Origin of the sequence: Varibaculum cambriense (genome assembly GCF_032557235.1) — a bacterium.
In the GTDB taxonomy this organism is placed as follows: Bacteria; Actinomycetota; Actinomycetes; order Actinomycetales; family Actinomycetaceae; genus Varibaculum; species Varibaculum cambriense_C.
On the sequence record NZ_JAWGMB010000008.1, the window covers coordinates 1 to 57671 of the forward strand.

The following is a 57671-nucleotide window of genomic DNA, read 5'->3' on the forward strand; positions in this document are numbered from 1 at the left end:
CGGGGAGAGTTTACCCAGGCAAATGCCCGATTAAACTCTCCCCGCGCCTTGCAGCTATCAGGAACCGAACAACAGATCTTGCCAGATCTTAGACTTTAACGATCCCTTTAAAAAGCTAATGAAAACCTACTTGGCTTTCTCAATGATTTCGCTAACCCGCCAACGCTTGGTCTTGGACAAAGGACGAGTCTCCATAATCCGTACCAAGTCGCCGGTGCCGCATGAGTTGTTCTCGTCATGCACCTTGTAGCGCTTGCGGCGGTTAATCACCTTGCCGTACAAGCGGTGCTTAACGCGATCTTCTACCTGCACAACAACCGTCTTGTCCATTTTGTCGGACACCACGTATCCTTGCAGCACCTTGCGGTGATTGCGCTCTACCGTAGCGGTCTTCTCTGTTTCTTCGCTCATGAATCCTACTCCTCAGCCTGCGGAGCGGTACGAATACCGAGCTCCCGCTCTCTAGCAATGGTGTAAATGCGGGCAATATCGCGACGCAGCTGCCCGATCTGTCCACGATCCTCGCCAGCACCGGTGGCCAGCTGGAAACGCAGATTAAACAGTTCGGTCTTAGCTTCGTCTAGCTTCTGGGAAAGCTGCTCTTCGTCCAGCAAATCCAAATCAGACATTTTAAGGCCCTTTGCCATTACTGATCACCGCCTTCACGACTAATGAACCGGGTCTTAATCGGCAGCTTGTGCTGCGCACGGCTCATAGCTTCCCGAGCGATATCTTCAGACACGCCCGCCAATTCGAACAGTACGCGACCAGGTTTTACCGGAGCCACCCACCATTCAGGAGAGCCTTTACCAGAACCCATGCGAGTTTCGGCCGGCTTCTTGGTCAGCGGACGGTCAGGGAAGATGTTGATCCACACTTTACCGCCACGCTTAATGTAGCGTGTCATCGCAATACGAGCCGCCTCAATCTGCCGGTTGGTTATATAGGCGTGATCAAGAGCCTGGATGCCGTATTCGCCGAACGCCAGTTCGGTACCGCGTTTAGCCATGCCCTTACGGTTAGGGCGATGCTGTTTGCGCCATTTAGTCCTACGAGGAATTAACACGTTACTCCTCCGTTCCGTTTTCTTGCGGCTTCTCGGCCTCGGCTACTGCCTTTTCGGCAGCAGCCTCAGCTGCTGGTGCCTCTTTTTCCGAGGACGCAGCATCGGTTTTTTCCGCCGGTGCCTGGGTAGCGCCCTCTTGCCGGCCTTCGCCACGGCCGCGACGTCCACCGCGTCCGCCATCTCGACCTGCGCGACCGCGACGTCCACTGCCGCGTCCACCGCGTCCACCGGATTCAGCCTGTTTCCGGGCGAATTCGGTTTCGGTGAGATCGCCTTTATAAATCCACACTTTCACGCCAATGCGTCCGAAAGTGGTGTGAGCTTCATAGAAGCCGTAATCGATCAGGGCACGCAGCGTATGCAACGGCACCCGACCTTCGCGGTAAAACTCTGAACGAGACATTTCAGCCCCGCCCAGACGACCCGAGCACTGCACTCGGATCCCGAGGGCTCCTCCACGCAGCGCCGACTGCATACCTTTACGCATTGCGCGCCTAAACGATACGCGCGCGGCGAGCTGTTCCGCGATTCCTTGTGCCACTAGCTGCGCATCAATCTCAGGATTCTTAACTTCGAGGATGTTCAGCTGCACCTGCTTACCGGTGAGCTTCTCCAAATCGCCACGCAGCCGATCTGCTTCTGCGCCGCGCCGGCCAATAACGATACCGGGGCGAGCGGTGTGCAAATCAACCCGTACCCGATCGCGGGTACGTTCAATATCGATCTGCGAAATCCCGGCGCGCTCCAGGCTCTTTTCCATGACCTTACGAATGCGCACGTCTTCATCTACGAAATCACTGTAACGCTGTCCCGGCTTAGTGGAGTCCGAGAACCAGCGGGAACGGTGATCGGTGGTAATACCTAGCCGAAAACCGGTAGGGCTAACCTTTTGTCCCATTAGTCGTTCTCCTCTTCCTGTTTGCCGTCAGAAACCTCGATCGTGATGTGGCTGGTCCGTTTAAGGATTCGCCCTGCACGCCCTTGAGCGCGCGGACGGAATCGCTTCATCGTGGGGCCTTCATCTACGTATGCCCGCGAAACTTTCAGTTCCGCAAACGTTTCTTTGTCGCCAGACCGATCTGCTTTAGCGGCGGCGTTGTACATTGCGCTGCGAAGCACCTTGCGAACATCAGTTGCGACCGCTTGCGGAGCGAAACGCAGGATGTCGTAGGCCTCAAGGGCGTTCTTGCCGCGAATCATGTTCACGACGCGACGCGACTTCTGCGGCGTAGAGCGCACGAAACGCGCTTTCGCCATGCCTTCCATCTTTGCCTTCTTTCTCTTCCGGCGCGCCTAGCGGCGGCGTGCCTTTCGGTCGTCCTTGTCATGTCCGCGGAAGGTACGAGTAGGAGCAAATTCGCCCAACTTGTGACCAACCATGTTTTCGGTGATGTACACCGGAACGTGCTTGCGTCCGTCGTGTACCGCGATAGTGTGCCCAATAAAATCGGGGGTAATCATAGAGCGGCGTGACCAGGTCTTGATAACCGACTTTTTATTGGCGTCATTCAGAGCGTCGACTTTTTTCATCAAATGGTCGTCGACGAAAGGACCCTTCTTTAGGCTACGTGCCATGATTTATCTCCTACCTAACGCTTCTTGCCGGTCCGCCGACGACGCACAATCAGGCGATCGCTGGCTTTATTCGGACGGCGGGTACGACCCTCGGGCTTACCCCAGGGGCTAACCGGGTGACGACCACCAGAGGTACGGCCTTCGCCGCCACCGTGCGGGTGATCAACCGGGTTCATTACCACACCACGTACCTTGGGACGTTGTCCCTTCCAGCGCATCCGTCCGGCTTTACCCCAGTTGATATTGCCGTGGTCAGAGTTACCAACCTCGCCGATGGTGGCGCGGCAAGCAGCCTCTACGTTACGGATTTCCCCGGAAGGCATCCTTAGCTGGGCATATTTGCCTTCTTTCGCCACGAGCTGCACGGAAACTCCCGCGCTGCGAGCGATCTTGGCTCCCCCACCAGGACGCATCTCCACTGCGTGAATCACGGTACCCAACGGAATGTTGGTTAGTGGTAAACAGTTGCCAGGCTTAATATCAGCAGCCGGCCCCTGTTCAATCTGGTCACCCTGATGCAGTTTATTGGGGGCAATGATGTAGCGCTTGTCGCCATCTGCATAGTGCAGGAGGGCGATATTGGCGCTGCGGTTCGGATCATATTCGATGTGGGCAACCTTTGCGGGCACCCCATCTTTGTCGTGACGACGGAAATCAATCACGCGGTAACGGCGCTTATGTCCCCCGCCACGCCGACGGGAAGTGATGCGACCGTCATTGTTACGTCCACCAGTTTTGTGGATAGGACGCAGCAGGGACTTCTCCGGGTGGTCGCGGGTAATTTCCGCGAAGTCAGATACCGATGCGAAACGGCGACCGGGAGTAGTCGGCTTGTATTTACGAATACCCATTACTTGTTCACCCCTTTACGCAGTCGTTTCGTTGAAAATATCGATTGTGCCTTCGGCTAAGGTAACAATGGCTCGTTTGCAATCTTTGCGTTTGCCATAGCCGGTGCGGGTACGTACCCGCTTGCCTTTGCGCGCAATCGTGTTTACGGTCTTTACTTTTACATCGAAGACTTTTTCGATGGCGATCCGAATCTCGGTCTTGTTAGCTTTCGGGTCTACCTCGAAAGTATATTTTCCGAGATCCATCAACCCATAGGCTTTTTCCGAGACGATCGGGCGGTAAATAATATCCCGCGGATTCTTAGTAACCTCGAGTGCCATTGCTTTACGCCTCCTGTCCGGTCTTATCGGCGATGAACTGGCGAATCGCGGCCTCAGTGAAGATAACGTCCTCATTGTTGAGTACGTCGTAGGTATTGAGCTGGTCAACCATGAGCAGATGCACCTGCGGCAGGTTACGCACTGACAATACCTGTTCTTCTTCCGAACGGCTCAGCACTACCAAAACGTAGCGCTGGTCTACCAGGGATTCGATGTGTTCGCGACCCGCTTTGGTGGAAGGGGTATCCCCGGCTACCAACTGAGACACGAGATGCATACGATCCTTGCGTACCCGATCAGACAGGGCACAAGCCAGTGCCGCCGCCTTCATCTTCTTGGGGGTGCGCTGGGAGTAATCGCGCGGTTGCGGGCCATGTACTACCCCACCACCACGCCACTGCGGCGCGCGAATCGAGCCTTGTCGAGCCCGACCGGTGCCTTTCTGACGCCACGGCTTCTTGCCGCCGCCACGCACCTGACCACGGGTCTTCGTGGAGTGAGTACCCTGACGAGCCGCCGCAAGCTGAGCGTTAACTACCTGGTGCATTAAAGCGATATTGGGATCCCGATCAAAAATGCTGGCGGGCAGATCAACGCTGCCAACTTCTTTACCAGCGGGATCAGTTACGTTTAGCGAAAGATTAGTCATAGTTACGCACCTTTCACTGCACTACGAATCAGGACGATGCCGCCCTTGGGACCGGGAATAGCACCGGTAACCAAGACAATGCCTTTTTCGGCATCGACTGCCTGAACTTTAAGATTTTGGATGGTTCGGCGGTCTCCACCCATGCGTCCGGCCATACGTAGGCCTTTGAATACGCGTCCGGGGGTGGCGCAAGCGCCGATAGAACCAGGTTTACGGTGGTTACGGTGAGCACCATGGGAGGCGGAAACGCCGGCAAAGCCGTGTCGTTTCATAACCCCGGCAAAGCCTTTACCTTTGGTCTTTCCGGTAACATCCACTTTCTGGCCGACTTCAAAAATGTCGGCAGCCAGTTCCTGGCCAAGAGTGAATTCGCCATCTCCGCCAGTGCGCACCTCTACCAGGTGACGACGGGGGCTGACGCCTGCTTTATTGAAATGGCCGGCAAGGGGTTTGGTGACTTTGCGCTGGTCAATCTGACCGAAACCGATTTGAATGGCGGTATAGCCATCGGTTTCTTGGTCGCGAACCTGCGTCACCACGTTCTTGTCGACCTGCACGACGGTGATGGGAACGACTTTTCCGTCCTCGTCCCAAACCTGCGTCATGCCTAGCTTGCGGCCGAGAAGTGCCCGAGTGGGTACTGCGGCAGCCGGCTGGGTCTGCGTGGTCATAATTACTTTCCTTAGAGTTTGATCTCGATGTTTACGTCAGCGGGCAGATCGAGACGCATTAGCGAATCGACTGCCTTAGGCGTCGGGTCGACAATATCGATGAGCCGTTTGTGCGTACGCATTTCAAACTGCTCGCGACTGTCCTTGTACTTGTGTGGCGACCGAATCACGGTGAACGTGTTCTTTTCGGTCGGCAAAGGTACTGGGCCTACCACTGTGGCGCCCGCGCGCTGGACCGTTTCCACGATCTTCTTCGCGGACGAGTCGATGACCTGGTGGTCATATGACTTCAGCCGGATGCGGATTTTCTGTCCCGCCATTCCGTCTACCTCTTCTTCTTCCGTAGATGTTTCCCCGGTGTTTATTCCGGGCCTGCCAGGGGATTTCCTCCCTTGCTTGCGCTAAGCCCGCAGGGGCGAGCTTTGCCGGTTGCAAGCGCAAAAATCCCTAAAATAATTTAGGGAGGTGATCTGCGTGATCCCTGGCGAACTGTTTCACCGGGCACGAATCGATTCCTGTGTTCTTGCTACCGGGCGCTAGGAGAGCGGGTACGCGTCGCGCACCTTTCAACTAGAGCCAGTAAGTAACTCTAACGCGTCACCTGGAACCCTTTCAAGCTGCACTCATGTGAATGACCCCACGTCCCCGCATCCGGGCGTGTCGCGGTGCTTATTTTTCCGATTTTTACTGCCCGAGGACGCATGTATTCCTCTTCCCCTCCACGCATCAGCAGAATCCTCCCCCACCTGAAGGGGGGCTGCCGCGGTAAAAGTGCTCGGGGGACCCCAGTGAGCCTTGCTTCGCTCGGCTAGAGGCATTATCTCACTGAGACAAATAGGTGTGTTTCCGATGTTTCGTTTAGTGATTGCAACCGGTCTCTCGCATCTTTTACCGTGCCAGCCCATTCACAGCTTCAGCACTTGCGGGTGGGTAGCGCCCGTATCGCGCGGGGCTAGGCTTTATCCCAGCCTGCTAGGAGGACGCAAAACCCGAAAAATAACCTTGTAATTATTAATTTCCTAAGCAGCGAATGACCTATGCCATCTAGTGCCGGGGCACTCAGTTCCCCAAACATTACCCGGTAGTATAAAACTGTCCAAAAAACAATCCGCACCCCCAAATGGGCATTAGCTCTTGCGTGCACTAAATAGGATCCCCTGGATAAACCTGAGGTTTGGTCACTCCACTACATTTCTTACCCAGCGTACGAGCTCATCGTATCCAACCGACCCATCCGCCACGCCCAGAATAGTCTCGAGAAATGAAGCATGATCGGGTTTGAAATCTATACCGGATACTCTGAGATATGTGCCTAAGAGTGCGGCACCAGTTCTCTTGTTTCCATCTAGAAATGGGTGACCGGAGATAATTCCGAACGCATATCTGCACGCCTTCTCAATTGGATCAGGGTACAAATGTTCATCACCAAAGGTCTGGAAAGGCTGTCCGAGCGCGGACTTTAAAATTCCCTCATCGCGAACTCCATCGAGTCCGCCGAACCGAGCGATCGCCGCAGCATGAATAGCGAGGACATCCTGCCGCGAAAACGCAAATCCGCTCATTTGGCCAGTTCTTGAAATACGTCGGCATATTCATCCATGAAGTCGACTGCAACGTCGGCTACTTCGGTAGCGCCGTGTGCCGGTTGGATAATTACCCACGGCCGGTTATTCTTCAAAATTGTGAGGGGTTTCCCCGTCCTGTTCACTTCGGCTGTGACCCGGGAAAAATTATTTTTCGCTTCCGCTAGACCCATTGTAATTGCAGGCATCGACATTCCCCTTCTTGACTTAGCAGAATTATGGCTAATATCTGGTCCAGAGTCAATAGGTCGGCGTACCTTATGTATATTGTGCGCGAAGGCGGTGTGGTGCCTCATTTAGTTTGAGCGCAAAATAGATTGTTGGCATGAACGATGGAGTGGTTTGCTTGGGTACGCGTGTTGAGGTTACGAAGCGGTTGCGTCAGGTCTATCTCGGGGCTTCGAAAAAGGAAAAGGGTCGGGTGTTAGATAATTTTTTGAGGTAACGGGATTGTCCAGAGTTAGCGCAAGGAGGTTTCTGACAAGTGATGTTGCTGGTAATCCGGGTGTTGTCAGGATTGATTACCGCACGGTTCGGCCTACTAAGTATTCGGCCAAGTCGAAGAAAGCCTTAGAGCGCGTGTGGGTGCTTTCTGGGTGTCAGTGCGGGAAATATTTGGCGGCATCGATGTGGGCTTTGCTGGATTGTCTGCAAGCTCATGGCGAGTTAGTGCTAGGTAAGGATGGTTATAGCGAGCAGGTGCGCTCGGAGTTACTGGCAATGTCGGGGGCTACGATTGACCTGTATTTACGCCCTGTCCGCGCATCTGTAGAGCTAAAAGGGGTATCAATAACCAAGCCTGGCGCTTTGCTTCGTAACTCGATAAAAATCAGGAAGGCCGGGGATGAGATCGCTTGCGAGCCGGGTTTTTTCGAGATGGACACGGTGGCTCATTGCGGGCCGACTCTTAACGGCAAGTTCGCTCGTACCTTGACGTTAACCGATGTGAACACGGGCTAGATACATTTAGAAGCCCAGCGCAATAACGCCCGGGTTCCTATGCTCAAAGCTCTAGAGCGTGCGATAACAGCCATCCCGTATCAGGTTCAGGGCTTGGATTGTGATAACGGTAGCGAGTTCATTAACCGGGAAGTCATTAACTGGGCTGGCGACAGAGACATTTTCTTTACGCGTTCGCGTCCTTACCGTAAGAATGACCAAGCTAACGTGGAATCAAAGAATAATCATGTGGTGCGTAAATACGGTTTTTATTACCGCTATGACACCCCACAAGCATTAAAAGTTCTAGGTCGGTTATGGACGGTAGTTTGTTTGCGAATGAATCTGTTTACCCCCACTAGGAAACCTATCGGTTGGGGCCAGGATGGTGCCGGCAGGCGCAAACGTATCTACGATACCCCTGCCACGCCCCCTAGACGGTTTGCTAGACTCTGGGACACTTTCAAGGAAACAAATGCAGCAATTACGCCAGTTGCGTGAGAATACCAATCCCGCCGAACTCACCCCCGATATCCTGCGCTACCAAAGTATCCTAACCGGCATGGCTAAAACCCTGACCGAGCAACTACTAGCCAAGAGGGAAAAACACGCGAGAAACGAAAAAACAAACTCACCACCGGCATCAAAACCCACGCCGCCTAACCCTGCCTTCGCGCTCAAACTATGAGAGGCACCGAAAACTTTCGCACTCAAATTGACATGAGGAACCACGGTATTTTTTAAGATTATGCCCAGCATATTCAAATAGTGCGACGGATAAAAAAACTCGCGCCCCGAGAGGTATCTCTCGGGGCGCGAGTTAAACTAATAGTTTAGTTTACAGATCGATCTTGGTTACGCGACCAGAACCAACGGTGCGGCCACCTTCACGAATAGCGAAGCCCAAGCCGACCTCCATAGCGATCGGCTGAATGAGCTCCACCGAGATTTCGGTGGTGTCGCCGGGCATAACCATTTCCTTGCCCTCGGGCAGGGTGATAACGCCGGTAACGTCGGTGGTACGGAAGTAGAACTGGGGACGGTAGCCAGAGTAGAAGCTCTTGTGACGGCCACCCTCGTCCTTCTTCAGGATGTAAACCTGACCCTCGAACTTGGTGTGGGTGGTGATAGAACCGGGAGCAACCACAACCTGGCCACGCTCCACGTCTTCACGCTTGATACCACGTAGCAACAGACCGGTGTTGTCACCAGCTTCAGCAGCATCCATCGACTTGTGGAAAGTCTCGATACCGGTAACGGTGGTCTTCTGCGGTTCGCGAATACCCAGGATCTCTACCTCGGAGTTCAGCGGAAGCGTACCGCGCTCCACACGACCGGTAACTACGGTGCCACGACCAGTAATGGTGAAGACGTCCTCAACCGGCATCAAGAACGGCTTGTCCAGATCACGAACCGGTTCCGGAATGTATTCGTCAACCGCTTCCATTAGCTTCTGAACCTGGCCAACCCACTTTTCGTCACCCTCGAGCGCCTTCAAAGCGGAAACCTGGATTACCGGAGCGTTGTCGCCATCGAAGTCCTGGCTGGACAGCAGGTCGCGGCATTCTTCCTCAACCAGTTCCAGCATTTCTTCGTCGTCAACCATGTCGCACTTGTTCAGGGCAACCAGGATGGCGGGAACGCCCACCTGACGAGCGAGCAGTACGTGCTCACGAGTCTGAGCCATGGGGCCGTCAGTTGCGGCAACCACCAAGATGGCTCCATCCATCTGAGCCGCGCCGGTAATCATGTTCTTGATGTAGTCAGCGTGACCAGGGGCGTCTACGTGTGCGTAGTGACGCTTCTCAGTCTGGTATTCAACGTGGGAAACGTTAATAGTAATCCCGCGTTCACGTTCTTCCGGAGCATTGTCTACGTCCTCGAAAGGAGTAAACGCATTCAGTTCCGGATAGGTGTCATGCAGCACTTTGGTGATAGCCGCGGTCAAGGTGGTCTTGCCGTGGTCAACGTGCCCAATAGTACCAATGTTAACGTGCGGTTTAGTCCGCTCGTACTTAGCCTTAGCCACTTAATGTCCTCCTGGACTCGGGTAGTTATCTATCGCTTGGTTGTCAAAGTAAAGGTTAACACCCAACGCGAATGATCTCCTACGGGTTTATCTGTGATTTTTAACAAAATAAAAGGCACCCGCGAGGGCTATTCGCCTCGGGTCTTAGCAATGATTTCCTCAGCAACTGAGCGGGGGACCTCATCGTAGCTGTCAAACTGCATCGTGTAAACGGCGCGACCCTGCGTCTTTGAACGCAAGTCGCCCACATACCCAAACATTTCCGACAGCGGAACCTTTGCCCGGACTTCCTTCACTCCATTGACATCGTCCATGGACTGAATAAATCCGCGGCGAGAGGAAAGATCGCCCATCACGTCACCCATATACTCTTCCGGAGTTCTGACCTCAACGGCCATAATCGGTTCGAGCAATACGGGCTTGGCGCGGCGAGCGCCCTCCCTCAAAACCATGTTACCGGCAATCTTGAATGCCATTTCCGAAGAGTCGACGTCATGGTAAGCACCATCCGTCAAGGTCGCCTTAATACCGGTTAGCGGGTAACCAGCCAAGACGCCTCCCTCCATGGCTTCGCGAATGCCCTGGTCTACCGAAGGAATGTATTCGCGAGGAATACGTCCACCGGTAATCTTGTTTACAAACTCGTATGGTTCTTCCGCATCCGTAGGGAGCGGTTCGAAAGTGACCAGTACCTTTGCGAACTGGCCAGAACCACCGGTCTGTTTCTTGTGAGTGTACTCTACATCCTCGACCGTCTTGCGGATGGTTTCGCGGTAGGCAACCATTGGTGCACCCACGTTTGCTTCCACGTGGAACTCGCGTTTCATCCGGTCTACCAGTACGTCCAGGTGGAGCTCGCCCATACCGCCAATAACGGTCTGGCCGGTCTCGTCATCTAGGCGCACGGTGAAGGTCGGGTCTTCTTCCGCCAGGCGCTGAATCGCAATGCCCAGCTTCTCCTGGTCTGCCTTGGTCTTAGGCTCGATAGCCACGTGAATAACCGGATCCGGGAAGTTCATAGATTCCAGAACTACCGGATGGCCACTGTCGCACAAGGTATCGCCAGTGGTGGTGTCTTTCAATCCCACGAAGGCATAAATGTTACCTGCATGTGCGACCTCAATCGGATTTTCCTTGTTAGAGTGCATCTGGAAAATCTTGCCAACGCGCTCTTTCTTATCCTTGGTGGCGTTAGCCAGGTTAGACCCGGCCTTAATCTGCCCAGAATAAATTCGCACGTATGTCAGCTTGCCGTAGAAAGGATGCGCGGCAATCTTAAACGCTAAAGCAGCGAAAGGAGCCTCATTATCCGGAGGACAAAGCACCGTCTTTTCTTCATCGCGGGGTAGATGTCCCTCAAGAGCGGGAACATCCAACGGCGAAGGCAGGTAACGCAAAACGCCGTCGAGAACCGGTTGTACACCCTTGTTCTTGAAAGCACTGCCCGCGAATACCGGGTAGATCTCGCTCTTCAAAGTGAGTTCACGAATACCCGCGATGATCTGTTCGTTGGTAAGCTCACCGTTTTCCAGGTAAGCCTCCATCAATTCATCGTTAGCTTCCGCGGCAGCGTCAATCAGCTTTTCACGGTATTCAACGGCGCGATCTTTCAAATCGTCCGGAATTTCCGCGTATTCCAGCACCGCCCCCAAAGTGGGGTCGCCCTCTTTGACCTTGCCAGCGGCTTTCTCGGCCTGTTCGGCGCTGAAAGTCTCGGGGAAGTAAATTGCTTTCATTTCCAGCAAATCTACAACCCCTTTAAACTCGGCCTCAGCGCCAATCGGCAAGACCATAACAACCGGCTTGGCATGCAGACGGTCTTCAATAGTCTTAACCGAGTAGTAGAAGTCCGCACCCAATTTGTCCATCTTATTGACGAAGCAAATACGGGGAACGTCATACTTATCCGCCTGACGCCAAACGGTTTCTGACTGGGGCTCTACGCCCTCTTTGCCGTCGAAAACGGCGACTGCACCGTCGAGGACGCGCAAGGAGCGCTCTACCTCAACAGTAAAGTCAACGTGACCAGGGGTATCAATGATGTTAATCTGCTTACCGTTCCAAAAACAGGTAGTTGCCGCAGAGGTAATAGTAATGCCGCGTTCTTTTTCCTGTTCCATCCAGTCCATAGTGCCGGCACCATCGTGGGTTTCCCCGATCTTGTAGTTGATGCCCGTGTAGTACAGGATGCGTTCAGTTACGGTGGTTTTACCAGCATCAATGTGTGCCATGATGCCGATGTTGCGAACCTGAGATAGGTCAGCAAGCACTTCTAATGCCACAATCGTTCCTTCCGGTTAGGTTTACCAGCGGTAATGAGCGAAAGCCTTGTTCGACTCCGCCATCTTGTGCATATCTTCACGACGCTTCACCGCAGCACCCAAGCCGTTAGAAGCATCCAAAATTTCGTTCATGAGGCGTTCGGTCATGGTTTTTTCGCGACGCTGCCGCGAAAAGTCAACCAACCAACGCAGCGCCAAAGTGGTCGCGCGCGCCGGGCGCACTTCCACCGGAACCTGGTAGGTGGCGCCACCTACACGACGAGAACGAACCTCTAGAGCAGGACGAACGTTTTCTAGAGCTCGTTTGAGCACGCTTACCGGTTCCTGCTCGGTACGTTCACGTACGCCCTCGAGCGCACCGTAAACGATACGTTCCGCCAAAGATTTCTTGCCGTCTAGCAGCACCCGATTGACCAACTGGGTGACAATGGTCGAGTTGTAAACCGGATCAACTGCCAAAGGGCGCTTGGGAGCTGGACCTTTACGAGGCATACTACTTCTTCTCCTTCTTCGCGCCGTACTTGGATCGACCTTGGCCACGGTCACGCACACCCTGGGTGTCCAGCGCGCCGCGCACGATGTGGAAACGCACACCGGGAAGATCCTTTACACGTCCACCACGCACCAGCACAATGGAGTGTTCTTGCAGATTATGTCCCTCGCCGGGGATGTAAGCGGTCACTTCAATACCGCTGGATAGGCGAACACGCGCCACTTTCCGCAATGCCGAGTTCGGCTTCTTCGGGGTGGTGGTGTAAACACGAGTGCAAACGCCGCGACGCTGGGGCGATCCCTTTAGCGCACGAGTTTTACTCTTCGCCTTCTTAGTTGAGCGTCCTTTGCGGACCAACTGTTGGATGGTAGGCACTACTTCTCCTGTTACTTAATGTCGAAACACTTGCCACGCGGTACCAAGATATCAGCCCCAGAAACGGGCATACTGCACCGCCGGGGCCGGCCCGCCAGGTTAAGGCTACACAGGATGTTTGCCTAGGTGGTCAGCGGATCGCGCCTAACTGACTTACCCTTAACGTCCGGAGCTCAACGGAGTAGAGCCCGTGCCAGAAAATCTGGCTAGTTCGGGGCCCGGTATCGCGGGCACCATGTTTAAAGTTAGTCAGCCCCCCTATTGCTGGTCAAACCGGATTAACTAATAAAAGCCCTTTTGTGACTGATTCCATGTGCAAAGCTCGAATTCCGGGATCCTTTGTCAATATTACCGGTAGGTTCGTGTCGGCTTGATTCCTGGCTTATTATGGGGAATCGTGTGTCCATCTAGCCTAAATGCGAGCGGAGTTTTACAATACCGCGTATCCCGGCTAAGCAATCAGGAATGCTCATTTGCGCAGGCAATAGGGGTTTTAGAGGAGAAACATCGGCTAATTTCACCGGAAAGCACTGCCCCGGATACTTTTACCGTTTGGAGCGGGCCGAGGCTCAAGTTAGCGGGTTTAGGAATCGCCTGGCAGGCCAGTTTTAGCGGCGATAATGCTTTTTCTATAGCCGAGGACGCGTGGCGAGATTTGTGCGAGCACGCTCAAAATACTGCTGGTAACCCGAGCGATATTCCAGAGGGAAATACCGGGAGCAAGCATACTGAAGCAGGAAAACTGAATTGGCCGCTGGTTTTGGGAAGTTTCGGATTCACTGCCGCTACCCCCTCACTACTACTGGTGCCGGCTTTAGCCGTAGTTTCCAGCGGCTCTCACACCTGGCTGTGGCAAGCTCGCTGGCAGGCAAGCCAAGCAGATTTCCGGGGAGGCCGCGGGAATACACCGGAAGACGCGAAGTCGGCTGCAGCACCTATTGCCCAATCATCCCCGCTATCGCTTTCCAGTCCGGCGCAGGTACTTGGCGAAACGTACCCGCATTTAAAACCAGAAGCCTGGAAGACGGCAGTCGGGTGCGCGGCAGCAGAAATCCGCACCGGAAGGGCAGAAAAAATCGTGCTTGCCCGTGATAAAGAACTACGCTTTAATCGCGATGTTTCCTTGACTAGGGTCACCAAATACTTGGCCGACAAATACCCTACTTGCTGGACTTATGCGATTGGTGACCTGGTGGGAGCCAGCCCCGAAATGCTAGCTAGTGTAAACGAAGGGGAGCTGCTATGCCGCGTCCTCGCCGGCTCTGCCATTCCCGGTAAAGAACAACGCCTATTAAACGACCCCAAAGAGCAGCTAGAGCATCGCTTAGCGGTACAAAGCGCCGAGGAATCGCTGACCGACCTGAATCTAGATTTAAAGGTACCAGCCCCCCGCCTGCTGCACCTGGGGTATGTTACCCACTTGGCGACCGATATTACCGCTGAAAACCTTACGGAACAGGCAGTTACTTCTCTGCGTGCGGCAGCGGCGCTTCATCCCACGGCGGCGGTTTGCGGAAAACCCCGCGAAGTAGCTGCCGAACGTCTGTCCGCCCTAGAAGCTATGGATCGGCGCCGTTACGCCGCCCCGATCGGCTGGATGGATGCTGGCGGCGAGGGCGAGTGGGCGATTGCCCTGCGGTGCGCGCAGCGTGACCCGGCTCGCGCTGATACCTATCGCCTGATTGCCGGGGCGGGAATCATGGCAGATTCTGATCCCCAGCGCGAACTGGCCGAAACGGAAACCAAAATGTTACCGATGCTCCGCGCCCTCCAGGCGTAAAACTGGGATCAAAGGGCAGCTAACTCCCGGCGGATTTCAGATTCTAAAGCGACACGCCGAGCACGCAAATCCGGCAAATAAGCATTAATCTCCACGATTTCCCGGCGCGGATTTTCACCAAGAATCCTTTTCAGTTCCTCTATGTCCTTTGCGCACCGGTAATCCCAACCGAGGCCGGCGGCAAGCGCGGAAAGGTCGAAATCTTGCGGCGTCAAAAAATAGCGCTTAAAGACTTCCTGGTTCTCCTGTTCACCGTGTTCAAGGGTTGCGAAGATGCGTCCTCCCCCATCGCTGAGTACTAACAGCTGTAAGACCGGCGTGGCCTCCAAAGACCCGGTGAGCAACCCGGTCAAATCATGCAGGCAAGTTAAATCTCCAGCGATCAACCGTACCGCCTGCCCGGTTCCAGCAGCTAGCCCCAAAGCAGTCGCGATATTTCCATCGATCCCTGCCAAGCCGCGGTTCGCGCAATAGGTGATCCCCCGATCCCCGCGCGCGGCCAAATCGAAAGCACGAATCGTATTAGAGGCACCGAGCATAGTCAGCGGAGGCGCACCGGCAGCAGTCATCTTTTTATCGTCTAGCTGGGCAGCCGCGCTCTCACCGCTTACTGCAGTACCCGAATACCTGACATTATCCGCGCTGTTTAGAACCTTTTTAGCCTTTGCTCCACTGTCCCGAGCGGAATCAGGGTCACGGGTAACCCACGCTTCATATACATCCTCATAAATACGAGCAAAAGCGTAGGGATCGATCCCCATTCCCAGTTCCCGCAGGCTACCTGCTAGTTCCGGAGCGCTTTCGGGAGAGGATATGCGGAGGCGGTGGGCAGCTTCGCTCTCATCTTGTCGAGCTTCACCGGAGGTGGTAAAACCATGATTACTTATTCTTCGCGAGGGTGACGCCTGTATATCCTTTTCTGCCGGTGACAGTTCCTGGGGATCATAGGACGCATAGTTGGCGTTTTGCCACACGGTTACTGCCCGACGATCAACCCCTGTGCGGTAGGCACGTTCAACCGCTTGCGCTGCCTGGCACCAGCGGGCCAACCAGGCAGGGCTAGCAGCCGCGGGGAAAACGCTATCTACCTGCGCGGTGGTGGTAGAAACATATTTTCCGGTGAGATTGCTAGCCGCTCCCAAACTAGGCAAACGGTAGATGGGAATATCTTCCCGGGAAAGCAACGCATTTACCGGACGCGACAAAGTGGCATGCCCAGATAGAATAACCTGCTCTATTTCATTAGCGAAGGCGGGAAGCACTTGCGGAGCGTGCGCAATCTGCACCACGTTTCCGCCCTTGAGGGTAACGGTAGGTTCCGCCAGCACCGGAAGCCCCCATTCTTGCGCCGCTTGCGCCACCTGCGAGTGGCATTGATCCGCCAACACCACCACCGTTTTTGCGTTTTTTCGGGGCGGTTCACCTCCACCATCAGCAACTATCTGCGTTTTGAAAGATCTTGGCGAGGAGGTCGCACTTTCGTTTTGATCTAAGGTAAGAGCTAGCAGCTCGGGGGGAATTTGCCAAGTATTAGAAGTTACCAAGGGGGGTGCAAAACACAAATTAATATGTAGCGGGCAGCGCAGCGCGGCTCTATTCTTCCCCTGACCCCCCGTCTGTGCGAGAGCTGCCCTCAAGCGGTCTTTTACTACCTGCAGGGCGTCCTCGCTACTGTCAATATCTAATGCTACCGGGCAGGCAGCCCCGAAAATCCCTTCCTGCCAGGTAGTTTGGTTCGCCCCGGTGCCACGAGCGGTGCGGGGACGATCAGCGCTCAAGGCAATCAGCGGGACGCCACAGTGGAAAGCCTCCAGCAATCCTGCATGTAACTCCGCCACCGCAGTCCCCGAAGTGACCACCAGGGCTACAGGATTGTAGGACGCGTCCTCACCTTTATAGATACCGGATTTGGCCAGTCCCAGCGCAAAGAAAGCAGCAGAACGCTCATCCAAGCGCACATGGGTACGCACCACCCCCGCCTGTTCTAACGCTGCCAAAGCATAGGTTAGGGGCGCAGAACGAGAACCCGGACAAATCACGAAATCACGCACTCCGGCACGCACTAACTCGCTGACCACTAGTCGCGCTAAGGAGGTAGCGGATTCTAGGTGCCCTCCAGCCAGGTTAGGGGATTGATTATTTTGGGAGCTGCGAGAAGGCGTGGAGGGAAAAGAAACGTCGCTCACCGACTAGCTACCTCCGCTACGTCCCGCATCCGCTGACTCCAACGGTTAACCAGATCTCGGCGGTTATCGTTGTCAGGGGCATTAATTAAGTCGGAGTTTATTTCTACTTCCCGTACCTCTAGTTGACCGGCACGTACTTGCCAGGGCTGGCGGGAAACATCGGATTTGAGTAGCTGGCTGGTGGCCAGGCCACAGGCATGGGGAAGCCGGGGAATTGCGGCTGCGGCGTGCACCCCTAATCCGATACCGATGGCACTATCGACTGCGGAAGAAACCACCACTTCCATCCCGCGTTCATTAGCTTTTTTCGCCAAATCAATAACCGCTGACACTCCCCCGAGGGGCTGGATTTTCACAACCATCACATCCGCGCAGCCTGCCGGCAAATCGGCGAGTGGATCTGGGGAGCGGCGAATCAGCTCATCAACCGCGAGTGGCACCGAAGTTGCGTCTCGCAATTCCAGTAGTTCCCGGGCGCTCTTGCAGGGCTGCTCTACATATTCCAATCCTCCAGCTGCCTCGTCTAAGGCCGCTATTGCCTCCTTGGCTTCCGCCAGGTTCCACGCGCCATTAGCATCTACCCGGATCCGGCAGTCCCGGCCGAATTGATTTTCGAGGGCAGCGTGCACCGCTTTTACACGCTCCACATCACCGGCAAGTTCAGTGCCCCGATCTGCTACTTTAACCTTCGCAGTCCGACAGCCTCCGCTTTGCTCCACAATTTCCGCGGCGCGTCTAGGCGACACCACTGGCACGGTCACGTTCACCGGTACGCTGTCTCGCAGCGGATCGGGCAACGCCTCGGTCAATGCGTTAACCGCTGACCACAGCCATCGTTTCGATTCGTGCGGTCCATAATCCCAAAAAGGCGCGAATTCGCCCCAACGGTTACCAGAACGCAACAGCACACCCTCACGCACAATTATGCGGCGGAAGCGGTTGACCAGCGGCAAAGAATACACTAGTGCCTGGTCGATGTCGATCGCGGGAAACTCAGAGTTTTCAAATAGTTTACCGAGGTCACTAACTTGTACCTGCGGTACCTCCACTAGCATCGGGTCGCTTATGTTTCCTGCCATCACGTTGTCCTTGTTTTTTCGAATCCTGCTATTTACACAAGTAGCACTTGACCTGGCACTGACCGGTTAACTCTACCGCTTCCTATTGTCGGCCTATCTGCGTCAAAAAACCTAATAGTAGTAGGGGAAAGGTGTCCAATCCGGTTCCCGATGCTCCAAAAAGGCACGCCGCCCCTCCTCGGCCTCATCGGTGCTATAGGCCAGACGAGTGGCCTCCCCGGCGAACAACTGTTGCCCCAGTAAACCGTCATCTGCCAGGTTAAATGCATATTTCAGCATCCGGATCGCCTGCGGGGATTTGCGAGCGATAGTCAGTGCCCACTCGAGCGCCACGGCCTCTAGCTGGAGATGCGGCACTGCCGCATTGATAACTCCCCAATCTTCGGCTTGCTGGGCATCGTAGGTGTTCGCCAGATAAAAGATTTGCCGCGCACGTTTGTCGCCAACCTGTCGCGCCAGTAGCGCAGAACCGTATCCGGCATCAAAGGAGCCTACATTCGCGTCGGTTTGTTTAAAACGGGCATGCTCTACGCTGGCCAGCGCCAAGTCGCACACCACTACCAGGGAGTGGCCACCTCCGGCTGCCCACCCGGGAACCGCCGCGATCACCGGTTTCGGCATCGCGCGAATCAAGCGCTGGACTTCCAGAATGTGCAGGCGTCCGGTACGTGCCAAATCCAGGTTTTGGCGGCGCTGGGAAACTTCTGCATCCGGATTGGCGCCCTCCTGTTCGTAACGATATCCACCTCGATCTCGAATCCGCTGGTCACCGCCAGAACAAAAGCTATAGCCTCCATCAGAATCGCTCGGACCGTTCCCGGTGAGGATTATCGCTGCCACATCGGCGGCACTGCGCGCATATTCCAGACAAGCCAGCAGTTCATCTACGGTATGGGGACGAAAAGCATTGCGCACCTGCGGGCGGTCAAAGGCAATCCGTAAAACCGGAAGTTTCGCCTCATTTTTCCCGCTATCAGCCAATTCGGTAGCCACTAAGTCGGTTATTTCATAGCGATCCCGCCCCGGTTTATAGGGCTTTTTAGGCTCTTTCAATTCGGACGAGGACGCGGTAGCGAGGGCATCCACCCCTCCTGCTTTCACTACCGCTCGGTGAAAGGTCAGGTCAGTTAGCTTTTCAAAGCCGGGAACTGGAATCCAACGCTGCGCGTCGAAAGTATCAGAAACATGTGCAAGCTGGCTCATACCCCCACCCTACCCCGAGCGCGCGTTTGCCAAGTTTCCCCTAAGTCAGTCCACGCAGGCAAGAAGTTTTTGCTCCTGCAGTATTCCGCGCGGAGCCCAGGCTTTTCCTCCCGCCCAAGAATTCGGAAAACGTAGCGGCGTTTTCCAAATTTTGCGCCCACCTAGCCTGCTCGGATAAAACTTCTCCCCCACGCAAGGGGCATAATTGGTACAAGATTTCCGCAAGGTACGTACTGAGCGTGCAGGGGCGGATTTATGCCGTAGGGTAGGCTTCGGGCACTAAATCCGTGAAAATGCCAGAGCATTTTCCGGATTTCGGGGCGCGAGGCAAAATCCGCCCCTGCACGCGGAAGCGAGGAAAAACCCAGGATCTGCGCTTGAATCAGGATGGCGGGAACTGGCGATAGACTGGGCAGTAACGTTTATTTACGGAGGTTGACTTTGCGCATTGTTCCCCCACCGAGTGCCGAGGCTCGGGCAGCCAGTGAAATTTTAGCTCCTCAGGAGGGCAATGGCGCTAAAGGTTTCCAGAGTGGAGAACAAGAACCTGCTCCGCAAATTGTCTGGTTGCAAAGCGAACTGGATGCAGACAAGAAACTGAGAGAAGAAACCGAGGACTCTATACCGCGTCCACTGATTTTCTTGCCAGTATCCGATAATCCTGCGCGCGATACCTTATTCTTTACCGCGCTACGCGCCGCCCTCTGGCCGGATAGTTTCACTTCCCTACCCACTATTGATTTATCCGCGGTTGCCGTGCCAGCTAAACCGTTTTTCGCGTTAAGGATTCTGGCCGATTACCACCCAATATTTTTCCCGGCACGCACCGAGCATCTTTCTCCCTCATGGGCGCTGAGGCAAGCACAGCGTCTGCGCCGCCTCCCTAGCCAGGTCAGTTTTATCCTTTCCACCTCGGGGTCTACGAAACCCGGAGGGCGCCTGGTGGGAATATCTCTGGAGGCTTTGCAGGCTTCCCATCGGGCGACCGCGCAGCGTCTGGGAGGAAACGGTATCTGGGTGTCAGCACTTCCTAGGGATCATATCGCCGGTTTCCAGGTGATTGCTCGCGCCTATGCGGGCGGAACTGAACCGGTAACTATCGATATGACCGGCGGTTTTAAGCTCTCTCGACTCCGGGAGGCACTGCAAAACATTTTCGCGGATAACGTTCCCGTCTATCTGTCGCTGGTTCCCACTCAGCTGCGTCGCGCCCTTGCCGATCCCAAAACTACTGCAGCTTTGCAGATATGCTCTGCGATCCTGGTAGGGGGAGCCCATATTTCCTCCTCACTACTTTCCGCTGGACGCGCGGCTGGGTTAAATCTGGTCACCACCTACGGGATGACCGAAACTTGCGGAGGCTGTGTCTATGACGGCATGCCGCTGCCCGGAGTTACCGTTGCGGTCAACGAGGGCAGAATTTGGCTGGCTACCCCCACTTTGATGAGCGGCTATTTGGAGGCAGAATCGGATCCAGAAATCCGCGAGTTTTCCAGTACCAGCTGGCTAGCCACCAACGATACTGGCAAGATAGTTTTTGCAGACGAGAATGAGGGCATTAAAGCGGAGAAGAATGAGCTCTGGGATACGGCTGTCATTATCGACATGTACAGCCCTGCTCATTTAAAAGTACTCGGACGCCTGGATGACACCATTATCTCTGGAGGGGAAAACATCTCTTTACCGCTGGTGACCCGCGCTGCCGAACAGGTGGGTTTTCCCGGGTTAGAGTTTTGCGCCCTCAAGGATGAGGAATGGGGGCAGATACTTTGCGCTGTTTTTTCTTCTGTCGGTTTGCCTACCGCCGAACCCACCACTGCTCCCAACCTTGCTCAGTTAGGCTACGAACTGCGTGAATCCCTTAGAGAGCACTTGCCGTCCTCACATCTGCCCCGCGCGGCGGCTCTGCTCCCTCACTTTCCTGAGCTACCCAGCGGAAAACTGGATCGCCGCGCCCTAGAAGAAGCCGTTCGCGTCCTCGATAAACAAAATCGCACCTGGCGCAAATAGGTAGCGGCGACGAGGAAAACCTCGTCGCCGCTACCGAAAGTTCAGTTACTTCTTTAGCACCTGGTGGTAGGCCGCCAAATCGAGTACCCCGTTGCCGGAAAGTCCGATCAAGAGTACCTGACCGTCACGAGCCTGCCCCGAACGGATAAAGTCCAGAGCGCCGGCAATCGCGTGGGTAGATTCGGGGGCGGGAATAATCCCCTCGGCACGCGCGAACTCCAGACCGGCCGCAAAGGTTTCTTCTTGCGGATAGGCGCGCGCCTCCATTAATCCCAAGTGATAGGCGTGAGACACCATCGGCGCCATCCCGTGATAACGCAAGCCACCAGCATGAATCGGATCAGGAACGAAGTCATGCCCCAAGGTGTACATCTTCATTAGAGGCGTCAGTCCCGACATATCCCCAAAGTCATAACGATATTCGCCTTGGGTGAGCGAAGGACAGGCAGCCGGCTCGCAGGCCACTACCCGGGCGTTCTTGCCTTCACGCAGATTCTCTCCAATAAAGGGAGTAGCCAGACCGCCCAGGTTAGATCCTCCCCCCGCGCATCCGAATATGAAGTCCACTCCGGATTCTCCGGCTGCTGCCAGTTGAGTTTGCGCCTCGAGGCCGATTACCGTCTGGTGGATAATCACTTGGTTCATAACCGAGCCCAAGGCGTAGTGAGCTTGCGGATCCGAAACCGCAGATTCTACGGCCTCCGAAATCGCCATCCCTAAAGACCCGGAAGTATCGGGGTTTTCGGCTAGGATTTTACGCCCCGACTCGGTTAATTCGGAGGGGGAGGCGTGACATTGAGCGCCATAGACTTCCATTTGCAAGCGCCGATAGGGCTTATGGTCATAGGAAGTACGTACCTGCCACACTTCGCATTGCATCCCCAGCATCGAGCATGCCATCGCCAGGGACGCTCCCCACTGGCCGGCACCAGTTTCCGTGGTGAGCCGTTTAATCCCGGCCACTGCATTGTAGTAAGCCTGCGCTAATGCCGAGTTCGGTTTATGGGATCCGGCAGGAGAATTACCTTCGTATTTGTAGTAGATACGGCATTTAGTGCCTAATTCCTGCTCGAGGTTATGAGCGCGATAAAGCGGTGCAGGACGGAAATTAGTGTACAGTTCCCGAACCCGCTGAGGAATATCTATATAGCGTTCCTTACTCAGCTCTAGTTCGATGAGGCCGGGGGCAAATAGCGGCTCTAAATCTTTCGCGGTAATCGGTTGGCGGGTCTGCGGGTTCAGGTAGGGAGGCATCGGCTCCGGGAAATCAGCGACCAGGTTGTACCAGCGAGAAGGGATATGGCTATTGATCGGAAATCCTAAAGGCTGGATTTTGGGGTTATCAGTCATTTTATGCTCCTCAATGAAATATCACTTCTATTAAATAGTTTCCGCTGGCGGGAGACAAAAAAATACCCGCCACTGGGCGGGTTAAACAAATGCCTGAAAGAAAGGACCCGCCTAGGCGAGCCACCACCACTGAATCGATTTGATCGCTGTTTCTTTCATAGCCCCATGCTAACGAAAACGTGAAAGCAACTACAAGCCGTCTCAATAATTGGTGTTTTGCTTTTCGGGGCTTTAGTCTGAACGTAGCCATCAAGAGCAGTGCAGAGACCTGGCTCGCGCACTGCAGCAACCGATAAGACGGTGCTAATGCCAGGACCGATGGGAAGGAACTTATGAGCAACGCTAAAGCGGAAAAGCCGTTGATTGAGCTGCGGGATGTTTACAAAATTTATCCCCGCAAAAAGCAAGACAAGCTGCATGCCCTCGACGGTATCTCCCTGAAAATTGGAGCCGGGGAAATTCATGGCATCGTGGGGCAATCCGGAGCCGGAAAATCTACGCTGATTCGTTGCTTGACTGCGCTAGAACATCCCACTTCGGGGGAAATCTTGGTGGCAGGACAAAATCTTTCTAACCTGTCTGAAAAGCATTTGCGCCAGGCTCGTCGCTCTATCGGGATGGTGTTTCAAGCAGCTAACCTGCTCGATTCACGTACTGCCGCCGGCAATATTGCCTACCCCCTGTATTTGGCGGGGCAAAAACGCGGGGCACGTCATGAGCGGGTACAAAATCTCCTGGATTTGGTGGGACTGCATGATCGGGGTTCCTCTTACCCCTCTCAGCTTTCCGGGGGGCAACAACAGCGAGTAGGGGTCGCCCGGGCACTTGCCGATGAACCACAAGTGTTGCTATGCGACGAACCTACCAGCGCTTTGGATACGGAATCGACCCAGCAGATCCTGCATTTAATTAAAGATGTGCATGACCGCCTGGGGGTCACCGTAGTGATCATTACCCACGAAATGAGCGTGATCCGCGAGATTTGCACTCACGTGACTTTGCTGGAGCATGGGAAAGTCGTGCAGACGGGTTCGGTAGCGGATGTAGTCAAGTCGCACTCTTCGCGTCTGGCTAAGGATCTGGTTCCGCCTCCAAATGTTGATGACAAGGTTACTTTGGATGGCGAACCTGCCTCGGTAGTGGATATTGCTTTTACGTCTTCGCCAGGAGTGCCCACCGGATCGAAAGTTATGGATCTGGTTGCCCAATTGGGCGGAGATATCGTGGCCGGAACTTTTGAAACTGTGGGAACCACACAAGTGGGCCGCTTAGCTGTCGGGGTGAAATCTACAGGACTGGACGCTTTTATCCGCGAAATGGAAAATCATCACATCTATACGGAGGTGCGAGCATGAGTCTTACCGCTACTACCTCACAGGTTGTGTCCATGATGCCCTTAGCTGCGGATAGCTCTGGCCGCTGGTTTTCCAATCCGGTGATTACTAATAATCTGCTAGATGCCACTTTAGAAACCATTTATATGTCGCTTTGGTCGGGATTATTCTCGATTCTGCTGGGATTGCCTATTGGTCTGCTGCTGGTGGCGACCGCTCCCGCGGGGCTACTGTCAGGGTCTAAAGTCGCGCGTGTGCTCTACTCGGTGTTGGGATTCATCGTGAATGTGGGGCGCTCCCTACCCTTCGTCATTTTGATGATTTCGATTCTTCCCTTTACTCGCCTACTGGTGGGCACCACTTTGGGATGGAAAGCGGCAGTAGTTCCGCTAACACTCGCGGCGGCACCATTCTTCGCCCGCCTGGTCGAATCCAATGTCCAGGGAGTGGAGAGTGGCAAATTGGAGGCCGCAAAAATGGCGGGGGCTTCCAATTGGCAAATCATGATGGGGGTGCAGGTGCGCGAAGCACTGCCCGCCCTCATCCAGTCAGTTACCGTCACTTTGATTTCTTTGATTGGCTATGGGGCGATGGCAGGTACTTTAGGTACCGGTGGTCTGGGCGCTCTGGCCATAAACTATGGTTACAACCAGTTTATGGGTGACGTGATGCTAATCGTGGTTATCGACATCCTGCTGATCGTAGTCATCGTACAGTGGCTAGGCGATATGCTTAGCCGGCTGGTAGATCACCGCTAAGGGAAAACCAGTCGGAGATTCTTACCGCTCTTAGCGGTTTTCGATAAAAGTTATTTTTTCTGGAGTGGCACTTGCTATCCAGGAATCCCCCTCCCTAGTCCATTTCGTAGACGCTGGTGAGGGCGGGTAAGAAAACTTTGTAAACTACCTAAAAAACAACCATTTAAAGGGAAAAGAAAAATGAAAACTTGGAAGAAAATTGTGGCCGCAGCTGGAGCTGCCGGCTTAGCACTGGGACTTGCAGCTTGCGGTGGAAGCGATTCTGCTGGCGGCGACACCAAACTGATCGTAGGGGCTTCCCCTGATCCACATGCGAAGATTTTACGTTACGTGGCCGATAACTTGGCTGAAAAGCAGGGCATCGAGTTGGAAGTCAAAGAATACACCGACTACGTCCAGCCGAATGAAGCCTTAAACTCTGGGGATCTGGATGCCAACTATTATCAGACGGTTCCCTACTTCGATGATCAGACCGCCAAGAACAAATGGCAGTTCGAGCATGGCAAGGGAATCCACCTAGAGCCGCTTGGAATTTATTCCGAAAAGCTGAAAGATATTAAGGAGCTGAAGGACGGCGCCAAGATTGGGATCATCAATGACCCCACTAACCAGGCGCGCGCCCTAAAACTACTGGCTGACAATGGTTTGATTAAACTACCGAAGGATGAAAAGCAGCAGAAGGTATCGGTAATTGCCAAGTCTAAAGAATACAATCCCCGCGGATTCGAGCTGCCTGAAGTAGAAGGTCCGCAGCTAGTGCGCGCCCTAGCTGACTTAGATATCGCCGTCATCAACGGTAACTTTGCTCAACTTGGAGGCAAAAAGCCCTCTGAAGCCTTGATCCTGGAATCTACCAAGAATAATCCTGCGCTAAATATTTTGGTTTGGAAAAAGGATTCCGAAAAGACCGAGGCGATTAAGAAGCTGGACACTTTGCTGCACTCTCCGGAAGTCAAGGCGTTCATCGAAAAGGAGTGGGCGGATAAGGCAGTACTCCCTGGTTTTTAATCTGACTAACCTAGTCGCTTTAAAAATCTGATCGCTTTAAATCTAGGGGGGGCGGGTTCGAAGAAAATCTTCGAACCCGCCCCCCCCTTTTTTTATGTCAACAAATAATTGTGGCGATTAGCCAGCAGCCACCTATAACGGCCAGAAATAATTTTCAGCTTTCAAGTTCTTACGCTGTTTTGCGTACAATCAGGCGAGTGGCTACTTGGTTTTCAATCGCATCCCATTTTTTACCATAGTTTTCTTTATCAAAGAAGAATTCAACGTGCTCTACCAGTCGCTTAACAGCTAAGCTGGCCAGTTCCTCCCGGTCTTGCCGCACGGTGGTTAGTTCCACATAGGGTTCGGAGGCAATCGGGGTGTCATCGAAACCTATCACTGCGATTTCCTGGGGAATATTTACGCCTTCTTGCCACATCCGAATCATGAATCCTTGCGCACACAGATCGTTAAAGCACATCACTGCGCGCGGCATCTCTCGTTCTCCGGTGCGAACCTGTCGTAATATCTGATCGGCAACCCGCGCCCCATCACCGGTATTTTGCCCGCCTTGATAGATCCGCAACGAAGGACTTTCATCTGCGGTTAAACCCCGATCTGCAAGGCATTGCTTAAAGGTGGCTTCCCGTACGTGCGCATTGGTTTGATTGTCCCCCCTGATATGTACAATGTCACGAAAGCCCTGTTCCCACAGGTAGTCAAAGGATTTTTTAATCCCATAGGCATCGTTAGACACCACAGCATCCACACTGGTGGAACCAACTTCTTGGCACAAGGTAATTAGGGGAATCACTGCCGCAATTTTTTCTAAATCCTCGGCAGAAAGTTTGGTACCTATTAGCACAATCCCCTCACAGCGGTCTTGCATCAAGGACTCGAAGCAATCCATTTCGCTGCGCTGCCCCACACAACCAGCTGCCACCAGGCGATATCCGTGTTTTTCGGCGTAGCGGTAGAGCGGATCCATAAGCGATATTTGGAACTCTTGCTCCATATAGAACACCACACCCAACAGATGGGTACGTTCCAGGCGAATAAGGGCAGCCTGCCGATCGGGTCGGTACCCCATTTCAAAAGCGGCGCGCTGTATTTCCGCGCGTCGCTTATCTGAGACTCCGGGTCGCCCAGACAGCGCAACAGACACCGTGGAAATGGCGGCTCCCACTTCCTTGGCCACATCGGAGATAGTTAGTTTTTGTTTCATAGTGTTGCTTTTAGATTATCGCTAAATAACCCTAGAAGCGGCGAATCGCAACCGCTGAACCACATTTTGGCGTTAACCGATAGCGTCCTAGAATACACATTGCTTTTACCCGAATACGCGCAGGTAAACCGGGAGGGTTTAATCTCTTTGACTGCTATTTCCTAAGGACAGCAACCCTAAAAGGTAGTTTTCCGAGGACGCCAGCTACGCCCTCGGAAAAACCAATTCCTATCGATTTATCGAATAACGATTACTGTCCGAATTCGCTCTTTACCCGGGCAATCATCTTCTTGTTGATTTCGTCAGCGCGGTCATGCCAACCGAATACACACAGAGATAGCACCCCATCGAAGTTCATATCCCGCAGGGTGCTAAACAGCTCGTCCCAGGGAACTTCTCCCATCCCGATCTCATTGTGCTGGTGTACCCGCGCATCAACTCCCGGAGGATTAATTACGTAACGATTGCCATCGAAGGCCTTGTGGTTGAATACATCGGCGATATGTACTTCTTTGAGTAGGTCACCAGCAGAACGCAGCATCCGTTCCACATCACCTTTACCGTCTGAAAGGTGGAAGGTGTGCGGGGCGCAGTATTCATACCCAACCCAGGGCTTATTTACTCCGCGGATCAGGTTGATGGCCGGATCATGTAGCTCCACGAAGTCATAGGGGTGCGCTTCCATCTGCAACTGGATCCCATATTTTTCGAAATCCGGGGTGAGTTCTTCAATAGACTTGTACCACTGATGCTCGCAGCGCCGCGGAGTGTTAGGGTCGCCAGAAAACTCTGAAACGATCTCACGAACGTCTAGCTGATCGGCAATTTCTAACAGCCTACGCCAGTTGCGCACCTGGGCTTGCCGTTCTTCTTCATCTACGCTGGACCAGTTGAAAACCGGGTTCAAGGTAGCGATCTTGACCCCAGATTCTTTTTGCGCCTTATTCAGTTCGGCCACATAGGCGTCATCGGCTTTGGGGTAGTGATGCCAAAAGTGAAAATCTGCTGTGGGCGACAACTCCACGTAATCAAACCCTAGCTCCCGGGCTTTATGCAGGGTTTGCGAAACTGGCATGAACCAGTAATACATATTGGGGTCGAGGGCGATCTTGACCATTTATTCATTCCTTGTACTTGGCGGTGACTTTATTTCGCAGGGCGGTTTTCGAGGTTTCTCCCGCAGGCAGTGGCCTCTTCGCTCCGCTTTTTTATTGGACATCCTCAGTTTAGCCGAAACGTTTCGCTATGTCGAGACCCTACCGAGTTTCCCCTTTACAGACTCTGCTGCCACTCAAGTCTGCCTACCTTTATTTAACGCGCGTTAAAGGAGGCTGTCAAGAATGTTACTCAGTTAAATTTTCTCGAGTGAAGTAGCGCCTCTGGTCTACCCTTGTTCGCTAGATGCGTGTTTGCCCAATAAAATACCTATTTCCCTAGGTTAGTTTGTAAAGTAGATGCATAGAGGGCAAAATGCGTCGCCTAGCGCCGCCAACCCACAAGGTCACTCACAGAAAGAAGGAACGGAAAATGGAAACCGGCAACGCTTCCAGCGTCCAGGAATCAAACGACCCGAAAGAACGGGTGGCGCTCAATCGTCAACTGGCGCAAATGCTAAAGGGTGGCGTGATTATGGACGTTACCACCCCCGAGCAGGCGCGGATCGCAGAGGATGCGGGCGCGGCAGCCGTTATGGCACTAGAGCGCATTCCCGCAGATATCCGTGCCGCCGGCGGTGTTTCCCGGATGAGCGACCCAGCAATGATCAAGGGAATCCAAGAAGCAGTTTCTATCCCGGTAATGGCGAAGTGCCGCATCGGGCATTTTGTAGAAGCACAACTGCTAGAGGCTATCGAAATCGACTATATCGATGAATCAGAAGTGCTCTCCCCCGCCGACGATATCTACCACATAGATAAAACTCAGTTCAAAGTACCTTTCGTGTGTGGGGCACGTAACCTGGGCGAAGCGCTACGCCGCATTGGTGAGGGCGCAACCATGATTCGCACCAAGGGTGAGCCGGGAACTGGTGACGTCGTGCAGGCAGTTACCCATATGCGCGCGATGAATGCTGAGATTCGGCGGATTTCCAGCCTGCGCGAAGACGAACTTTTCGAAGCCGCCAAGCAGCTAGAAGTACCGCTATCGCTACTGAAAGAAGTACACGATTCCTCGCGCCTACCGGTAGTGAATTTCGCTGCCGGTGGGGTAGCCACCCCAGCCGATGCGGCTTTGATGATGCAGCTAGGTGCCGAGGGCGTGTTCGTAGGCTCCGGGATTTTCAAGTCCGGCAATCCCGCTAAACGCGCCGCGGCCATCGTCAAGGCAGTCACTAACTTCAAAGACGCGAAGCTGATTGCGCAGTTGTCCGAAAACTTAGGAGAAGCCATGGTGGGGATCAACGAAAACGAAATTGACCTGCTAATGGCCGAGCGCGGAAAGTAATTCCCTGCAACAGAAACGGTAAGCGAAACTCAATGGAAAAAGTTGGCGTTCTGGCAGTTCAAGGTGCCTTCATTGAACATGAACAATGCCTGGAGAAACTAGGGGCTCAGGTAATTGAACTGCGCGAAGCTGCAGACCTAAAGACTGGTTTTAACCGCCTGGTATTGCCGGGCGGGGAATCCACGGTGCAATCAAAACTCCTACTTGAACTGGGAATGGCGGAGCGGCTCCGAGACATGGTCAAAGCCGGGATGCCGGTGCTAGGCACCTGTGCCGGATTAATCTTGTTGGCCAAACAGATTATGGGTAAGCGTGATGTCGACCGCACGGCGCTCGGCACCTTGGACGTGACCGTGGAACGTAATGCCTATGGACGCCAGCTTGGTTCCTTTAATGCCCGGGCTGATTTTGCGGGAATGGACGATCTGCCAATGACCTTCATTCGCGCTCCTCGCATTAGCGAAGTGGGTTCAGGAGTAGAAATACTCGGACGAGTGGACGACAAAATTGTAGGAGCGCGGGCCGGAAGTCAGATTGGGGTTACTTTTCACCCCGAACTGACTGGCGACCCGCGCCTGCATCAAATGTTCTTGAACCTTTAGTTCCGGCTATTCTTAGCCTTCTTCGCGCTGGAAGCTCATCGTGGCTTCATAGTGTCCGGATTCGCTCGGCCAGCGAGTAGTAATTGCCTTGGCCTTGGTGTAGAACTTCACGCCCTCGGGACCGTGGATATGAGTGTCACCAAGCAGGGAGTCTTTCCAACCACCGAAGGAGTAGTAGGCAACCGGGGTCGGGATCGGGACGTTGACGCCCACCATTCCGGCCTCAGCCTCAAGAGTAAACTTGCGTGCTATCCCGCCGTCATTGGTGAAGATGGCAGAGCCATTACCGAAGGGAGAGGAGTTAACGATTTCGATGGCTTCTTCATAGGAATCGGCGCGGGTAATCACCAGCACCGGACCAAAGATTTCCTCGTAATATGCGGGTGCATCCTTGGGGCAGTTATCGATAATGGTCGGCCCTACGAAGTAACCGTTCGGGTAGCCCTCCGGCCGGAATCCGCGGCCATCACGCACAATAGTGGCACCGCGTTCCTCAGCATCGGTAATAAGCCCTTCGATCCGCTCCTGTGCTTTCTTGTCAATCACCGGCCCCATCTCACAGCCCTGGGCCATGCCCTGATCTACCCGAATCTGGTCAGCGTGAGCTTTCACTTTCTCGGCTAGTTTTTCTCCGGCACTGCCCACTGCTACTACCACCGGTAGTGCCATGCAGCGTTCACCAGCTGCCCCGAAAGCGGCAGCCGAAATATGCTTAGCAGCGAAATCAATATCTGCATCCGGCATTACGATAGCGTGGTTGTTTGCCCCACCCAGCGCCTGAACGCGTTTGCCATGAGCAACCCCAGTATCCTGCACGATATGGGCAACTGGAGTGGATCCCACAAACGAAATCGCGTCAATTCCGGGGTGTTCCAAAATCGAGGTAACTAGGCTACGGTTTCCAGTCAAAACCTGATAAATGCCGTCCGGCAGTCCCGCTTGTTTGTATAGTTCGCCGGTCAAGAGGGCAGCGGAAGGAGTGGAGGAGGCAGGCTTAATAATAATAGCGTTACCAGTAGCGATAGCTAGCGGGTGCATCCACATGGGTACCATTGCTGGGAAGTTGAACGGGCAGATACCGGCTACTACTCCCACCGGTTGCCGCACGGTGAAGATATCAACGCCGGTAGAAATCTGGTAGGAATGTTCGCCCTTCATATTGGCGTTAATTCCACAGGCGTAATCTAAGGTTTCCCGGCCGCGCTGGATTTCCCCGATCGCATCCGAGTAATTCTTGCCATGTTCCTGCACGATTAGCCTTGCCATCTTGTCCTGGTTTTCCAAAACCAGGTGGCGCATCTTGAACATAATGTCCACGCGTTTGGCTAGTGAGAGTTTTGCCCACTCTTTTTGCGCTTTTTTAGCAAGTTCTACTGCCTGATCCAGATCCTCACTTGATGCGGAGGGTACAGTAGCTACTACTTCACCTAACGCCGGATCTTCGATTTCAATTTCTCCGGCCGGTTTACCCTGCACATATTCACCGTTAATCCAGTGCTGCAGCTGTTTTACCATTGTCAGTATCTCCTTCGATTTCCGCTGACCTTATCGCCGGTCATGCCTAAGTTATTAGCATTACCGCGACTGGCTTAATTGTCCTTACAAAGACTACTCTAATCGACCTAAGTCCCAGACACAACCGCTAGGGTTACTTAACCCTTGCTCGCTACGGAGAAACCTACAGAACCACTCCAAAACGCTAACACCAGGTTTAGGCACTCTCCTCTTTTAATTAGCGATTGGAATCAGAGGAGGCAGCGCGGATTAACGTAACCCCTCCCCGTTTTAGGGCTCGCCCTCAAAATACAGTTAGGATTACAACGTGTTCCAAAAATTCCCCTACTCCCCCCAAAAGGTGTACCGGTTCGGCGTCACCGTAATGGCAATCAGCCTTTTATCCCTAAGCGCTTGCAGTCCCGCCACCGACCACCACGATTTCTCTGCAACCAAGAAAATCGCTAGCAGCTCCACTCCTAGCGTTACCGCTAAGGATTCCCCTAGCCCAGCTTCCCCTCCCACCTCGCCCTCGACCCCCGATCCAGAACCTAAAAAGACACTGGCAGGAAAAACTATCGTAATAGATCCCGGTCACTCTAACGGGCAACATTTAACCAATAAAGTCCCTGATGGACGCAGAGGAAGCAAAATATGCAACACGTCGGGGACTGCAACTAACAACGGATATCCTGAACATACCGCCAACTGGAAAGTTGCCCTGATTGTCCAAGCTGAACTGCAAGGAAAAGGGGCAAGCGTTCATCTGACCAAAAAAGATGACCATGCGGATAAGGTATGTGTCGATCGGCGCGGACAAATCCCGAACGAGAAACACGCCGATGCGTTCCTATCTATCCACGCCAATGGTACCCAATCACCAACCCCTCACGGATTCTTCGTCATGGTTGCGAGTCCGCCCCTAAACTCTGCCCAAGGGGAACCGTCAAAACGCCTGGCACGCGCCGTGTCCTCGGGATTGCAGGCGGCAGGGCTTAGCCCTTCAACGATTTACGGTTCCGCACCCCTGCCTCGCTCCGACCTCGCAACCCTAAATTTTGCGAAAGTACCAGCAGTAATGGTGGAGCTAGGCGAAATGAGGAACCCTCAAGACGCTCAAAGATTATCCAGCCCTCAAGGGCAAAAACAGTACGCTTCCGGCCTCGCTCAAGGAATCCTAAACTTCTTCTCCGCGAGTTAAAGCAGGATCAGAGGTAAAGCACCCTCGCCTTGCAGATTTGTTCCGGTAACCAGACCCTTAAAGCCCCAGACACCCCAGGGGAATGACTGCGATTCCATCTTTTCTCATATAGGCCTGTTTTCCGCCGTAAAGCACAGCCGCGGCACGCATATTTTGTCCGATGCGTTCCCGTAACCAGAGCAGATGTTTAACGTCATGGTCACTGACTCGGTTTGCAGTTTTTACTTCCATTGCCACTAGCGCTCCACCTCGTCCTTGCAAAACTAAGTCGACTTCATGTTCACCTGCGCGAGTACGAAAATGCCCCACCGTGGCCTCCAGAGCCTGAGCGAAAACCCGCACGCACAAAAGGGCGAGAGATTCAAAAAGCGCTCCATACATATTACCGCCGCCAGGACGCAATAGATCCTCTGCTTCCAGATCTAAGAGGCGAGCCGCAAAACCGGGATCTACCAGGTGATGTTTGGGGCTACTGGTCAAACGTTTCCAACCCGACCCCAAGGGCTGCCAGGCCTCCAGGGGTTCCAGAATCCAGAGTTTGGTCAGGAAATCTCGATAGGTGCGGGTAGTTTCGGAACTGGGTTTATCCCCCTCGCCAGCAGTAGCCCCTTCTACTATCTGCGCATAGGAAGCGGTAGTCGCGGTGGCCTGCGCATAAGAACGTAACCAGGCGCGGAGAGTATGCGGGGTGCGAGTGAGATACCCCTGGGTAAGAATATCTTTATCAATCACGTCGCGCAGGTAAGAATCAATGGACAGACGCAGAGCGCGCCCCCGCAAATGTTGAAATCCCGGCAATCCGGTTTGACAAATAGCTTCAGCATAATCGGAGGCAGTTAGGTCACTGCTGCCGGTTATCCTTTGAGTGCCGGAAAAAAGATCGCGCAAACTGACCGTGGGGGCAGCGATTCCCCGCTCCGAGAGTGTCAATGGCCGCATCCGTAAAGTAACTATTCTCCCTGCTCCCGAATGAGTTTGTACCCCTGATTTAGGGCTGGCGGAACCGGTTAGCAGGAAACTTTCGGGAGGTGCACCCTCATCAACCGCGCGGCGCACCGTATCCCAGGTTTCCGGCAGCAGCTGCCATTCATCCAAAAGTACCGGCGGTTTTTGCTGTAGGAAAAGCTGCGGATCGGCCTGCAAAATAGTGCGGGTATCGACCTGGTCTAGTTGATAAGTGGTGTTAGCCCGCCGCTTGGCGGTCTCGGTTTTCCCCACTCCTTTAGCGCCGGCAATACACAGCGCCGGCAGCTGTGAAAAAAATTGGGCTATTTCGTAGTCAATTACCCGTTTTAAGTAGTCAGACATATTTTTACTATAGCCTATCCACCTGTTTGCCGGAAAGTTATCTGCCTATTTGCCGGATAGTTATCCACCTGTTTGCCGGAAAGTTATCTGCCTATTTGTCGTAATAACCGGTGATTCCAAAAAGCAAGCACCTAAACGCACCCCAACTAGAGTCAGAAAACACGAGCAGAGGATGCACAGAAGTCCCCAGTGAAAGGAACTGACGATTGGATGCAACTTCTGCATTAAAGCGCCGGTAAATGGCTGAACCCTAGGGTTACCCCTAGCGCCGACTAGCGAAAAAGTCTTTTAACTGTTCTCCGCACTCGTCCGCTAAAACCCCGCCAATAACTTCTACGCGATGATTCAGGCGGCTATCTCGCAAAACATCCCGAACAGAGCCAGCAGCACCCGCCTTATCATCCCAAGCGCCGAACACTACCCGCGAAACCCGGGCATTCACGATTGCCCCGGCACACATCGTGCACGGCTCCAGATTCACTACCAAAGTAGTATCTGACAAACGCCAGCTGCCACGCTTCCTCGCCGCCTGCCGCAAAGCCACAATCTCGGCGTGAGCAGTAGGGTCAAACGGGGAGACCTCCCGCTGGTTAAATCCGCGTCCGATAATTTCCCAATCCTCTAACTCGGGTTCTTCTGGAACCTCGAACACGCTATCACCTTGAGCTTTACCCGAGAAGCTGCTTGCAGATTTTACCCCTAGCACGCCCTCATCCTCGAAGATATCCCCGTCGGAAGCATTAAGGGCTCCCGTTCCTCCTTCCCGAGGAGCGAGCACAAGCGCACCTACCGGGACATCCCCGCCCTCACCGGCAAGTGCTGCCAGCTGCATAGCTTGCCGAATAGCCCAATCGAATCGATGCACAATCCAAATTTAATAGAGAACAGCTACCTGGTTGAAACCTATGTACTTTTCCAGACAGAAACCCAAATAAGTGAGAGACTAACTATATGTTTGAAAGAGCCGGGCAGAAAGCCAAACCAGAAGATTTAATCAATGTCGATGACCTCCTAGCCGCCTACTATGACCTAGAGCCAGACCCTAGCGAGCCTAGCCAAAGGGTAAGTTTCGGCACCTCGGGACACCGAGGCAGCGCCTTCGACCACGCATTCAACGAAGCTCATATCGTAGCTATCACCCAAGCAATCGTAGAGTATCGCCGCAACCAGGGAATTAACGGGCCGTTATTTATCGGGCGCGACACTCACGCCCTCTCCGAACCTGCCCACCGCAGCGCCCTAGAGGTGCTGGTAGCTAACGGAGTGGACGTACGGATTGATTCGCGAAATTCCTATGTACCCACCCCGGCGGTTTCCTTGGCAATTTTGCAGGCCAATGGGGCGCCTGGCAAGGTGCGCACCTCGGGTGCAGATGTGGCAGACGGAATCGTTATCACTCCTTCCCACAACCCTCCCCGCGACGGTGGCTTCAAATACAATCCCCCCACCGGTGGGCCAGCCGATGTAGACGCTACCGGCTGGATTGCCGACCGCGCTAACCAGATTCTTGAGGATGGCTGGCGGAATGTTCCCCGCTCTACTTTGTCAGATTTATCCCGAGCAGATTGCGTACACCCCCATGACTACCTGCGAGAATACGTAGATGCACTCCCCAGCGTAATTGACTTGGACGCGATTCGCTCTGCTGGCGTGCGCATTGGTGCCGATCCTCTAGGGGGCGCTTCAGTCGATTACTGGGGCATGATTGCAGAACGCCACGACCTGAACCTGACAGTGGTCAATCCCAATGTAGATCCCGCTTTCAGCTTCATGACTTTGGATTGGGATGGAAAGATCCGGATGGATTGCTCCTCGCCCAACGCGATGGCATCGCTGCGGCAAAAGATGGCTCCGGACGAGGACGGGATTACGCCTTTCGATATTGCGACCGGTAACGACGCGGATTCGGATCGCCACGGGATAGTTACCCCCGATGGGTTGATGAATCCCAACCACTACCTGGCAGTGGCGATTGAATACCTGTACACGCACCGCCCGCAGTGGGGCGAGGGTTGCGGGGTTGGTAAAACCTTAGTTTCTTCCTCGCTAATTGACCGGGTAGTAGCCCATATGGGGCGTAAATTGGTGGAAGTACCAGTGGGCTTTAAGTATTTCGTGCCGGGATTACTTTCGGGAACTATCGGTTTCGGAGGCGAGGAATCGGCCGGTGCCTCTTTCTTGCGCAAGGACGGGTCAGTATGGACTACCGATAAAGACGGCATTATTTTGGCGCTGCTAGCCTCGGAAATCCTGGCAGTCACTGGTTCTTCTCCCTCGCAGCTGCATCAGCAACAGGTGGAACGTTTCGGGGCTTCCAGTTATAAGCGTTTCGAGGCAGCGGCGACCCCAGAGCAGAAATCCAAGCTCAAGAAGCTTTCTTCCGAGGACGTAACCGCCCTGAAACTAGCCGGGGAGGATATCACCGACAAACTGGTGCGCGCCCCCGGTAATGACGCCGAAATCGGTGGGCTGAAAGTAGTCACTAAAGATGCCTGGTTCGCGGCTCGCCCCTCGGGTACCGAAGATATCTACAAGATTTACGCGGAATCCTTTAAGGGCGATGAGCACGTAGATCAGGTGATTTCTGAAGCGCAAGAGGTAGTAGGCGCTGCCCTAGCCTAGAATGCGTAATAGCTGAGGGCGCGGGCTAGGTTTTTCCTCCCGCACCGACATTAGGAATCCCGACATCAAGGGCGGTAATTACTTTTGTCTCCCGCCCAAAGAGCTTGGGCAACACCCAAGGTATTGCCCAAGCTCTTACGCCCGCCTAGCCTGATCGACAATAAGTAATCACCGCCCTTTACTGTTTGCCGCCACAAGTACCTAACCGACGTGAGGAACAGGTTATATCCGCGCCGAGTGACTGCGGGGGCGGGGGATAGATTTTATCCGAGTGGGCGCGGTGGGCCCAAGAATTCGGTAAATACCGCTGGTATTTACCGAATTCTTGGGCGGGAGGAAAAATCTATCCCCTGCCCCCACTACTACTAGCCTTCGTCCTTATTTACGGGAACGGAGCTGGCGGTTGGTGGCGGCAGTCGCGATAGCGGCGCGGGGGTCTTCCGGCCAAGGATGCTTGCGATACCTACCGCGCATTTCCGCACGCACCTGCGGATACACTTCATCCCAGAAATGATCCAAGTCGGTCACTAACGCCAGCGGACGTCCTGCTGGCGATAGCATCTCCATCGCCAGGTTCACCTTTCCGCCCAGGATTTTCGGCGTGGATTGCAGGCCAAAGAACTCTTGTAGTTTTGCTTGCACCCGGGGCGGACCGTTGGTTACCTCATCTGGATAAATGATAGCGGCGCGCCGGCCGGAAGGAACCAAAAACTCGCTAGGGGCTTCCCGCTCCAAACTGCGCCGTGATTCGTAGTCCAGCAGACCGTCTAGCCAGGCAGCTACCGGGGCATTAGTGGCATTTTTTCCATGTGCAAAATAACTGATCAATACCTGCCAGAAGCGGGGATTATCGTGTAAATCCTGGTCACCAACTTCCGGAACAGCAGGCAAATAGTGCGCCGCCCAGCGCAAGCGGGCACGTAAGTGACTGGCTTTAGGATTCCAAGATAGAAAATCTAGTCCCACTCGCTGATATTCGGCTTCTAGGAGGCGTTCAGGTTCCCGGATTTTCGCTTTCTGGCGCTGCAGAGGGATTTCTCCTAATAATCTTTCTTGCCACGCGCAGATTTTTCCGTCCCTAAATTCTTCAAAGGGTTTCTCTTGTACTAAATGTTTCCCCAGCTCTAAGGCTAATTCTTCAGTCAAAGGTGCGGCTAAACGAATTTGATCATTCCCTCCTTCGCGCACCCCGATTTCGGCAATCGCCAACCACTTACTAGTGGACAAAGAACTGTCATTGTCTAGGTGAGCCGCTCCCGAACCAGACAGTTGATACCCGCCAGCTTTGTTGGTTAACCGGCCTATTTGGTCAGGGAAAGCCATCGCCACCACTACCCCTACACCTAGATCTCCTGCAAAGTGTTGCAAACTAAGCGAAGACTGCGCTTCATGGCTGTTTACGCCGGTTCGTCCCAACTGATCTGTGGCTTTTAACAGCGAGTAATCAAAAGCGTCACTAATGAAATCCATTTTGTGATAGCGCCGCGCCAACGCCTCAAAACGGCTGCGCTCAGTGCGGTAGGTTTTATCTCCTTGACGTTCCGCACGCTGAATCGCTGCCCACAAATCACCGTTTGAACTGCGCAGATCTGCCTGTAAAGCCGCGACCACTTGGGCGGCGCGGCGCTCACCTACCAGACGTGCCCCCAAAATCAGGGCACGTGCCAGGCGCGGGTGAGCTGGAATTTGCACCAGCTGGCGCCCAAAAGCGGTAATCCGGCAGTTAGCATCTATAGCGCCGAGAGCCTGTAATTCCTTCTCCGCCTGCTGCCAGGCAGCAGGCGGAGGGGGAGTCGGCAGCGCCAGAACTTCCAGGTCAGTTTGCCCCCAATCTGCCAGCTGCAAATAGGTCTGCGCCAAATCACTGCGCAAGATTTCCGGCTGAGTATCGGCTTCCATGCGCGCATAAGTTTGCTGGTCATAGGCCCGAATTACATACCCAGGTCCCAGGCGCGCGGCGCGGCCTGCACGCTGAGCTGCCGCGGCTCGCGAGCAACTCAAGGTGCTGAGTCCCCCGGCATTTCCGCGCAAGCGCCGACTGGGAACCCGCGATAATCCACTGTCAACCACTTGGCGAACCCCGGGAACGGTAAGCGCCGATTCTGCCACCGAAGTGGCCACAATAATCCGCCCCTCCCCCGGCTTCAGGGCGTCCTCGCTAACAGCAGAGGCGCCCTGGGACAGTACTTTTGTCTGCTCACGGGCAGATAACTGCCCGTGCAGGGTCATGATTCGCTGCGGTTGACTAGCGCGCGACCGCAAAGTAGCGGCAATCGCCTCTACATCTGCGATTGCGGGGGCAAACACTAAAGTGTCACCTTGAATACGACGGTTTAACGCCAGATCGGCCAAATAATCCCGAAACTCCCAAGAGGTTCCTCGTTCACTAATCCGGCGCACCCGCGCTGGCGGCGGTGCGAATACTTCCTGCAGGGGGAAAAGTTTGCCCTCCGCCTCTAAAACGGGGGTATCTTCCCCTAAGACCTGACGGAAAAGATCACTATTTAAAGTCGCCGACATCACCACTATCCGCAACTCCGGACGCAGCTGCCGTACTTCGCAAAGCAGAGCTAATAAGACATCAGTCTCTAATGATCGTTCGTGTACTTCATCAATGATTACCGTGCCAATACCAGAAACTTCTGGATCTGCCAGCAGGCGTCGCAAAAACAGGCCGGCAGTGACAAAATCTATGCGGGTATCACGGCTGCGAGTAGATTCTCCCCGGATCGAAAATGCCACTTTCGCGGCCAGATCACATTCATCTCGAGGCAATAAGGTCTGAAGATAGCTAGCCGCCGCTCGCGCAGCAACCCGGCGCGGTTCGGTCACGATTACCCCCGCTGCCTCGGCGCTAGTTTTTGCCCGCGCGTCCTCAAGAGCCCAGCAAAAAGGAGGAACCAAAGTAGTTTTCCCTGATCCCGGTGCTGCCGTAACAATTGCTTTTCCTACGGTCTCGAGGACGCCTTTCAGCTCCGGCAGTATACTAGTCGCCGGAAGCTCAGGGGCGAGGGCACCTGCCTGGGAAAGCGTGAACATACTTCTATTGTGCACCGTGGGAGAAAAAAGCCAATACTTCCGGCAGCGGTACAGCTAAGTAGGAAAGCTTACACAAAATAAGCACAATAGATACATGGGGTATAGCAGGCGAGGTAGACGCCGGTGGCGGCCAGGGAAGGGTTCTTGGGGAAACCGCATCATCGCCACCTTTATTCTTGCCCTGTTAGCCTGGGCTTTTATTCCGGGTTTAGGTCCAGATTTAGCCGGACTCTCCACCAAGGGAGCTCCCCAACTAACGCTTCCAGATTGGGGAAAAAGCGCGGATCAAATCCTCTCCGAATCGGTGCAAACCGATTTAGTCAAGGCAGTTGCCTCTTTACCTGAGGGCGAGTGGGAAAGCGCCTCCCCCTATCAGCGTTCCCAATTCGGGATCCGCTGGGCAGATGTTGATCGCAATGGTTGTGATACCCGGAACGATATTTTAAAACGTGACCTTTCACAGGTACACACCAAGCCTGGAACCCGTGACTGTGTAGTGGTTAGCGGAGAGTTTACCGAACCTTACACCGGCCGCTACCAGCAGTTTCACAAAGGTGCCCAAAGCTCCAGCAAGGTGCAAATAGATCACGTAGTCGCCCTGTCCAATGCGTGGAAAACCGGAGCTAGCCGGTGGGACTCTAAGACTCGTGAACAGTTCGCCAACGATCCGTTGAATCTGCTGGCGGTTGATGGAACGGCAAACCAAGATAAGAAAGATAAGGACTCTGCCAGTTGGCTACCCCCAAATAAAGGGTTTCAATGCCAATATGTTGCTTTACAGACCGCGATAAAACAAAAATGGAAACTGTGGGTTACTCCCGAAGAAAAGCGCGCAATGGCTTCGGTGGCGTCATCCTGCCCCGCGCAGCCCCTTCCCGCTGGTTAGCCTGGTTCGGTAATAGTCCGCGTACCTGCAGCTGTACCTGCAAGTTCGAGCCTGGCTCGGTAAAAGCACTCCGGGGACCCCATGACCTGCTACGCAGGTCAAGCCCCTCTCGTATCTTTTACCGGCCGCGGCTCGCACACCCACCGCACCTACTCGGATAAAGCCTACCCCGGCGAATTTATATACCTGCTGGTTAAATCGCTGTTACGCGCGTGCTACAGCCGTACCCAAAGGAGCCGGTTTTTCCTCCCGCCCAAGAATTTGGGAAATACCCCAGGTATTTACCAAATTCTTATGCCCGCCGCACCCACTCGGATAAAACCGGCTCCTCTGGGCATTAATCCCGATATCGGTGACTCCCTAACCGAGGGATCCCTGCGGGATCAAGTCGTGCAAGGGGTATAAAACCTTAATCCGGGTTGCTTAAGTTTTTTAATTGTTAATATACTTAACTACATGAATAATGCTGCGACATCTGCCAAGAGGCGCGAGAAGCTTATCGACCAACTCCTGTACGAACTGCACAGAATGGTGTTTGCTTCAAATGACCTGATTAACCGGTATTCCTCAAAAATGGGACTACACGGAAAAGACGGGGAAGCGCTACTACAAATCTGGCAAGCTGAACTGGCAGGGACTCCCCTCTCCCCCTCGGATTTAGCGCAGCAACTACACATTACTCGCGCGGCAGTCAGTTACTTGACTGATCGGCTAGTCGATTCTGGATACGTAAATCGCGAAACCAGCGATAGCGACCGCCGTAAAACCATACTGCGTATCTCGGAACTAGGCGGGAAAATCGGACATGATTTTACCGCACCCATGGAGGCCGGTCTCAGCGGCTTATTTGCCGAACGCAGTCAGAAAGAATTAACCATCTTTACCGAAATGCTGCGCGAGTTCGTGGAATCCGTAGACACCTCCCACCACCTAGAAGTTTAAGAGTCTCGCCAACAACCACTGGCTAAGTGAAGGATTAACATGAGCACCGAACTTAATTCCTCGAAAACCGAGGTAACAACAGAACCGAAAAAACCCTCTGAAACAGCCAAGGGGAAAGACGAGGACGCACCGGCCGACTTTACCGCTCCTAAGCGCTGGAAGCTCGTCCTCGTCCTCTACTTAGCAGGAATCGGCATGGGCGCCCTAGATATGGGGATCGTAAACCCGGCGCGTACAGTTATTCAAAACGGACTCGGAGTCGATGACAAAGTCGGAGTTTGGGTATTTACTATTTACACCCTCGCCTATGCGGCAGCGATTCCAGTAATCGGAAAAATCGCGGACATAATTGGCCGTAAACCAGTATACGTGCTGGCTATCGGACTATTTGGGCTTGGCTCCCTAGGATGCGGACTAGCACAAGACTTCTCCTCTCTAGGATTGCTGCTCGCTTCCCGCGCGATCCAAGCAATCGGAGGCGGCGGGATGATGCCGGTGGCAACGGCCGCAGTAGGAACCATTGTTCCTCCTTCCAAACGAGGAATGGCTCTGGGGCTGGTCGGCATGGTGTACGGCGTCGCCTCAGTATTCGGTGGTTCCGCAGGTTCTTTAGTTTTGGATATCGCCGGACAAGAAAACTGGCAATGGATCTTCTACATTAATGTTCCGATTGCTGTAATCGTAGTCGCCCTCGGAATTTGGTCACTGCCGCAAGAGAATCAAAGTTCAGATCGAAAACTAGACGTACCAGGCGTATTTATCCTGGTAATAATGATTACTGCCCTACTGTGGGCTTTTCAGAATCTCGACTTCACCAACATTAGCAAGTCGATCCAGAATCGTGACGTCTGGGTGGGATTACTGCTTTTCGTAATCTTACTGCCAGTATTTTGGGTGGCAGAAAAACGCGCCCGCGATCCCCTCATCGATTTCAAGTATTTCGGTACGATCAACGTGGGCTGCACCCTAATGTTCGGGGCAGTGTCTGGCATCTTAATGATGACCGTCATGTTCATCCCCCAATTCGCCGAAAATTGCATGCGTCTACCCTCAGGAGCCGGTGGTTACCTCACGATTATTATTGGCGTGGCCTCGGCAGTCGGCGCGCCTTTAAGCGGACGGCTAACTGACCGTTTCGGTCCTCGCGCAGTTCTAGGAGTTGGCGTAGTGATCTCCACGATCGCTGGATTTATGCTGATTTATTGGGCAAGCGCCCACCCAGGTATTCTTTCTAACTCAGTTTCCATTTTTGTGATGGGACTAGGACTAGGGTTCTTGATGGGTGCACCGCTAACCTACCTAATCTTGCATTTGATTCCCGAGTCTGATGCTAATTCCGGACAAGCAACACTGTCTTTGATTCGCTCACTGGGCACCACTTTGGCTCCCGCGATCTTAGTAGGGTTACTCGCCACCGCGATGGGAGGACTTTCCGGCAAGGTCATGGACGCGATGCCCGCGATGGAAATGCCAGCGATGCCCGCTATGACGGCGGAGGCATCCGAAGCTGGCGGAAAGATGCCCGCAGGAATGCCTCCGCAAGGGCAAGCGGAGAAGCCGACCATGCCTCCTAACGCGCAGACAAATACCCGGGAGCAAAAGCCCAGTCCGGAAACTGACGCCCCCAAGACGAAAGCAGATATGGGATTCAAGATGTCCGATATGCCTGCTCCTCTGCAAGACAAAATTAAAACCGCCGATGTTACCAACATAGTAGATCGCAGTAAAGACATAGCGAACTTTATGTTTGATCAACAAGAAGCCAAGATAAAAGCCCAGATGGGAACGGTGCCTCCAAGTGTGGAACAAATGCGAGCTAAATATCTAAAAGATATTGAGTCCCATCGCGAGCAGATAGAGACCGCATTCCAGATGGGGTTAAACGAAGGATTTACTCGCCTCTTCTGGTTCTATACCATTTTGTCGCTAGCTGGAATATTGCTCCTGGCAGGGTTGCCTTCTAAGCGTAAAATTGATGCCGCAATCAACCCGGATCCTGCTCGGTAACAGCACTCCATGTCCGGGTCTGGCTCGGTAAAAACCCCGATTATTTCGGCGCGCAGAGGTGGGTTTTTGCTCCTGCCCAAGAATTCGAAAAATGCCCAAGAATTTTCCGAATTCTTATGCCCACCGCGCCTGCTCGGATAAAACCCACCCCTACGTGCCCACCGCACCCACTCGGATAAAATCTCCCCCTGCGGTATTTAGTTTTTCGCACACACTCTTTCCCCTCACCATCGCGCCTACTAACCGCCCTGCCCAAACTCCGATAAAAGCGCTCTCGTATGCATATGCGTACCTCAACATAGAGGGAAACCTGGGGTTGCGATAAAACCTGCTCCCTAAGAAGGAGATGGACTAGCTGCTAGGGGGACATCCGCAGGACTAATCCAGGAGTGGAAAAACTAGGGGGAAAAAGACAAAAATATAGGTATGCCCACAAGTTCTTTTGGCCCCGAAGTCCTCGAGCTCGCATTCCGAGCAGTAGATGTGACCGGAGTGTTTTGTGCCGCGATAATTGGAGCAAAACTTGCTCGAGAACGCCATTTCGATGCAGTCGGATTCGCTACCCTCGCGGTTATCTCCGCACTAGGGGGCGGGATGACTCGGGACGTACTGCTACAACAAATTCCGGTGGCATTCACGGATCCTTTTTATCCAGGGGGTGCCCTCCTGGGTGCAGCCGTGGCGTTTTTTTGGCGTCTAGAATCAAAATGGACAAACCGGCTGATAACTGTAGCCGACGCCCTCTGCCTAGGATGCTGGGCGGCCACAGGCGCCCAAAAAACTCTCGCCCTCGGACTAGGAATACTGCCTGCACTAATGATGGGACTAACCACAGCTGTAGGGGGCAGTATCATCCGGGATGTGATGGTGGGAAAAATCCCTAAGATTTTTGGAGGCGCTAACCTTTATGCCACTCCCGCTGCGACCTCCGCAGTAATAATGGTGGTTTTCTTCAAACTTGGGATGCCAGTACTAGGCATGGCGCTTTCGATTATTACCGCCCTGGTATTTGTGCTTTTATCCCAGTGGCGAGGCTGGGTGCTTCCCGAGGCTCCGGATATCAGGATCACTCTCACTCCCCGTCAGCTGCGGCAGATTATACGGTGGCGCGATAAAAATAATGGTCGAAATACTAAGGGTGGCGATAACTTGAGTAGTGAGAGGAACAGATACCCTGAAGACCCCCGACTCCCGGGAGAATTCGGCTAACAGTCCAGCTACCGGCAGCGGGATTTAAGCTAGCTAAAGCTGGGTGCCGATCCCTAACCCCAACAGGTAGGTGGCTCCCGCGGCTCCATACCCAATCAAGAGTTGTCGCAGCGCTTTCGGAGCCGGATTCACTCCCGACAACAGCCCCACGATTCCGCCCACAATAACTAGCGCCAAACCTACTAAAACCACGGCCACTACCGCACCTTGCAGGGGCGAGAGCGGCAGCAAAAACGGAAAAAGCGGAATGAAAGCTCCGATAGCGAAAAAAGTAAATGAAGAAATCGCTGCTTTCATACCGGTACCGATTTCTTCGTATTCCTGACTATTCGAGTCTAAGTAGGCATGTCCACCTTTTCTAATCTTGGAAAAAGCGGCAGCAGCCTTTCGGTCTGCAGTTTCGGCATCGTCTCCACGCGCCCGAAACACTAAAGCCAATTCGTTTTCATTCATATTCAATTTATCGATGGCGTGTTCGGACTCAGGATCTGGTGAAGAAGAAGCCAAAAGCTCAGTTTGGGAACGCACAGACACATATTCCCCTGCCCCCATCGACAGCGCTCCCGAAAGCAGACCGGCAAGCCCAGTGGCAATAATGGTGGTTTTGGAAACTCCGGTACCAAAAATTCCTAAAATGAGAGCGCAGGTAGATACCAAACCATCGTTGATACCAAAAACCGCAGCTCGGAAACTACCCGAAATCGTGGCACGCTGACGGGCTGCTAAGCCTCGCACTACCTCGGAATGAATTTTCTCATCCGCCACCATTTCCTTGGGGACATCCAGGTCAGCCTCATAGTCGTGACGTTGCTCTGCCCGCTGCATCATCGCCAACATAAAGATGGTCCCGAAAATCCGAGTGAAAAAATTGAGGAGACGCGAACGCAGACTTGCCCGAGGGGTAGGAAGCGCGTCCTCCCCCAATAGATTTAACCAATACTGCTCGTGGCGTTCTTCGGCGATTGATAATTCTTGGAGAACTTCCCGTTCATCTCCGCTCCGCCGTCGTGCTAGGTAACGGTAAGTATCAGCCTCTAGACGTTCTTCCGCGAGGTATTTGCGCCACCGCCGCAGTTGTTTTTTAGAAACTGGAGATACTTTGCTTGGATCAGTATCTGCACTATTAACAACTGGGTCAGTCATTTTAGAGTCGGGAATCCGGCCCTTCAACGGTTATTTCCTCAATCTCTACATCTACAAATTCTGGTTCCGATTTACTAGCCGGCGTTACTCCAAAGATTCGTTCTTTGACTGCATCCGCAACCTTGTCGGTAACAGCTTCCCCTTGACGACGAAAAAGCTCGGAAGCTTTTTGTTTGGTGGCATCTCCTGCCCGGCGCACCTGAGGATTGGAAGTCACCGCGTTAACGGTTTTAGCTACTCCACCCTCAGGATTTTCACGAATTTCGCGGCGAACTAGCGCAATACCAGCACCAATACCGAGGACGGTCAATAGTTTTTTCCCCACGGTCAACACCTTTCACGTCGATAAGAACAACTGTTAGCTATTCTATCTCACGGATCTACCGGGGTCTTACGCGAAAATAGTAAAAGTTTTCCTTAAGTGTTTTTTGTATTTTTTCACAACATTTTTTATGCCTCACCGTTTACGGTGGATATATGAGTGAAATCAGCATCCCCACTTCTCGGGGGGTAACCTTGGCGGCCGACTTTGTAGTTCCAGTGGACGCCAGTAACCGCGCAGTGATTTTCGCGCACTCATTTTTGCTTGATCGGCACGGTTTAGGATGGTTTGATGCCTTCGCAAAATCCTATCGCGCCGCAGGGTATAGCACTTTGCAATTAGATTTTTCGGGCTGCGGAAATAGCTCGGATGATGTGATCAGTTTGGAGAATCAGATCGAGGATCTAAAGGCAGCTTGCGGCTGGCTGTCTGAACGTGGTTTTGACCAACAGGTGCTGCACGCAGATGGGTCGGGTGCCTTGGTAGCGTTACGTGCCGTGCCAGATAAGGTACAGGCGCTAGTGTTAACCGCCCCAATTCTCGGCCCCGCCGAGGTTCCTTGGGAGGACGTGTTTTCTTCGTCCCAACTAGCGGAATTAGAGCGGGTGGGGCATACTCGGATTCCCAATGACCAAGGTGCGAGTCGTCCTTATTATGTAATCGGCAAACGCACCTTGGCGGAACTAACCATGGTCGACACTGAGAAGTTACTGCACGATATTGCGTTACCGGCTTTATTTGTAGTTGACCCTCAAACCTTGGCTTCCCAATGGTTTGCGCCCCTGCTTGAGGATCCCCAGGCTTTGCTACCTCCCAATTGTGAATTACTGTTCTTAGAAAAGCTCAGCCTTTACGGACAACTTCCTGCCAACTACCGCAAACCTGATGGCAGTTTCGCGAATGCGGAAAAAGTTGATTTTCTACGTGACCAGATAGCCGCTTGGGTTAGTCGCCTAGTGCCACCTGCAGATCACTAAGTTAACAAGCAATAACTTACATTTTATTGCCACTACCAGGGATTTTAGTTTCCAGAAACTTCTTGGGAAAAATAGAGAAATCCTTCAGGAACCGTTTTGAACTGCAGTCTTTACCAAACGTAGAGGCTACTTCCAGATTCATTTATATTCCCTTCCAGGAACGTACCTTAAAGTTAATACCAGCAATAAGGATTGAGCGTATTGATATCTCCTTATTTGCTTGAGATGGGGAACAAAAGTGGGGGCGGATTCCAAAGGAATCCGCCCCCACTCTCTGTCTATGGGACTCTCTTCCCTCCCCCAGTTTCCGTAGGGAGGAGGCTAGTAGCGTGAGCCTGGTTTATCGTTTCCGACTCACCCGCGCTCTGCTAGTGGCAGCCATACCTGCTAAGAGGCAAACTAAAGCGATGCCTAAAGCACTACTTCCTGCTGCTCCAGTTGATGGCATCTGCTGCTTGTCACCGCGGGACGAGGATTTTGAATTCTCCTGTTTGCCCGGCTTGTCCTGTTTATCTGGTTGATTCGGCGCGGACTCTTCCTCCACAGTTATTTTCGCGGTGGCAGATATGCTTTCCCCATTCATATCGGTCAAGGTGAACTTAACTTCGTAGGTGCCCGGTTTAGCCGGATCAAAGTTGCCTTTTTCAATCTCTACCTTACCGGCGAGGTCAGCTCCGTCCTCTTCATCAAAAGCCTTGGTAATAAGGGAACGTAAATCCAGCTCATCACCAGCGGTAATAGTAGCATCTTTGACCTCTAAGACGGGTGGGGTGTTCTGGCCATACACGGGGTAGACCGCCATATCCGCCATAACTACAGTCTCGGCGTTGAAAGATTGTCCGCTGCCATCTGCCTTGGTATTCCATTCTTTGAACACCTGCCCTGCCGGAGCTGCCGGAGCGGCGGGGAGCTTCTTCGGTAGGCAAGTCTTGCCATCACTTAGGCAGTTTCCGGCAAGGGAATGTCGGTAATAGACCTGCTGGGTAGCCAAAACTTCGGGATCCTTACCTTCTTGAGGCGCGCCCTTATAGAAGGTAACTGCCGGAATCTTTTGATCCAACATCACCGTAAAGACACTGGAAGACTTAAATTTAGCCTTAGTATTTACCTGGTCAACTCCCTCCCAGTACCGCAAATAACTAAAACCTTCATGGAATTTTAGCGCGGAGATCGGAGCGGCCTTGTCCTTGTAGTAGAAATAATATTGGCTAGGCATGTAACCTTCGGCAGCAAGTTTATCTGCTTCTGCTGAGGTAGGCAGTAGCACCTTTCCATCTTGATCGATGGGCTTGAGCACATAGTCGCTGCCGACTTTATATTTCGGATTGAGCCCGGTGACCTTTCTCTTCGCATCTACCGTAAACAGATCCTTGGCTACTTCCGGGTTCTTCGCATAAGCAATGTTCACCACGTCCATGTGGAAGCGGGTTTCCGCAATCGGGTTAACGTTGCCTGCAGCATTAGTGGCGGACTGGGAATCTTGGGGCACTGTCATCATGTCAGTTTTCCCGCCTGTAGCCTCCGGATACCCAGATTTTTGGGCTGTGAACCACGAGTGATAGCCAGCTGGCAGGGTGGAGGGATCTACCTTTACGGTATAGGCCTTCCCCTGCGGGTATGGGCCTAAGTATTTCGCGCCTCCCCAGCGCTTGTTATCTCCAACCGTACCCTTGGTGGTTTCGATTAGTTTTCCGTCCTGGTTGTAGACATGGAAAGCAACGTTCTTCCAAGCTTCCAAAACCTGTCCCGTAGGGGATCCGCCAAATACGTCCATCGAGCGTCCCACCCCGATAGTTTCCTCTGGTTTGGCTAACACTTCCTTGCCGCCAGGTTTGAGAAATATTTCCGGCAGGATTTCGATCCGCACGGATTTATCGGAGTCACTATCTTCGGCGTTAGCACTTGGCAGTTGTGTGACAGACAGTAGCCCCATCCCCACTAATAGCAGCGGGGCGATCAGGAAACTGATCATTCTTTCCATAGTTTTCGACATTATCTCTCCAGTCAAACCATTGATTGACAAAACCTAGTTTTGTTTTGTCCTCTTTAATATTACTGGCTTAGCGCGACGCAAAGATGGATACGTTATTAAAATCATTGAACAGAAGTTGGACTCACCACTGGTTATTCACTTTCGGGAAACCGGGTGCAGGGGTTACCACTCGCTGGGATCGCCGGCAGGAGCGGCGCTGATTTCGAAGAGTAAATCCCCCACTTCCACTTGATTACCTTCCGGGCGGAGATTTTCCAGGTCAGAGGGGGTGGAATCCAATACCACCACCGGGCACAGCGGCGAGTAACGCGCCTTTTCAATTTGTTTCACCGAGAAAGTGGTAATGGGTTCTCCGGCTTTAACCATTTCATTTTCGAGGGCGTGGCAGGTGAAACCGTCCCCCCGCATCTTCACGGTGTCAATCCCTAAATGCACCAACACCGTTTGTTCCCCACTGGTAATCATAAAGGCATGCGGAAACAACTTAACTAAGCGCCCCGAAATGGGGGCTACCGCGGTTACTTCTTTCGATCCCGGCAGCGGGCGCAAGGCTACCCCCGCCCCCACAATCATGCCGGAGAACACCAAATCCGGTACCTGCCGCAAGCTCACTGTGCGCCCGGGAATCGGCGCTCCCACTTGCACGGATTGTTCCTCCATGCTTCACCCCAATCCCAAAAGGAGAATTAAATATCTATATAAACCAGCCTAGTCCGCCCGTGCCCTCCAGGAAAACCTGTTGTTTTCCAGAGGGCGACGGGCGGTACTCGCGCGAAAATCACGCGGACCCCATCCCCGTTATACCTCGCAAAATACAAGGCAAAGTAGCAGGTTAAGACCGCGCTAGCCTATCCGCGTTTGCGAGCGCGGAAAACCAGCACAACCCCCGAAGCCCCTAACAGCAACGAGATAAGTACCATCTCGGGCACACCGGCTCCCGTCTTCACCAGCTCTTCTGCACTGCGATTTTGGACGGAACCCTTAACCTTTCCAGAGGGTTTGTGCGTCGGCTGCGTCGAGCCAGAAGCAGGTCCCTGCGGATTCGGCTGCGGGTTTATACCCGGATCTGGCTTCGGCTGAGGGTTCGGATTTGGTTCCGGCTCAGGTTGTGGCTGAGGGTTCGGGTCTCCCCCTGGATCGGGATTCGGATTTGGATTGGGTTCCGGATTTGGTTCTGGCTCCGGTTCCGGCTCGGGCGCCGGTGCCTCCCTCACCAACAAAATGCTTAAGGGAGGTACCGTAACTTTACCGTTTGAAGTGAGAGTTACCGGTTTTTGATAAACGTCCAACCCCTTAATCATCACCTCGTATTCCCCAGCCGGCAAGGGTGCCTCCCAAGCCTGATTGTCTGCATTCACGTACGCGAACGCATCGGCACTGTCTTTACCGCTCTTAGTTTTCACCGGGAAAGCATCCTTTACGGTATAACCCACATGATTAGTAGCAATACTTTCTTCACCAGCAATAATTTCATGCGTGTACTTCTGGTTTACAGCTTCGTAACTGCCCTGGCGTATAAAACCATATTGCTTACGGAACTGGTTTAAATTCCGGAAGAACTTTACTTCCTTTTCGTATTTCTGAGCCCGGTCATAATCGAAAACATTAACCGAGTCGGGAGACTTATAAGAGTTGTGATCTCCCGCTTTGGTGCGTAAGAATTCCTGCCCCGCGTGGATGAATACCGCACCATTGGCCAGATACTGGGTGCCGGTACCGAGGGCGTGCCGCTGAGCTAATTCCCCATCGGAGGTACCTGGCGGCAAACTGCCTTTCAGTTTATCGAACATGGTGTAGTTGTCATGGGCTTCGTTATAGACCACCGATTGATTCGGACTCAGGTAGTCTCGCACATATTGGGCGCCCTTGATATTGTTCAACAAATCCCAAGAGCGTTGCTTTTCGTTGGCACCGCTGATAAATCCGGTGTGGTTCAACTCGAAGTTATCGCCCTTTACAGTGTCACGATACTGGTCATTGAAGAACGAGATTCCGGGCATCTTTTGCGCGTTTTCCTGGTTAGCGGCTGCTACCCCATTGGGATGGTTACCCATCTTCCAGCCTTCGCCCAGAATCACAATTGAGGGATCGATCTTATTTAGGGCTTCCCGTACCGCTTTCATGGTTTCCACGTCATGGATACCCATAAGATCGAAACGGAAACCGTCAATATCGTAGTGCTTTGCCCAATAGGTAACCGAATCAACAATGTACTTGCGCATCATCAGTTGCTCAGAGGCGGTTTCATTGCCAACTCCGGTCCCGTCTTGGAACTTACAGTTCGCATCCATCCGGAAATAGTAGTCAGGGACAGTTTGCTGCAACGGAGACGTTTCCGGATTGTAGACATGGTTATAAACCACATCCATAATCACTCGCATATCGTTAGCATGCATGGTTTCTACCATTGACTTTAGTTCCAGAATACGCGAAGTCGGATCCGCCGGTTTGGTCGCGTACGAGCCTTCGGGAACGTTGTAGTTTTGAGGATCATATCCCCAGTTGTATTGGGCGTTATAGGAAAGATCGCCCAGCTCATCTACAGACCCGAAATCAAAAATCGGTAATAACTGCACATGGGTGACGCCCAAAGATTTTAGATAATCCAGGCCAGAAAGATTCCCTGCCTTGGTTTTGGTACCCGCCTCGGTAAGCCCCAAGAATTTGCCCTTGTTGGTGATGCCGTTATCAGGGCCGATGGTTAAATCGCGTACGTGTGCCTCGTAAATAATCGCGTCCTTCATCGAGGAAAATGCGGGCATCCGTTTGCCATCCCAGTTGCTGGGCACGGTTTTATCAGGGTCAACCACCACGGTGCGAGTTCCATTGGCGGTAACCGCCCGGGCATAGGGATCGATAGCTTCGTTAATTTTTCCGCCCTCAAAATGGAGGCGGTAGCGATACTGCAGTCCCTTTTTGTCACCGGCGAGCGTAATCTCCCAGGTTCCCTTTTCCCCTTTGGTCATGGCAGTGACTTTTCCGTTCTCGGAATAGTTAACGAAATCGACTGCTTGGGCAGTGGGAGCCCATACCCTAAAGGTGGTTTTTTCCGGGGAGTAAATAGCCCCTAACTCGCCCTCGAAAAAGTACTTTTCATTGAACTGGGAAGTATGTAGATCCGCGCAATTACTGGTGGACGCGGGTTTAGGTACTTCTGCTTCCGAATAGTAGATCTTGGGGTCGCCCTGCACAATCCAGATTTCGGCTTTCCCCTGGGGGAACTTGGTAACAAAGAGGTCGTCGGGAGTGTTTTTCTCTGCCCATTCATTTCCGGGTTCCGAACGGCGCACAATCAGACCAACTTTTTCAATCCCATTTAGGCCTTTATGAGTAATGGTGGCGGTATGGTTTCCATCGAAATCCGCTTGCTTTCCTTCCGTTTCCGGAAGCCAAGTCCACACATTCCAGTTGTCATATTTATTGTCGGAGCGCAGATAGTGAACAGTGACAGTGACCTCGGTAGGGAGGGCAGGGGGATTTTCGGCGGGTTTTAGCTGATAGCTGCCATCGGTTTTTATATCAATCCCGCCGGGAACCGGGATATCTTTCAAGTCAGAGGTTTGCCACTCCCAGTCGTTTGTCGCAGTCGAGCGGCGCACAATCAAATTAACTTTTTCATTCGGAGCCGGAACGGTGACTTCGGCGGTTAGGTTGCCTGCCCCATCCTTTCCGGTGAAAGCCACGGGGTAGCCACCCGAACCCTCGGTCCATACCCACAGGTTATATTCCGATGCGGGCACATTGGGATCGGGGGTAAAACTTACCTTTAGCTTGCCGTCTGCTGCCGGTTCCAGTCCGTCCTGGTTATAGCTGAAACTACGAGCATCCCACCTGGTGAAAACCGAGTTCCCCGGTTTCGCGCCAGTATACACGGCGGATTCCCAGACTCGATTTTCGCTCTGTCCTGGTTGTATGGAAGTGGTGTCAGTGCGGTACACCCGAAAGTTCAGGGGATCGCCTGGCGCCAAGATATTGGTGTTGATATACCCTTCCGGTTGCTGGGCGGAGAACTTTTGACTTTGCTTTGCCTGCCCATCAGCCCAGTACTCAACTCGGTAAACAGTTAAAGGGTTTTGAACGGTGGGATCCGGTTTGAAGTTCAGGTACATTACCTGGTTATTGGGACCCGCGTGAGCTAAGGGAGTAGCGCTACCTGCCATTACCAGCAGAAAAGCTATAAAAAATCCCAAAAAACTTCTACTAATTCTTGATTTCACTGGTCCTCCTCGACCAAGGCGTAGGCGGCGGCATCGCCGGAAACGTTTCCGAAAATCATGATATCCGACTTCAAATAAGATATGAAGATCGCCTTTATATGCGCTTCCTCACACTTAACTACCTTTTCAACAACCAACGCTGCAGGCTAACGCGCGGAACTGTTAACCCTATGATTGTGGCGCTGCGGATTGTGATAGCCGGGAAACTGGTAGCTCAATCGGGAATAAGCTATCGATGCACCCTCAGGAGTATCAAAAAACGGCTGCTTAACGCACTTAAGCAATAGATTCTTCGAAGAAATCTTCATCGATACTGTAAAGAGTGAACTGTTTTGCCTGGTGGACAGCCACTCCGTAATTAAGCATCAATTCGGTGAGTTTGGTACCGTTAATCAGAATGATTTTCCCATGTCAGTAGTTTTTTGCAGTGGTAACGGCGCGGGGTTGGAAGTCCGAGGTAGTGATAAATACTCCTAAGTTGGCGCCACGTGAATCCAAGGAACCGATAAAATTACGGATCTCTGGATCCCCAACTTTGTTGGTATCTGCATAACGTTTTGCCTGGATATAGATATTGGTTAGTCCCAATGCATCCTGGCGAATAATCCCATCGATACCTCCATCACCAGAGCGACCAACATGCTGTTTGCCTCCGTAGTCACCTCCGTATCCCATAGCCCATAACAAGTCGATGACCGCTTTCTCGAAAAACTCTGGAGAGGAATCTTGCAGATATTTCCGGAGTTCAGTTTCTACTTGCGCATTAAAATCGCGCTCGGCATTACTCATTACTTCAATCGGATTGCTACTAGGTTCAGTCTCTGCTTCCGCCTGGCCACTTTTCGTCTTACGCTGAGCAATCTCTTGCTGATATTTCGCCCATACTTCCCATTCGAGCATGTCTTTATCGGTATAAATGGAAAGATCACGCTCGGCCACCTGGAGTCCGGCATCGGTGACCTGGTAATGCCCCCGGCGAGGGCGAGTTATAAGACCCGCATAAAAAAGGCCAGAGCATACCCAGTTGATGCGATTCTGATAACGAGGCTGCCCGGAGGGAATTTGCTCTTGGCGCACCTGCTCGCTTAACCCCATAGAGTCCGCGACAAGTTCGCAGATTTCGCGCACGTGTCGCACCTGACCGTCCTGCAGAACTCGAAGAACCACGGGTCTAAATTCGTCAATAGTTGGGGTACTTTCTATGCTCATTTTTACGCCTACCTGGTAATCTTCAGCCATCAAATCGATCTTATCCGGCTTTTGCTTTAGGGCGGACATTAATCCAGATTGGCGGCAGCGGCCAGCATTGTTTCGATCTCGGCGCGATATTTTCCGTCTGCGTTCCGGATTTCCCCACTGTCTTCTAGGTAGGTTTTCAAGAACTTTTCTAGAGGACAAGCCAAGCCCTGCCCCGCAAGACTGCCGGTACTAGCCTCGATTCCGGCATGAGCGCGTCCTCCGAAACTGATAAGCCACATATCCTGCCCTACCGGCACGTTGGGACTAAGGCGCGGCATTACGAAAGGAAAGTCCAGGTGCTTGGCTCCCAGGCGCTGGTAAAAAGCCCAACGACGCTGCGGATCCCCTCTATCTTCCGAGGGCGCGTGGAGCTGCGGATCCTCAATTTCGCCCAGGATCAACAGAGGATTATTGCTAGATTCCAGAGCGGAAATCGCCTGGCGAAAGAGGCTGGATCCCACCCCGTGACCGCGAGTGCGGGGACTGACCGCCAGCCAACTAAGCAAAGTAACTTCCCTGGTTGCCGGCCATGCTATCGCTGCCCCTAACGGGCGCGCACCCTCCCAAGCAGAAAAAGTCTGAAACTGCCCCGCCTGCAGCTGAGCGATTAAATCTTCCGGCTCCCCCAGCTCTTCGGGGCCAAAAGCCTGTTCCAAAAGTTCACGAACTAGGATTTCTTCCTGACCCGGTTTCAGATGGTTTTGATATTCGATCTGCACCCCTCAACCCTAGCCCAAAACCCAGTTACGATTTTTACTGGCGATAGTTCGAAGGTTATCTTATTGACTCTAGGTTTAGGGTTGTAAGATTTCCAGGTCTATGTACTTTTGATACCGTTGCGAGATTTCTTCCGGGATAGACCCAATTCTTCCCATAGTTGCAATCGCTCCTTCAAGAACTCCTATGGGGTCTCCTTGCAGGTCTATTCTTATGTTCTGGATTTCTTCATACTCTGCACAGATCCCAGCACTCACTAAAAACTACTCGATTCAATTGTGCTGAGAGGGTGGTGAAAGACTCATCGAAGTGAGTGCGTCCGGCGTTGACCCGGATCTCGTTCTCGAACGAGTAGCCCCACAGAGCGCAGACTAGGGTATCAAGAGACCTCCGAGAAGAACTCTCGTGTCCGAACCCAAAGTTCATGCGTTGGGCGCCCTATCGTGACTACCGAATACTCACACAGACGGATCAACTAATTTGGCTGCCACAGATCTCTGGTTAGCGCGATCCTGGCCAAGCCCAGTCATCAGACATTCCTTGTAGACGAATCGCAGCCTACGGTACCTAGAAGAAGAATCCCTGGCGCGCCGCCTTGCCACGATCAATATCTCGTTGAACTTTCATCAAAGCTTCACGCTCTTCGGGCGGAGCTTCATGCATTCTCTTGTCAATTCTCCTTCGTAGAGAGAAATGCCACCAAATGGCAAATCCAACTAGCACGAGAACCGCGAGCACAATCCATTCAGCGATAGTCATATTTTAGTGTCTCACAAGGTTCCCCCGCACAGCAAGGATTCGGCGTTGAAGCATCCCGGGTTTTGTTCCGAGGTTTTTGTGAGAGGATTTCGCATGCCAAGGAACTATATAAAAGTTTTTGGGGAGCGGGCTGTCAGGCTTGTTGAGGATCGTCTGCGGGATAATCTGGGAGTGTCTGAAAGCCGCGTGATCGCCGATACCGCGATGAAGTTGGGGACGTCGAGGGAACCTCTTCGGCGCTGGGTGATGCGAGCGCGTGTGGATGCCGGAGTCCGTCCTCGGGTTTCCACTGAGGAAAGCGCCGAACTCAAGCGTTGGCGTCACATCCTCAATGCTCTGGCGAAATGACACACAAAAACTGTGCAAGTCGGGAGGTAATCAGTTCCTGCCACGACCTGTGGTACGTCAAGCAGTCCTTCCGCATGTCCAAGACAGACCTGCGGGCACGCACCAGGCAGCACGAGTACCCGAAATTCGGCTGTCCTACTCCCTACCTGCAGGCACCGCCCAACAGACCAGACGAAAACAAATCCTCTCTGACCTGGCTTTTCGTTCAGATTTCGGGCATACAAAAGGACGCCCACTTTGTATCAAAATGAGCGTCCCTTCAGTGGAGCTAAGGGGATTCGAACCCCTGACCTTCTCATTGCGAACGAGACGCGCTACCAACTGCGCCATAGCCCCTCGGTACTCTCAAAAGCCTAAGCGGGTAACAGGCAAATTTGCAAACTATGAGGCTGTGGGATTGCGCTCAAGAAAAATAACTCGGTTATGCTCCCGCCAAGCAGGCAGATTTATTACCATTTAACTAACAAGTAGAAAAACAGGAGCGACCATGGATCCTATCGAGCAGTTATTAAAAAATGAAGCCGCCTACGCCGAGAAGTTTCCCGGGGAAGCCCCTCACCTACCCGAGATGAAGGTAGCGGTGGTAACCTGCATGGATTGTCGGATCAACGTGGAAACTATGCTGGGGGTAGAACCCGGACAAATCCACGTGATCCGTAACGCCGGCGGCCTGGTCACCCCCGACACCATCCGCACCCTCGCCGCCTCCCAGCGCAGCTTGGGAACCAAGTACGTGATGCTGATTCAACACACCGACTGCGGAATGTCGAAGACCGATGACGAAGCATTCCTCGCCGAACTCGAAAAAGACACCGGGCAGCGTCCCACCTGGAAACCCGGGGGCTTCAAGGACGTGCGCGAATCAGTTCGAAACAACATGAAGAAACTGCTAGACAGTCCCTTTGTAGGTGGCACTGTCCGAGGTTTCGTCCTTGACGTAAAGACTGCGCACCTAGAGGAAGTAACCCTCTAGACCGGAACAGATGTTCCCGCACGCTGCCATTACTACCTGTTGCAGTAGTGAAAGGGTAGCGCCACTTAGCTCCACCGCCCTCTAGGTGCTAACGCAGCAGGGAACGCAGGATTTTCAAAGATTTCTCTCCATAGGGGTGGTGACGCGCCGGAATATCAAAAAGCCAAGATTTACGGAGAACCGTTTGCTCCCGGGTCATAGCCTTAAACGACCAGTCTCCGTGATAATTTCCCATCCCCGAGTTACCTACGCCCCCAAAAGGTGCCTTCGAAGAGCTCATATGGAGCAAGGTGTCATTGATACATACTCCCCCGGCGTTCACTTTGCTCATCACTTTCCGCGCAAAGCCCCGATCTTTCGTAAAGATATAAAGAGCCAACGGATGTTCTCGCTCTTCATAGTCCGTCAAAGTTGCTTCCAGATCCGTAAAGGGAAGAACCGGCAAAATCGGGCCAAAAATTTCTTCCGACATCACCGGAGAATCC

General features: G+C 53.2%; 54 protein-coding genes and 1 tRNA gene (1 of these 55 running past the window's edge). 19 read left to right on the forward strand and 36 right to left on the reverse strand.

Annotated elements, in window-relative coordinates:
* Positions 1-126 precede the first annotated feature (126 nt).
* The 13 genes from rpsQ to E6072_RS06955 all read right to left on the reverse strand — a co-directional run bounded on the left by rpsQ (position 127) and on the right by E6072_RS06955 (position 6904).
* Positions 127-411: a 30S ribosomal protein S17 gene (gene rpsQ / locus E6072_RS06895; RefSeq protein ID WP_278606096.1), complete on the reverse strand. Its 285-nt coding sequence runs from the start codon at positions 409-411 to the stop codon at positions 127-129.
* A 5-nt stretch (positions 412-416) separates the two neighbouring features.
* Positions 417-647: a 50S ribosomal protein L29 gene (gene rpmC, locus E6072_RS06900; protein WP_022864270.1), complete on the reverse strand. Its 231-nt coding sequence runs from the start codon at positions 645-647 to the stop codon at positions 417-419.
* Positions 647-1066 (reverse strand): 50S ribosomal protein L16, encoded by a 420-nt coding sequence (gene rplP / locus E6072_RS06905; RefSeq protein WP_024059446.1) that lies wholly within the window; start codon positions 1064-1066, stop codon positions 647-649. The genes rpmC and rplP overlap by 1 nt, the downstream gene beginning before the upstream one ends.
* A gap of 1 nt (position 1067) precedes the next feature.
* Positions 1068-1964 (reverse strand): 30S ribosomal protein S3, encoded by an 897-nt coding sequence (gene rpsC, locus E6072_RS06910; protein WP_316694684.1) that lies wholly within the window; start codon positions 1962-1964, stop codon positions 1068-1070.
* The gene (gene rplV / locus E6072_RS06915; protein WP_022864273.1) at positions 1964-2332 is read right to left on the reverse strand and encodes a 50S ribosomal protein L22; all 369 of its coding nucleotides are present in this window, start codon (positions 2330-2332) and stop codon (positions 1964-1966) included. Before rplV ends, rpsC begins: the two co-directional genes overlap by 1 nt.
* Before the next feature lie 27 nt (positions 2333-2359).
* Positions 2360-2641 (reverse strand): 30S ribosomal protein S19, encoded by a 282-nt coding sequence (gene rpsS / locus E6072_RS06920; protein WP_024059448.1) that lies wholly within the window; start codon positions 2639-2641, stop codon positions 2360-2362.
* 14 nt (positions 2642-2655) lie between these two features.
* On the reverse strand, positions 2656-3492 hold the full coding sequence (gene rplB / locus E6072_RS06925) for a 50S ribosomal protein L2 (protein ID WP_296761122.1): 837 nt from the start codon (positions 3490-3492) through the stop codon (positions 2656-2658).
* 15 nt (positions 3493-3507) lie between these two features.
* Positions 3508-3813, reverse strand: a complete 306-nt coding sequence (gene rplW, locus E6072_RS06930; protein ID WP_316694688.1) for a 50S ribosomal protein L23 — start codon at positions 3811-3813, stop codon at positions 3508-3510.
* A 4-nt stretch (positions 3814-3817) separates the two neighbouring features.
* The gene (gene rplD, locus E6072_RS06935) at positions 3818-4462 is read right to left on the reverse strand and encodes a 50S ribosomal protein L4 (protein WP_296761126.1); all 645 of its coding nucleotides are present in this window, start codon (positions 4460-4462) and stop codon (positions 3818-3820) included.
* A gap of 2 nt (positions 4463-4464) precedes the next feature.
* Positions 4465-5133 carry a 50S ribosomal protein L3 gene (gene rplC / locus E6072_RS06940; protein WP_316694690.1) on the reverse strand — a complete coding sequence of 223 codons (669 nt, stop codon included), beginning with the start codon at positions 5131-5133 and terminating at the stop codon, positions 4465-4467.
* Between the two features lie 11 nt (positions 5134-5144).
* Positions 5145-5453 (reverse strand): 30S ribosomal protein S10, encoded by a 309-nt coding sequence (rpsJ, locus tag E6072_RS06945; RefSeq protein WP_022864279.1) that lies wholly within the window; start codon positions 5451-5453, stop codon positions 5145-5147.
* A gap of 858 nt (positions 5454-6311) precedes the next feature.
* Positions 6312-6695 carry a type II toxin-antitoxin system death-on-curing family toxin gene (locus tag E6072_RS06950; RefSeq protein ID WP_296761132.1) on the reverse strand — a complete coding sequence of 128 codons (384 nt, stop codon included), beginning with the start codon at positions 6693-6695 and terminating at the stop codon, positions 6312-6314.
* Positions 6692-6904 carry a type II toxin-antitoxin system prevent-host-death family antitoxin gene (locus tag E6072_RS06955; RefSeq protein WP_296773227.1) on the reverse strand — a complete coding sequence of 71 codons (213 nt, stop codon included), beginning with the start codon at positions 6902-6904 and terminating at the stop codon, positions 6692-6694. Before E6072_RS06955 ends, E6072_RS06950 begins: the two co-directional genes overlap by 4 nt.
* A 262-nt stretch (positions 6905-7166) precedes the next feature.
* On the opposite strand from E6072_RS06955, the gene E6072_RS06960 reads away from it, so the two are divergent.
* From E6072_RS06960 to E6072_RS06970, 3 genes are all read left to right on the forward strand, one after another.
* Positions 7167-7676, forward strand: coding sequence for a hypothetical protein (locus tag E6072_RS06960; RefSeq protein WP_316694692.1), 510 nt, complete (start codon positions 7167-7169; stop codon positions 7674-7676).
* Between the two features lie 93 nt (positions 7677-7769).
* Positions 7770-8156, forward strand: a complete 387-nt coding sequence (locus E6072_RS06965; protein ID WP_316694694.1) for a hypothetical protein — start codon at positions 7770-7772, stop codon at positions 8154-8156.
* On the forward strand, positions 8131-8343 hold the full coding sequence (locus tag E6072_RS06970; protein WP_316694696.1) for a hypothetical protein: 213 nt from the start codon (positions 8131-8133) through the stop codon (positions 8341-8343). The genes E6072_RS06965 and E6072_RS06970 overlap by 26 nt, the downstream gene beginning before the upstream one ends.
* Positions 8344-8493: 150 nt before the next feature.
* Here the strand turns inward: E6072_RS06970 and tuf are convergent, their stop codons facing one another.
* The 4 genes from tuf to rpsL form a co-directional block, all read right to left on the reverse strand.
* The gene (gene tuf, locus E6072_RS06975; RefSeq protein WP_316694698.1) at positions 8494-9684 is read right to left on the reverse strand and encodes an elongation factor Tu; all 1191 of its coding nucleotides are present in this window, start codon (positions 9682-9684) and stop codon (positions 8494-8496) included.
* 128 nt (positions 9685-9812) lie between these two features.
* Complete coding sequence (gene fusA, locus E6072_RS06980; protein ID WP_316694699.1) at positions 9813-11966, reverse strand: elongation factor G; 2154 nt, start codon at positions 11964-11966, stop codon at positions 9813-9815.
* Positions 11967-11987: 21 nt separating this feature from the next.
* On the reverse strand, positions 11988-12458 hold the full coding sequence (gene rpsG / locus E6072_RS06985; protein ID WP_022864283.1) for a 30S ribosomal protein S7: 471 nt from the start codon (positions 12456-12458) through the stop codon (positions 11988-11990).
* A gap of 1 nt (position 12459) precedes the next feature.
* The gene (gene rpsL / locus E6072_RS06990) at positions 12460-12834 is read right to left on the reverse strand and encodes a 30S ribosomal protein S12 (protein WP_022864284.1); all 375 of its coding nucleotides are present in this window, start codon (positions 12832-12834) and stop codon (positions 12460-12462) included.
* Positions 12835-13231: 397 nt separating this feature from the next.
* Here rpsL and E6072_RS06995 point away from each other — a divergent pair, with 397 nt between their 5' ends.
* Entirely contained in the window at positions 13232-14614 is a 1383-nt protein-coding gene (locus E6072_RS06995) for a chorismate-binding protein (protein WP_316694700.1), read from the forward strand.
* An 8-nt stretch (positions 14615-14622) separates the two neighbouring features.
* On the opposite strand, the gene E6072_RS07000 is transcribed toward E6072_RS06995, so the two are convergent.
* The 3 genes from E6072_RS07000 to E6072_RS07010 all read right to left on the reverse strand — a co-directional run bounded on the left by E6072_RS07000 (position 14623) and on the right by E6072_RS07010 (position 19082).
* The gene (locus E6072_RS07000) at positions 14623-16800 is read right to left on the reverse strand and encodes a thiamine pyrophosphate-binding protein (protein WP_316694702.1); all 2178 of its coding nucleotides are present in this window, start codon (positions 16798-16800) and stop codon (positions 14623-14625) included.
* Complete coding sequence (locus tag E6072_RS07005; RefSeq protein WP_278613024.1) at positions 16797-17879, reverse strand: o-succinylbenzoate synthase; 1083 nt, start codon at positions 17877-17879, stop codon at positions 16797-16799. The genes E6072_RS07000 and E6072_RS07005 overlap by 4 nt, the downstream gene beginning before the upstream one ends.
* 111 nt (positions 17880-17990) lie before the next feature.
* Positions 17991-19082 carry a 1,4-dihydroxy-2-naphthoyl-CoA synthase gene (locus E6072_RS07010; protein WP_316694707.1) on the reverse strand — a complete coding sequence of 364 codons (1092 nt, stop codon included), beginning with the start codon at positions 19080-19082 and terminating at the stop codon, positions 17991-17993.
* Positions 19083-19517: 435 nt separating this feature from the next.
* On the opposite strand from E6072_RS07010, the gene E6072_RS07015 reads away from it, so the two are divergent.
* Positions 19518-21092 carry an AMP-binding protein gene (locus E6072_RS07015; RefSeq protein ID WP_316694708.1) on the forward strand — a complete coding sequence of 525 codons (1575 nt, stop codon included), beginning with the start codon at positions 19518-19520 and terminating at the stop codon, positions 21090-21092.
* Between the two features lie 45 nt (positions 21093-21137).
* Here the strand turns inward: E6072_RS07015 and E6072_RS07020 are convergent, their stop codons facing one another.
* The gene (locus E6072_RS07020) at positions 21138-22442 is read right to left on the reverse strand and encodes a TrpB-like pyridoxal phosphate-dependent enzyme (RefSeq protein WP_316694709.1); all 1305 of its coding nucleotides are present in this window, start codon (positions 22440-22442) and stop codon (positions 21138-21140) included.
* A 332-nt stretch (positions 22443-22774) separates the two neighbouring features.
* Here E6072_RS07020 and E6072_RS07025 point away from each other — a divergent pair, with 332 nt between their 5' ends.
* The 3 genes from E6072_RS07025 to E6072_RS07035 all read left to right on the forward strand — a co-directional run bounded on the left by E6072_RS07025 (position 22775) and on the right by E6072_RS07035 (position 25542).
* The gene (locus tag E6072_RS07025) at positions 22775-23797 is read left to right on the forward strand and encodes a methionine ABC transporter ATP-binding protein (protein WP_278613032.1); all 1023 of its coding nucleotides are present in this window, start codon (positions 22775-22777) and stop codon (positions 23795-23797) included.
* Positions 23794-24534, forward strand: coding sequence for a methionine ABC transporter permease (locus E6072_RS07030; protein WP_278613034.1), 741 nt, complete (start codon positions 23794-23796; stop codon positions 24532-24534). Before E6072_RS07025 ends, E6072_RS07030 begins: the two co-directional genes overlap by 4 nt.
* Positions 24535-24714: 180 nt before the next feature.
* A complete protein-coding gene (locus E6072_RS07035; protein ID WP_316694712.1) occupies positions 24715-25542 on the forward strand; it encodes a MetQ/NlpA family ABC transporter substrate-binding protein in 828 nt (275 codons plus the stop codon).
* Positions 25543-25711: 169 nt separating this feature from the next.
* Here E6072_RS07035 and E6072_RS07040 read toward each other — a convergent pair whose 3' ends face one another.
* Both E6072_RS07040 and E6072_RS07045 read right to left on the reverse strand, forming a co-directional pair.
* Positions 25712-26746, reverse strand: coding sequence for a LacI family DNA-binding transcriptional regulator (locus E6072_RS07040; protein ID WP_316694714.1), 1035 nt, complete (start codon positions 26744-26746; stop codon positions 25712-25714).
* A gap of 250 nt (positions 26747-26996) precedes the next feature.
* The gene (locus E6072_RS07045; protein WP_316694716.1) at positions 26997-27863 is read right to left on the reverse strand and encodes a sugar phosphate isomerase/epimerase; all 867 of its coding nucleotides are present in this window, start codon (positions 27861-27863) and stop codon (positions 26997-26999) included.
* A gap of 410 nt (positions 27864-28273) precedes the next feature.
* Between E6072_RS07045 and pdxS the strand changes: the two genes are divergently transcribed.
* On the forward strand, positions 28274-29188 hold the full coding sequence (gene pdxS, locus E6072_RS07050) for a pyridoxal 5'-phosphate synthase lyase subunit PdxS (RefSeq protein WP_316694718.1): 915 nt from the start codon (positions 28274-28276) through the stop codon (positions 29186-29188).
* Positions 29189-29220: 32 nt separating this feature from the next.
* Positions 29221-29790, forward strand: a complete 570-nt coding sequence (gene pdxT / locus E6072_RS07055) for a pyridoxal 5'-phosphate synthase glutaminase subunit PdxT (RefSeq protein WP_316694719.1) — start codon at positions 29221-29223, stop codon at positions 29788-29790.
* Between the two features lie 12 nt (positions 29791-29802).
* Here pdxT and E6072_RS07060 read toward each other — a convergent pair whose 3' ends face one another.
* A complete protein-coding gene (locus E6072_RS07060; RefSeq protein WP_316694721.1) occupies positions 29803-31305 on the reverse strand; it encodes a CoA-acylating methylmalonate-semialdehyde dehydrogenase in 1503 nt (500 codons plus the stop codon).
* Between the two features lie 364 nt (positions 31306-31669).
* On the opposite strand from E6072_RS07060, the gene E6072_RS07065 reads away from it, so the two are divergent.
* A complete protein-coding gene (locus tag E6072_RS07065; protein WP_316694722.1) occupies positions 31670-32485 on the forward strand; it encodes an N-acetylmuramoyl-L-alanine amidase in 816 nt (271 codons plus the stop codon).
* A 57-nt stretch (positions 32486-32542) separates the two neighbouring features.
* Here E6072_RS07065 and E6072_RS07070 read toward each other — a convergent pair whose 3' ends face one another.
* Both E6072_RS07070 and E6072_RS07075 read right to left on the reverse strand, forming a co-directional pair.
* Positions 32543-33793: a DUF4143 domain-containing protein gene (locus E6072_RS07070; protein ID WP_316694723.1), complete on the reverse strand. Its 1251-nt coding sequence runs from the start codon at positions 33791-33793 to the stop codon at positions 32543-32545.
* A gap of 262 nt (positions 33794-34055) precedes the next feature.
* On the reverse strand, positions 34056-34658 hold the full coding sequence (locus E6072_RS07075) for a nucleoside deaminase (protein WP_316694725.1): 603 nt from the start codon (positions 34656-34658) through the stop codon (positions 34056-34058).
* A gap of 86 nt (positions 34659-34744) precedes the next feature.
* Here E6072_RS07075 and pgm point away from each other — a divergent pair, with 86 nt between their 5' ends.
* Entirely contained in the window at positions 34745-36415 is a 1671-nt protein-coding gene (pgm, locus tag E6072_RS07080; protein WP_316694727.1) for a phosphoglucomutase (alpha-D-glucose-1,6-bisphosphate-dependent), read from the forward strand.
* 378 nt (positions 36416-36793) lie between these two features.
* On the opposite strand, the gene hrpB is transcribed toward pgm, so the two are convergent.
* Positions 36794-39454 carry an ATP-dependent helicase HrpB gene (hrpB, locus tag E6072_RS07085; protein ID WP_316694729.1) on the reverse strand — a complete coding sequence of 887 codons (2661 nt, stop codon included), beginning with the start codon at positions 39452-39454 and terminating at the stop codon, positions 36794-36796.
* A 94-nt stretch (positions 39455-39548) separates the two neighbouring features.
* Here hrpB and E6072_RS07090 point away from each other — a divergent pair, with 94 nt between their 5' ends.
* From E6072_RS07090 to E6072_RS07105, 4 genes are all read left to right on the forward strand, one after another.
* The gene (locus E6072_RS07090; protein ID WP_316694730.1) at positions 39549-40340 is read left to right on the forward strand and encodes an HNH endonuclease family protein; all 792 of its coding nucleotides are present in this window, start codon (positions 39549-39551) and stop codon (positions 40338-40340) included.
* Positions 40341-40796: 456 nt separating this feature from the next.
* A complete protein-coding gene (locus E6072_RS07095; RefSeq protein WP_316694732.1) occupies positions 40797-41282 on the forward strand; it encodes a MarR family transcriptional regulator in 486 nt (161 codons plus the stop codon).
* A gap of 39 nt (positions 41283-41321) precedes the next feature.
* Positions 41322-43289 carry an MFS transporter gene (locus tag E6072_RS07100; RefSeq protein WP_316694733.1) on the forward strand — a complete coding sequence of 656 codons (1968 nt, stop codon included), beginning with the start codon at positions 41322-41324 and terminating at the stop codon, positions 43287-43289.
* 426 nt (positions 43290-43715) lie between these two features.
* Positions 43716-44498, forward strand: a complete 783-nt coding sequence (locus E6072_RS07105) for a trimeric intracellular cation channel family protein (protein ID WP_316694735.1) — start codon at positions 43716-43718, stop codon at positions 44496-44498.
* 33 nt (positions 44499-44531) lie between these two features.
* Here the strand turns inward: E6072_RS07105 and E6072_RS07110 are convergent, their stop codons facing one another.
* Both E6072_RS07110 and E6072_RS07115 read right to left on the reverse strand, forming a co-directional pair.
* Entirely contained in the window at positions 44532-45641 is a 1110-nt protein-coding gene (locus E6072_RS07110; protein ID WP_316694737.1) for a VIT1/CCC1 family protein, read from the reverse strand.
* A 1-nt stretch (position 45642) separates the two neighbouring features.
* Positions 45643-45966, reverse strand: coding sequence for a YtxH domain-containing protein (locus E6072_RS07115; RefSeq protein ID WP_316694739.1), 324 nt, complete (start codon positions 45964-45966; stop codon positions 45643-45645).
* A gap of 152 nt (positions 45967-46118) precedes the next feature.
* Between E6072_RS07115 and E6072_RS07120 the strand changes: the two genes are divergently transcribed.
* Complete coding sequence (locus tag E6072_RS07120) at positions 46119-46940, forward strand: alpha/beta hydrolase (protein ID WP_316694740.1); 822 nt, start codon at positions 46119-46121, stop codon at positions 46938-46940.
* Positions 46941-47280: 340 nt separating this feature from the next.
* Here E6072_RS07120 and E6072_RS07125 read toward each other — a convergent pair whose 3' ends face one another.
* From E6072_RS07125 to E6072_RS07145, 5 genes are all read right to left on the reverse strand, one after another.
* Positions 47281-48933, reverse strand: a complete 1653-nt coding sequence (locus tag E6072_RS07125; RefSeq protein ID WP_316694742.1) for a bacterial Ig-like domain-containing protein — start codon at positions 48931-48933, stop codon at positions 47281-47283.
* Positions 48934-49095: 162 nt separating this feature from the next.
* A complete protein-coding gene (locus tag E6072_RS07130) occupies positions 49096-49593 on the reverse strand; it encodes a PTS glucose transporter subunit IIA (protein ID WP_316694743.1) in 498 nt (165 codons plus the stop codon).
* Between the two features lie 188 nt (positions 49594-49781).
* Positions 49782-53123, reverse strand: coding sequence for a type I pullulanase (gene pulA / locus E6072_RS07135; RefSeq protein WP_316694744.1), 3342 nt, complete (start codon positions 53121-53123; stop codon positions 49782-49784).
* Positions 53124-53561: 438 nt separating this feature from the next.
* Positions 53562-54428 carry a restriction endonuclease gene (locus E6072_RS07140; protein WP_316694745.1) on the reverse strand — a complete coding sequence of 289 codons (867 nt, stop codon included), beginning with the start codon at positions 54426-54428 and terminating at the stop codon, positions 53562-53564.
* Positions 54428-55108, reverse strand: a complete 681-nt coding sequence (locus E6072_RS07145) for a GNAT family N-acetyltransferase (RefSeq protein ID WP_316694747.1) — start codon at positions 55106-55108, stop codon at positions 54428-54430. Before E6072_RS07145 ends, E6072_RS07140 begins: the two co-directional genes overlap by 1 nt.
* Before the next feature lie 850 nt (positions 55109-55958).
* Between E6072_RS07145 and E6072_RS07150 the strand changes: the two genes are divergently transcribed.
* Entirely contained in the window at positions 55959-56213 is a 255-nt protein-coding gene (locus E6072_RS07150) for a hypothetical protein (RefSeq protein WP_316694748.1), read from the forward strand.
* Between the two features lie 263 nt (positions 56214-56476).
* On the opposite strand, the gene E6072_RS07155 is transcribed toward E6072_RS07150, so the two are convergent.
* Positions 56477-56549: transfer RNA gene (locus tag E6072_RS07155), tRNA-Ala, on the reverse strand.
* Positions 56550-56700: 151 nt separating this feature from the next.
* On the opposite strand from E6072_RS07155, the gene E6072_RS07160 reads away from it, so the two are divergent.
* Positions 56701-57186: a carbonic anhydrase gene (locus tag E6072_RS07160; RefSeq protein WP_316694749.1), complete on the forward strand. Its 486-nt coding sequence runs from the start codon at positions 56701-56703 to the stop codon at positions 57184-57186.
* 88 nt (positions 57187-57274) lie between these two features.
* Here the strand turns inward: E6072_RS07160 and E6072_RS07165 are convergent, their stop codons facing one another.
* Positions 57275-57671: the end of an aldehyde dehydrogenase family protein gene (locus tag E6072_RS07165; RefSeq protein WP_316694750.1), read on the reverse strand. Its footprint extends 1013 nt past the window's final position; the window shows 397 of its 1410 coding nt (coding positions 1014-1410); its start codon lies beyond the right edge, outside the window — the gene reads right to left on this strand; its stop codon occupies positions 57275-57277.

Excerpts from the sequence above, each read along its gene's own strand:
- rpsQ (WP_278606096.1), bottom strand. The coding sequence starts at position 411 with ATGAGCGAAGAAACAGAGAAGACCGCTACGGTAGAGCGCAATCACCGC.
- rpmC (WP_022864270.1), bottom strand. The coding sequence starts at position 647 with ATGGCAAAGGGCCTTAAAATGTCTGATTTGGATTTGCTGGACGAAGAG.
- rpsC (WP_316694684.1), bottom strand. The coding sequence starts at position 1,964 with ATGGGACAAAAGGTTAGCCCTACCGGTTTTCGGCTAGGTATTACCACC.
- rplV (WP_022864273.1), bottom strand. The coding sequence starts at position 2,332 with ATGGAAGGCATGGCGAAAGCGCGTTTCGTGCGCTCTACGCCGCAGAAG.
- rpsS (WP_024059448.1), bottom strand. The coding sequence starts at position 2,641 with ATGGCACGTAGCCTAAAGAAGGGTCCTTTCGTCGACGACCATTTGATG.
- rplB (WP_296761122.1), bottom strand. The coding sequence starts at position 3,492 with ATGGGTATTCGTAAATACAAGCCGACTACTCCCGGTCGCCGTTTCGCA.
- rplW (WP_316694688.1), bottom strand. The coding sequence starts at position 3,813 with ATGGCACTCGAGGTTACTAAGAATCCGCGGGATATTATTTACCGCCCG.
- rplD (WP_296761126.1), bottom strand. The coding sequence starts at position 4,462 with ATGACTAATCTTTCGCTAAACGTAACTGATCCCGCTGGTAAAGAAGTT.
- rplC (WP_316694690.1), bottom strand. The coding sequence starts at position 5,133 with ATGACCACGCAGACCCAGCCGGCTGCCGCAGTACCCACTCGGGCACTT.
- rpsJ (WP_022864279.1), bottom strand. The coding sequence starts at position 5,453 with ATGGCGGGACAGAAAATCCGCATCCGGCTGAAGTCATATGACCACCAG.
- E6072_RS06950 (WP_296761132.1), bottom strand. The coding sequence starts at position 6,695 with ATGAGCGGATTTGCGTTTTCGCGGCAGGATGTCCTCGCTATTCATGCT.
- E6072_RS06955 (WP_296773227.1), bottom strand. The coding sequence starts at position 6,904 with ATGCCTGCAATTACAATGGGTCTAGCGGAAGCGAAAAATAATTTTTCC.
- E6072_RS06970 (WP_316694696.1), top strand. The coding sequence starts at position 8,131 with ATGCAGCAATTACGCCAGTTGCGTGAGAATACCAATCCCGCCGAACTC.
- rpsG (WP_022864283.1), bottom strand. The coding sequence starts at position 12,458 with ATGCCTCGTAAAGGTCCAGCTCCCAAGCGCCCTTTGGCAGTTGATCCG.
- E6072_RS07005 (WP_278613024.1), bottom strand. The coding sequence starts at position 17,879 with ATGGCAGGAAACATAAGCGACCCGATGCTAGTGGAGGTACCGCAGGTA.
- E6072_RS07010 (WP_316694707.1), bottom strand. The coding sequence starts at position 19,082 with ATGAGCCAGCTTGCACATGTTTCTGATACTTTCGACGCGCAGCGTTGG.
- E6072_RS07020 (WP_316694709.1), bottom strand. The coding sequence starts at position 22,442 with ATGACTGATAACCCCAAAATCCAGCCTTTAGGATTTCCGATCAATAGC.
- E6072_RS07025 (WP_278613032.1), top strand. The coding sequence starts at position 22,775 with ATGAGCAACGCTAAAGCGGAAAAGCCGTTGATTGAGCTGCGGGATGTT.
- E6072_RS07030 (WP_278613034.1), top strand. The coding sequence starts at position 23,794 with ATGAGTCTTACCGCTACTACCTCACAGGTTGTGTCCATGATGCCCTTA.
- E6072_RS07035 (WP_316694712.1), top strand. The coding sequence starts at position 24,715 with ATGAAAACTTGGAAGAAAATTGTGGCCGCAGCTGGAGCTGCCGGCTTA.
- E6072_RS07040 (WP_316694714.1), bottom strand. The coding sequence starts at position 26,746 with ATGAAACAAAAACTAACTATCTCCGATGTGGCCAAGGAAGTGGGAGCC.
- E6072_RS07045 (WP_316694716.1), bottom strand. The coding sequence starts at position 27,863 with ATGGTCAAGATCGCCCTCGACCCCAATATGTATTACTGGTTCATGCCA.
- pdxS (WP_316694718.1), top strand. The coding sequence starts at position 28,274 with ATGGAAACCGGCAACGCTTCCAGCGTCCAGGAATCAAACGACCCGAAA.
- pdxT (WP_316694719.1), top strand. The coding sequence starts at position 29,221 with ATGGAAAAAGTTGGCGTTCTGGCAGTTCAAGGTGCCTTCATTGAACAT.
- E6072_RS07060 (WP_316694721.1), bottom strand. The coding sequence starts at position 31,305 with ATGGTAAAACAGCTGCAGCACTGGATTAACGGTGAATATGTGCAGGGT.
- E6072_RS07065 (WP_316694722.1), top strand. The coding sequence starts at position 31,670 with ATGGCAATCAGCCTTTTATCCCTAAGCGCTTGCAGTCCCGCCACCGAC.
- E6072_RS07070 (WP_316694723.1), bottom strand. The coding sequence starts at position 33,793 with ATGTCTGACTACTTAAAACGGGTAATTGACTACGAAATAGCCCAATTT.
- pgm (WP_316694727.1), top strand. The coding sequence starts at position 34,745 with ATGTTTGAAAGAGCCGGGCAGAAAGCCAAACCAGAAGATTTAATCAAT.
- hrpB (WP_316694729.1), bottom strand. The coding sequence starts at position 39,454 with ATGTTCACGCTTTCCCAGGCAGGTGCCCTCGCCCCTGAGCTTCCGGCG.
- E6072_RS07090 (WP_316694730.1), top strand. The coding sequence starts at position 39,549 with ATGGGGTATAGCAGGCGAGGTAGACGCCGGTGGCGGCCAGGGAAGGGT.
- E6072_RS07095 (WP_316694732.1), top strand. The coding sequence starts at position 40,797 with ATGAATAATGCTGCGACATCTGCCAAGAGGCGCGAGAAGCTTATCGAC.
- E6072_RS07100 (WP_316694733.1), top strand. The coding sequence starts at position 41,322 with ATGAGCACCGAACTTAATTCCTCGAAAACCGAGGTAACAACAGAACCG.
- E6072_RS07105 (WP_316694735.1), top strand. The coding sequence starts at position 43,716 with ATGCCCACAAGTTCTTTTGGCCCCGAAGTCCTCGAGCTCGCATTCCGA.
- E6072_RS07110 (WP_316694737.1), bottom strand. The coding sequence starts at position 45,641 with ATGACTGACCCAGTTGTTAATAGTGCAGATACTGATCCAAGCAAAGTA.
- E6072_RS07120 (WP_316694740.1), top strand. The coding sequence starts at position 46,119 with ATGAGTGAAATCAGCATCCCCACTTCTCGGGGGGTAACCTTGGCGGCC.
- E6072_RS07125 (WP_316694742.1), bottom strand. The coding sequence starts at position 48,933 with ATGTCGAAAACTATGGAAAGAATGATCAGTTTCCTGATCGCCCCGCTG.
- E6072_RS07130 (WP_316694743.1), bottom strand. The coding sequence starts at position 49,593 with ATGGAGGAACAATCCGTGCAAGTGGGAGCGCCGATTCCCGGGCGCACA.
- E6072_RS07140 (WP_316694745.1), bottom strand. The coding sequence starts at position 54,428 with ATGTCCGCCCTAAAGCAAAAGCCGGATAAGATCGATTTGATGGCTGAA.
- E6072_RS07150 (WP_316694748.1), top strand. The coding sequence starts at position 55,959 with ATGCCAAGGAACTATATAAAAGTTTTTGGGGAGCGGGCTGTCAGGCTT.
- E6072_RS07160 (WP_316694749.1), top strand. The coding sequence starts at position 56,701 with ATGGATCCTATCGAGCAGTTATTAAAAAATGAAGCCGCCTACGCCGAG.